This is a genomic window from Zhaonella formicivorans (genome assembly GCF_004353525.1).
GTDB lineage: Bacteria > Bacillota > DUOV01 > DUOV01 > Zhaonellaceae > Zhaonella > Zhaonella formicivorans.
Genome location: NZ_CP085524.1, coordinates 2,730,001 through 2,787,671, shown reverse-complemented (window position 1 = coordinate 2,787,671; position 57,671 = coordinate 2,730,001). Strand labels below are relative to the sequence as shown.

At 45.9% G+C, this 57,671-nt stretch carries 53 protein-coding genes, 5 rRNA genes and 1 riboswitch (2 of these 59 only partly in view); of the genes, 14 read left to right on the top strand and 44 right to left on the bottom strand.

From position 1 onward, the window contains the following. From EYS13_RS13650 to EYS13_RS13630, 5 genes are all read right to left on the bottom strand, one after another. Positions 1 to 43: the beginning of a hypothetical protein gene (locus EYS13_RS13650; protein ID WP_227763827.1), read on the bottom strand. Its footprint begins 692 nt before the window's first position; the window shows 43 of its 735 coding nt (coding positions 1-43); the start codon lies at positions 41 to 43; the stop codon falls past the left edge of the window. A 152-nt stretch (positions 44 to 195) separates the two neighbouring features. Further along, the gene (locus EYS13_RS13645; RefSeq protein WP_227763825.1) at positions 196 to 1,083 is read right to left on the bottom strand and encodes a glycosyltransferase family 2 protein; all 888 of its coding nucleotides are present in this window, start codon (positions 1,081 to 1,083) and stop codon (positions 196 to 198) included. A gap of 100 nt (positions 1,084 to 1,183) precedes the next feature. Next, positions 1,184 to 1,906 carry a hypothetical protein gene (locus EYS13_RS13640; protein WP_227763823.1) on the bottom strand — a complete coding sequence of 241 codons (723 nt, stop codon included), beginning with the start codon at positions 1,904 to 1,906 and terminating at the stop codon, positions 1,184 to 1,186. Between the two features lie 152 nt (positions 1,907 to 2,058). Next, positions 2,059 to 2,880 carry a cell wall hydrolase gene (locus EYS13_RS16430; protein WP_227763821.1) on the bottom strand — a complete coding sequence of 274 codons (822 nt, stop codon included), beginning with the start codon at positions 2,878 to 2,880 and terminating at the stop codon, positions 2,059 to 2,061. 52 nt (positions 2,881 to 2,932) lie between these two features. Beyond that, entirely contained in the window at positions 2,933 to 3,763 is an 831-nt protein-coding gene (locus tag EYS13_RS13630) for a glycosyltransferase (protein ID WP_227763819.1), read from the bottom strand. A gap of 135 nt (positions 3,764 to 3,898) precedes the next feature. On the opposite strand from EYS13_RS13630, the gene yabG reads away from it, so the two are divergent. The 3 genes from yabG (at position 3,899) to EYS13_RS13615 (ending at position 6,086) form a co-directional block, all read left to right on the top strand. Continuing rightward, positions 3,899 to 4,759: a sporulation peptidase YabG gene (gene yabG / locus EYS13_RS13625; protein ID WP_227763817.1), complete on the top strand. Its 861-nt coding sequence runs from the start codon at positions 3,899 to 3,901 to the stop codon at positions 4,757 to 4,759. Between the two features lie 269 nt (positions 4,760 to 5,028). Next, positions 5,029 to 5,304 carry a Veg family protein gene (locus EYS13_RS13620; RefSeq protein WP_277998209.1) on the top strand — a complete coding sequence of 92 codons (276 nt, stop codon included), beginning with the start codon at positions 5,029 to 5,031 and terminating at the stop codon, positions 5,302 to 5,304. Positions 5,305 to 5,477: 173 nt separating this feature from the next. Next, positions 5,478 to 6,086 carry a hypothetical protein gene (locus tag EYS13_RS13615; RefSeq protein ID WP_227763813.1) on the top strand — a complete coding sequence of 203 codons (609 nt, stop codon included), beginning with the start codon at positions 5,478 to 5,480 and terminating at the stop codon, positions 6,084 to 6,086. A gap of 185 nt (positions 6,087 to 6,271) precedes the next feature. Here EYS13_RS13615 and EYS13_RS13610 read toward each other — a convergent pair whose 3' ends face one another. Then, positions 6,272 to 7,666 carry a hypothetical protein gene (locus tag EYS13_RS13610; protein ID WP_227763811.1) on the bottom strand — a complete coding sequence of 465 codons (1,395 nt, stop codon included), beginning with the start codon at positions 7,664 to 7,666 and terminating at the stop codon, positions 6,272 to 6,274. A 286-nt stretch (positions 7,667 to 7,952) separates the two neighbouring features. Between EYS13_RS13610 and EYS13_RS13605 the strand changes: the two genes are divergently transcribed. Next, on the top strand, positions 7,953 to 8,219 hold the full coding sequence (locus EYS13_RS13605) for a hypothetical protein (RefSeq protein ID WP_227763810.1): 267 nt from the start codon (positions 7,953 to 7,955) through the stop codon (positions 8,217 to 8,219). Positions 8,220 to 8,335: 116 nt separating this feature from the next. On the opposite strand, the gene EYS13_RS13600 is transcribed toward EYS13_RS13605, so the two are convergent. The 3 genes from EYS13_RS13600 to EYS13_RS13590 form a co-directional block, all read right to left on the bottom strand. Then, on the bottom strand, positions 8,336 to 9,328 hold the full coding sequence (locus EYS13_RS13600; RefSeq protein ID WP_227763807.1) for a hypothetical protein: 993 nt from the start codon (positions 9,326 to 9,328) through the stop codon (positions 8,336 to 8,338). A 117-nt stretch (positions 9,329 to 9,445) separates the two neighbouring features. Further along, a complete protein-coding gene (locus tag EYS13_RS13595; RefSeq protein WP_227763805.1) occupies positions 9,446 to 10,066 on the bottom strand; it encodes a CAP domain-containing protein in 621 nt (206 codons plus the stop codon). A 504-nt stretch (positions 10,067 to 10,570) separates the two neighbouring features. Then, positions 10,571 to 11,854 (bottom strand): IS110 family RNA-guided transposase, encoded by a 1,284-nt coding sequence (locus EYS13_RS13590; RefSeq protein ID WP_227761964.1) that lies wholly within the window; start codon positions 11,852 to 11,854, stop codon positions 10,571 to 10,573. Positions 11,855 to 12,283: 429 nt separating this feature from the next. Between EYS13_RS13590 and EYS13_RS13585 the strand changes: the two genes are divergently transcribed. From EYS13_RS13585 to EYS13_RS13575, 3 genes are all read left to right on the top strand, one after another. Then, positions 12,284 to 12,553, top strand: a complete 270-nt coding sequence (locus EYS13_RS13585; RefSeq protein ID WP_227763803.1) for a hypothetical protein — start codon at positions 12,284 to 12,286, stop codon at positions 12,551 to 12,553. Between the two features lie 39 nt (positions 12,554 to 12,592). Continuing rightward, a complete protein-coding gene (locus tag EYS13_RS13580; protein WP_227763801.1) occupies positions 12,593 to 12,901 on the top strand; it encodes a hypothetical protein in 309 nt (102 codons plus the stop codon). A gap of 173 nt (positions 12,902 to 13,074) precedes the next feature. Continuing rightward, positions 13,075 to 13,443, top strand: a complete 369-nt coding sequence (locus tag EYS13_RS13575; RefSeq protein WP_227763799.1) for a CAP domain-containing protein — start codon at positions 13,075 to 13,077, stop codon at positions 13,441 to 13,443. 20 nt (positions 13,444 to 13,463) lie between these two features. On the opposite strand, the gene EYS13_RS13570 is transcribed toward EYS13_RS13575, so the two are convergent. From EYS13_RS13570 to EYS13_RS13555, 4 genes are read right to left on the bottom strand one after another with little or no spacing between them, the layout of a single operon-like run. Further along, entirely contained in the window at positions 13,464 to 14,987 is a 1,524-nt protein-coding gene (locus EYS13_RS13570) for a glycosyltransferase (protein ID WP_227763798.1), read from the bottom strand. A gap of 22 nt (positions 14,988 to 15,009) precedes the next feature. After that, positions 15,010 to 16,512: a glycosyltransferase gene (locus EYS13_RS13565; RefSeq protein ID WP_227763796.1), complete on the bottom strand. Its 1,503-nt coding sequence runs from the start codon at positions 16,510 to 16,512 to the stop codon at positions 15,010 to 15,012. Between the two features lie 4 nt (positions 16,513 to 16,516). Further along, positions 16,517 to 18,268, bottom strand: a complete 1,752-nt coding sequence (locus EYS13_RS13560) for a glycosyltransferase (protein WP_227763794.1) — start codon at positions 18,266 to 18,268, stop codon at positions 16,517 to 16,519. Continuing rightward, the gene (locus EYS13_RS13555; RefSeq protein WP_227763792.1) at positions 18,265 to 20,226 is read right to left on the bottom strand and encodes a glycosyltransferase family 2 protein; all 1,962 of its coding nucleotides are present in this window, start codon (positions 20,224 to 20,226) and stop codon (positions 18,265 to 18,267) included. The genes EYS13_RS13560 and EYS13_RS13555 overlap by 4 nt, the downstream gene beginning before the upstream one ends. Positions 20,227 to 20,371: 145 nt before the next feature. On the opposite strand from EYS13_RS13555, the gene EYS13_RS13550 reads away from it, so the two are divergent. The 3 genes from EYS13_RS13550 to EYS13_RS13540 all read left to right on the top strand — a co-directional run bounded on the left by EYS13_RS13550 (position 20,372) and on the right by EYS13_RS13540 (position 23,454). Further along, positions 20,372 to 21,064: a DUF6385 domain-containing protein gene (locus tag EYS13_RS13550; protein ID WP_227763790.1), complete on the top strand. Its 693-nt coding sequence runs from the start codon at positions 20,372 to 20,374 to the stop codon at positions 21,062 to 21,064. A 236-nt stretch (positions 21,065 to 21,300) separates the two neighbouring features. Next, the gene (locus EYS13_RS13545; RefSeq protein ID WP_227763789.1) at positions 21,301 to 23,016 is read left to right on the top strand and encodes an FG-GAP-like repeat-containing protein; all 1,716 of its coding nucleotides are present in this window, start codon (positions 21,301 to 21,303) and stop codon (positions 23,014 to 23,016) included. 165 nt (positions 23,017 to 23,181) lie between these two features. Next, the gene (locus EYS13_RS13540) at positions 23,182 to 23,454 is read left to right on the top strand and encodes a hypothetical protein (protein ID WP_227763787.1); all 273 of its coding nucleotides are present in this window, start codon (positions 23,182 to 23,184) and stop codon (positions 23,452 to 23,454) included. 122 nt (positions 23,455 to 23,576) lie between these two features. Here EYS13_RS13540 and rsmA read toward each other — a convergent pair whose 3' ends face one another. The 3 genes from rsmA to EYS13_RS13520 form a co-directional block, all read right to left on the bottom strand. Beyond that, on the bottom strand, positions 23,577 to 24,458 hold the full coding sequence (gene rsmA, locus EYS13_RS13535) for a 16S rRNA (adenine(1518)-N(6)/adenine(1519)-N(6))-dimethyltransferase RsmA (RefSeq protein WP_227763785.1): 882 nt from the start codon (positions 24,456 to 24,458) through the stop codon (positions 23,577 to 23,579). A gap of 268 nt (positions 24,459 to 24,726) precedes the next feature. Continuing rightward, positions 24,727 to 25,731 (bottom strand): resuscitation-promoting factor, encoded by a 1,005-nt coding sequence (locus tag EYS13_RS16390; RefSeq protein WP_277998208.1) that lies wholly within the window; start codon positions 25,729 to 25,731, stop codon positions 24,727 to 24,729. 170 nt (positions 25,732 to 25,901) lie between these two features. Beyond that, the gene (locus EYS13_RS13520) at positions 25,902 to 26,888 is read right to left on the bottom strand and encodes a resuscitation-promoting factor (RefSeq protein WP_227763783.1); all 987 of its coding nucleotides are present in this window, start codon (positions 26,886 to 26,888) and stop codon (positions 25,902 to 25,904) included. 281 nt (positions 26,889 to 27,169) lie between these two features. Between EYS13_RS13520 and nrdD the strand changes: the two genes are divergently transcribed. Continuing rightward, positions 27,170 to 27,433 carry an anaerobic ribonucleoside-triphosphate reductase gene (gene nrdD / locus EYS13_RS13515; protein ID WP_227763781.1) on the top strand — a complete coding sequence of 88 codons (264 nt, stop codon included), beginning with the start codon at positions 27,170 to 27,172 and terminating at the stop codon, positions 27,431 to 27,433. 236 nt (positions 27,434 to 27,669) lie between these two features. On the opposite strand, the gene EYS13_RS13510 is transcribed toward nrdD, so the two are convergent. The 5 genes from EYS13_RS13510 to EYS13_RS13490 form a co-directional block, all read right to left on the bottom strand. Next, on the bottom strand, positions 27,670 to 28,260 hold the full coding sequence (locus EYS13_RS13510; RefSeq protein WP_227763779.1) for a YdcF family protein: 591 nt from the start codon (positions 28,258 to 28,260) through the stop codon (positions 27,670 to 27,672). A gap of 203 nt (positions 28,261 to 28,463) precedes the next feature. Further along, complete coding sequence (locus EYS13_RS13505; RefSeq protein ID WP_227763777.1) at positions 28,464 to 29,015, bottom strand: cysteine hydrolase family protein; 552 nt, start codon at positions 29,013 to 29,015, stop codon at positions 28,464 to 28,466. Positions 29,016 to 29,112: 97 nt separating this feature from the next. Beyond that, positions 29,113 to 31,236 carry a Tex family protein gene (locus EYS13_RS13500; protein WP_227763775.1) on the bottom strand — a complete coding sequence of 708 codons (2,124 nt, stop codon included), beginning with the start codon at positions 31,234 to 31,236 and terminating at the stop codon, positions 29,113 to 29,115. Positions 31,237 to 31,298: 62 nt separating this feature from the next. Further along, complete coding sequence (locus tag EYS13_RS13495; RefSeq protein ID WP_227763773.1) at positions 31,299 to 31,688, bottom strand: hypothetical protein; 390 nt, start codon at positions 31,686 to 31,688, stop codon at positions 31,299 to 31,301. A 552-nt stretch (positions 31,689 to 32,240) separates the two neighbouring features. Continuing rightward, complete coding sequence (locus EYS13_RS13490; RefSeq protein ID WP_227763772.1) at positions 32,241 to 32,411, bottom strand: hypothetical protein; 171 nt, start codon at positions 32,409 to 32,411, stop codon at positions 32,241 to 32,243. A gap of 520 nt (positions 32,412 to 32,931) precedes the next feature. On the opposite strand from EYS13_RS13490, the gene EYS13_RS13485 reads away from it, so the two are divergent. After that, complete coding sequence (locus EYS13_RS13485) at positions 32,932 to 34,107, top strand: pyridoxal phosphate-dependent aminotransferase (protein WP_423055356.1); 1,176 nt, start codon at positions 32,932 to 32,934, stop codon at positions 34,105 to 34,107. Between the two features lie 527 nt (positions 34,108 to 34,634). Here the strand turns inward: EYS13_RS13485 and EYS13_RS13480 are convergent. From EYS13_RS13480 to metG, 5 genes are all read right to left on the bottom strand, one after another. Then, positions 34,635 to 35,615 carry a 2-hydroxyacid dehydrogenase gene (locus EYS13_RS13480; protein ID WP_227763766.1) on the bottom strand — a complete coding sequence of 327 codons (981 nt, stop codon included), beginning with the start codon at positions 35,613 to 35,615 and terminating at the stop codon, positions 34,635 to 34,637. Between the two features lie 189 nt (positions 35,616 to 35,804). After that, positions 35,805 to 36,941, bottom strand: coding sequence for a glycerate kinase (locus EYS13_RS13475; protein WP_227763764.1), 1,137 nt, complete (start codon positions 36,939 to 36,941; stop codon positions 35,805 to 35,807). Positions 36,942 to 37,278: 337 nt separating this feature from the next. After that, the gene (locus tag EYS13_RS13470; RefSeq protein WP_227763762.1) at positions 37,279 to 38,607 is read right to left on the bottom strand and encodes a PhoH family protein; all 1,329 of its coding nucleotides are present in this window, start codon (positions 38,605 to 38,607) and stop codon (positions 37,279 to 37,281) included. 233 nt (positions 38,608 to 38,840) lie between these two features. Then, positions 38,841 to 39,608: a TatD family hydrolase gene (locus EYS13_RS13465; protein ID WP_227763760.1), complete on the bottom strand. Its 768-nt coding sequence runs from the start codon at positions 39,606 to 39,608 to the stop codon at positions 38,841 to 38,843. Beyond that, positions 39,609 to 41,555: a methionine--tRNA ligase gene (gene metG, locus EYS13_RS13460; RefSeq protein ID WP_227763758.1), complete on the bottom strand. Its 1,947-nt coding sequence runs from the start codon at positions 41,553 to 41,555 to the stop codon at positions 39,609 to 39,611. Positions 41,556 to 41,875: 320 nt separating this feature from the next. On the opposite strand from metG, the gene EYS13_RS13455 reads away from it, so the two are divergent. Further along, a complete protein-coding gene (locus EYS13_RS13455) occupies positions 41,876 to 42,124 on the top strand; it encodes an AbrB/MazE/SpoVT family DNA-binding domain-containing protein (protein WP_227767949.1) in 249 nt (82 codons plus the stop codon). A 40-nt stretch (positions 42,125 to 42,164) separates the two neighbouring features. On the opposite strand, the gene fdhD is transcribed toward EYS13_RS13455, so the two are convergent. The 11 genes from fdhD to EYS13_RS13400 form a co-directional block, all read right to left on the bottom strand. After that, positions 42,165 to 43,064, bottom strand: coding sequence for a formate dehydrogenase accessory sulfurtransferase FdhD (fdhD, locus tag EYS13_RS13450; RefSeq protein ID WP_227763756.1), 900 nt, complete (start codon positions 43,062 to 43,064; stop codon positions 42,165 to 42,167). Between the two features lie 25 nt (positions 43,065 to 43,089). Beyond that, positions 43,090 to 43,653, bottom strand: coding sequence for a hypothetical protein (locus EYS13_RS13445; RefSeq protein ID WP_227763754.1), 564 nt, complete (start codon positions 43,651 to 43,653; stop codon positions 43,090 to 43,092). 25 nt (positions 43,654 to 43,678) lie between these two features. Then, the gene (locus EYS13_RS13440; protein ID WP_227763744.1) at positions 43,679 to 45,769 is read right to left on the bottom strand and encodes an aldehyde ferredoxin oxidoreductase; all 2,091 of its coding nucleotides are present in this window, start codon (positions 45,767 to 45,769) and stop codon (positions 43,679 to 43,681) included. 46 nt (positions 45,770 to 45,815) lie between these two features. Continuing rightward, the gene (locus EYS13_RS13435; protein WP_227763742.1) at positions 45,816 to 46,559 is read right to left on the bottom strand and encodes a 4Fe-4S dicluster domain-containing protein; all 744 of its coding nucleotides are present in this window, start codon (positions 46,557 to 46,559) and stop codon (positions 45,816 to 45,818) included. 196 nt (positions 46,560 to 46,755) lie between these two features. Then, positions 46,756 to 46,870, bottom strand: a riboswitch (molybdenum cofactor riboswitch). 273 nt (positions 46,871 to 47,143) lie between these two features. Further along, positions 47,144 to 48,010 (bottom strand): 16S rRNA (cytidine(1402)-2'-O)-methyltransferase, encoded by an 867-nt coding sequence (rsmI, locus tag EYS13_RS13430; RefSeq protein ID WP_227763740.1) that lies wholly within the window; start codon positions 48,008 to 48,010, stop codon positions 47,144 to 47,146. Beyond that, positions 48,007 to 48,759: a tRNA1(Val) (adenine(37)-N6)-methyltransferase gene (locus tag EYS13_RS13425; protein WP_227763738.1), complete on the bottom strand. Its 753-nt coding sequence runs from the start codon at positions 48,757 to 48,759 to the stop codon at positions 48,007 to 48,009. The genes rsmI and EYS13_RS13425 overlap by 4 nt, the downstream gene beginning before the upstream one ends. A 20-nt stretch (positions 48,760 to 48,779) precedes the next feature. Continuing rightward, positions 48,780 to 49,049 (bottom strand): initiation-control protein YabA, encoded by a 270-nt coding sequence (locus EYS13_RS13420; protein WP_227763736.1) that lies wholly within the window; start codon positions 49,047 to 49,049, stop codon positions 48,780 to 48,782. 21 nt (positions 49,050 to 49,070) lie between these two features. After that, positions 49,071 to 49,904, bottom strand: a complete 834-nt coding sequence (locus EYS13_RS13415) for a PSP1 domain-containing protein (protein ID WP_227763734.1) — start codon at positions 49,902 to 49,904, stop codon at positions 49,071 to 49,073. 199 nt (positions 49,905 to 50,103) lie between these two features. Then, positions 50,104 to 51,120, bottom strand: coding sequence for a DNA polymerase III subunit delta' (gene holB / locus EYS13_RS13410; RefSeq protein WP_227763732.1), 1,017 nt, complete (start codon positions 51,118 to 51,120; stop codon positions 50,104 to 50,106). A 15-nt stretch (positions 51,121 to 51,135) separates the two neighbouring features. Next, entirely contained in the window at positions 51,136 to 51,765 is a 630-nt protein-coding gene (gene tmk, locus EYS13_RS13405) for a dTMP kinase (RefSeq protein WP_227763730.1), read from the bottom strand. Between the two features lie 214 nt (positions 51,766 to 51,979). Continuing rightward, entirely contained in the window at positions 51,980 to 53,434 is a 1,455-nt protein-coding gene (locus EYS13_RS13400) for an aminotransferase class I/II-fold pyridoxal phosphate-dependent enzyme (protein WP_227763728.1), read from the bottom strand. A 165-nt stretch (positions 53,435 to 53,599) separates the two neighbouring features. Between EYS13_RS13400 and EYS13_RS13395 the strand changes: the two genes are divergently transcribed. Continuing rightward, on the top strand, positions 53,600 to 53,854 hold the full coding sequence (locus EYS13_RS13395; RefSeq protein WP_227763720.1) for a hypothetical protein: 255 nt from the start codon (positions 53,600 to 53,602) through the stop codon (positions 53,852 to 53,854). A 90-nt stretch (positions 53,855 to 53,944) separates the two neighbouring features. Here EYS13_RS13395 and EYS13_RS16650 read toward each other — a convergent pair whose 3' ends face one another. The 7 genes from EYS13_RS16650 to EYS13_RS13375 form a co-directional block, all read right to left on the bottom strand. After that, positions 53,945 to 54,136, bottom strand: a complete 192-nt coding sequence (locus EYS13_RS16650) for a sigma factor G inhibitor Gin (RefSeq protein WP_227763717.1) — start codon at positions 54,134 to 54,136, stop codon at positions 53,945 to 53,947. Positions 54,137 to 54,377: 241 nt separating this feature from the next. Continuing rightward, entirely contained in the window at positions 54,378 to 55,154 is a 777-nt protein-coding gene (locus EYS13_RS13385) for a polysaccharide deacetylase family protein (protein WP_227763709.1), read from the bottom strand. Positions 55,155 to 55,288: 134 nt separating this feature from the next. After that, positions 55,289 to 55,403 (bottom strand): 5S ribosomal RNA (rrf, locus tag EYS13_RS13380). Positions 55,404 to 55,570: 167 nt separating this feature from the next. Beyond that, positions 55,571 to 55,686 (bottom strand): 5S ribosomal RNA (gene rrf, locus EYS13_RS16645). A 26-nt stretch (positions 55,687 to 55,712) separates the two neighbouring features. Then, a 5S ribosomal RNA gene (gene rrf / locus EYS13_RS16640) occupies positions 55,713 to 55,828 on the bottom strand. 26 nt (positions 55,829 to 55,854) lie between these two features. Beyond that, positions 55,855 to 55,969: ribosomal RNA gene (rrf, locus tag EYS13_RS16635) — 5S ribosomal RNA — on the bottom strand. 189 nt (positions 55,970 to 56,158) lie between these two features. Further along, positions 56,159 to 57,671, bottom strand: a 23S ribosomal RNA gene (locus EYS13_RS13375); it runs 1,425 nt beyond the window's last position.

The window sequence follows — 57,671 nt, the reverse complement described above, 5'->3', positions numbered from 1 at the left end:
GGCACTCCAGTGTAGTTGGTCTGCCGCGAAGATCAACGTTCAAAACTTTTACCCTCCTTCGATATACTTTTTTAGGTGGATAGCAATACACCTAATACAGTATATGAAAGAGGTAATAATTTGACATAAATTCTTACATTTTGTTTTATTTTTCCCAATAAAACAAAAATTTCGCCCTGGCAAGTTTTGGCAAAACTATAAATTTACTTTAAAATACTCCATATACCAATCGTCATCCCGCTTACGTACTTCACTGTAGTATTTCCTCTGTTTCCATGCATCGCTAAAAATAGCCGAAACTAAAACCTGACTAAAAGTAGGATAATTTTTAAGTAAATCTAAAATTCTAGCTATCCTTTCCGCTTTAAAATGTACAAAAGCCATATACAAAAGATTGTAGTTAACATCCTCCATGGTAACCCGGTAAGGGTGTGCCTGACGAAATACATGAAGAACTTTAACGTGGGGATTCACTACGCAGGAATAGCCCATAATCCAAGTACGGTAAGAGATTTCTAAATCTTCGAGGCCCCAGACCCGAAATCCTTTATTAAATCCACCAATCTCCTCAAAAACTTTTTTTCTGAAAACAATACATCCCCCGGGAGCAACCGCCACGGGACTAATCTCCTTTGGGTTGTTTAAATGCCATTGCGCTTGGACTTTTTCTGTCATCAGCTGTCCATAGCCCGTTGCCGCCGGATTATCGTGGGAAGCAATGGCGGGACAGACAGCCCCAATTTCCGGTGATTTAAATGTGGCTACAAGCCTATCCAGCCAAAAGGCTTCCACAAACACGTGAGCATCACAAAACACCAAATACTCGCCTTTAGCCATTTCTGCACCAAAATTCCTGGCTTTTGCTGAACCAACACCATTTGAATTTAAAAAATTAACCTTTTGGTATTTGGGATCGTTTTTAACAGTTTCTACACCATCATCTTGAGAACCGTCATCAACTACTATAATCTCATATTTCATGCCGGTAGCAGTACTTAGGATAGAATCCAAAGTCTTTTTAACATTTTCTCCTTCATTCTTACACGGCAAGATAATGGAAACAAGAGGGGTTTTACTTTGCACAGCCTTCACCTTCTTTCATTATTAGGATTTCAGCCCATCACTTAAAAAGCAGGCCTAACCTGCTTTTTAGAACCTGCTTTTTAATAAAATAGGAGGGTAATTATCCTTGTCTATGGTCGCATACTTGTGGCGGCGGGCATTGATCGCAGTTATCCGGGTTAAATACCTCATCTTGGCGGCAGAAATCAGGGCATTTGGTCGGCCTCGTAAGCGGTGGACATTCGCCGCCAATTGGCCCTTCAGTTGGCGTAGGACAAGCTTCCGGTGGGCATACTGGAATGCAGAGAACCTGTGGACCATGCTCAAAAGCCTGGAATATTTTTTCTACCACGATCTTAAGCCGGAATTCACAGTCTGGGCAAACCTCAATGGGCGAATGATGATGGTGGTGGTCTACATCCCGCTCTACTACAGCCTCAATAATGTCCAGGCGGGTATTTAACGCACAAACCTGAGTACCTAATATTTCCCCGTCCTCACAAACCAGCGTCTTACAGCCGTCATTAACAGCAAAAATTGGCACCTGAACATTAAATGGCACGCATAAACGTTCCGCTTGCCCAATCATCCTTTGCCCGTTAAACCTGAACCACACAAAGATGTCATATGTACCGGTGATGCGTACACAGCCATTAGTCCTTGAAACTGTGTGGATCTGCAAGTTGTTTACTATTGCGTTAAAAGGGCAGGCGTCACTGGGGATACACTCTCCATTTATGGTTTCACAAATGTAATGGATATTGTGAAAACATTTTTCCCCAAATGCACAAATGACATCTTTAAGCACTGGACGGCATTCAAGTTCAATTGGCTTCTTGAACATTTTCCTTCCTCCTTGAAGTTAACTTAGTTTATTTGCTAATCTATACTATGTTGCTGGAAGGCGTGTGGTTACTGTGTGTATATATCTTCAGCCCCAAAGTATAAAAAAAGCGGAACTTATAAAGTCCCGCTTTTAGTGAGATAGCGATATAACTAGTCAGCAAATACATGGCTGCCTATTTGCATTTTAATCGGTTTAGACCAAATCCATTTATTGGTTGTTTTGGCTGGGTTCCAGTAATACAAGGCTCCATTGGTGGGGTCCCATCCGTCTAAAGCTGCCTGTACAGCTTTATAAGCGGTTTCATCGGGGTTCAGATAAGCCTGTCCATCCACTACGGCCGTAAAAGCCCCTGGTTGAAAAATTACCCCTTTGATGGTGTTAGGGAACTTAGGACTTTTTACCCTGTTTAATACCACGGCTGCTACTGCAACTTGACCTTTAAATGGCTCTCCCCTGGATTCTCCATACACTATTTTGGCCAGTAATTCAAACTCCTCTGCAGAAACCTTGTTCTTCTGCGTTTCCTGGCGCAATTCGGCGGAACTTCCCGCCCTGGAGGCCAGCTTGGTCGTTTGCTGTCCTGTGGAGTAAGTCACCGGCTTGGCGGCGCTTGTTTTAGGAATAAGCAGGGCTTGTCCCGGAACGAGATAATCAGATTTTAGCCCTGTGGTAGCCTTGATAGCCTGAGGCGTTGTACCGTACTTTTTAGCGATATTGTATAAAGTATCTCCTTTTTTTACTGTATAGTTGTAGGCATTGACTTTTTGATCAGGCACCCAGAGTTTTTGTCCCGGGTAGATCATAACCGATTTCAAGCCGTTAGTTTGGCGCACATATTCAGCGGAAACGCCGTACCGCTGGCCGATTGTAAAAAGCGAATCCCCTTTTTGCACATAATATGTTCCTGCATAAGCCAATGTGGGAGTAAGTAACAAGGCGCACAACAATAAGATAGGCAGTTTTTTGCGCACGGGTAAAACCTCCTTCTAATTTAGATTTGAGAGCCACTTGGTCTATGCAAGATTATACGTGAAAAGGCGGCAGGCTGCATGCCACAAAATCTTCCAGCGAGTCCCGGGCAATAATTTCTTTTAAAAGTCGGAAATTTCTATCTTTATGGTAACCTGTAAAATTCGTCCCATCATATTTTCTCGAGCGGTGGCGCCCTTCGAAAAAGGATATGGCTTCGAAGCAATCGCCGCAAATGGTGTGCACTATTTTTTCTGCATGAAGCACCCCCCTGATGCTGGAGCCAAGCTCCTGGTGAGGGATTTGGGTAGCTATACCCACTTTCAGATTATATAGCCTGGCATAGGCAAGAATCATAGGCGGAACCGCCAGCTCGTAAAGTGGAATGGTGTATAAAGCTTTCCGGGAGAGCACATGGGGTCCGTGGGAGGGATTAGCCAGGCCCAGTTGGCCAAGCCAATCCAATTTTTCGTTGAGCATTTTCCTGCAAGCTAAAAGTTCATTGACCAAGGCATTGTTTTGGGGCGGGACAGGGTAGCAGTCTGTCAGGGCCACATCCAAACCCTGTTTTACACCTTCAATCAGTTCCAGCAGGTTATTATTAAAGTGCCCTACCATATCCCCGTCATGAAATAAAACCAGATCCGCATCCAACTCCAGAGCCCGCTTGGCTCCTATAGCCCGGGGGACATCCAGGCCAAGCTTTTCTTGAAAGTAGAGTGCTTCGATTTTAGGATTGCCAATAGCTAATACCCTTTCCAGCGTCTGATCTTCCGAGCCGTTAATAACAGCCACTATTTTGTCCAGGGGTAAAGACAGGAGGTTGATTAGCACTGTTTGGATGCGTTTCTCCTCGTTTTGAGCTGGGACAACAGCGATCTGCAATGTTATGCCTCCTTTCCCTGCGCTAATTTATAATATGAGTTATTTCGACTTTTTGTTAAATTCTACATGGCACCACCTAGCTTTCCCAGCCATATCATATGGTAGAGTAAATTTTTGTTTTTGGAGGGTGCTCTCATGGCGATAATAAAACCTGGCGATATTGTGGTGCGTAAATCCTACGGCGGAGATATATATTTTAAAGTGTTGGAAGTAAAAAATGGAACCTGCACGTTAAAAGGTATGGATGTAAGGCTCCTGGCCGATTCTCCGCTAGATGATCTGGAAGTCAAGGGAGCCGAGGAAATTTTTATGCACAGACATGAAACCATTAAGCTAAACTTGTCCTGCCTTCGCCGGATACGATCTTTCCGCAGTCTTAACCGGGTAAAGTATGAAGATTTGCGGTACCGGGCAGGAAAGGATACAGTTGATTTTTTTGATGTGCCGGGGCGGGTGCTGCATCTGGATGGGGATGAAGAGTATTTAAATAAGTGCTTGGAAAACTACATGCAGCTCAATGTACCGGTCGAAGGCTTCCATATTCCCGAAAGTGAGCAGCCTAAAGTAGTCCAGAAACTCATCAGGGAGTACAGGCCCGATATTCTGGTTTTGACCGGACACGATGCTGTTGTCAAAGGCATAAAAGATTTTACGGATTTAAACAGTTACCGCCATTCCAAATATTTTGTGGAGGCGGTTAAAAAGGCTCGGGAGCTGAACAACGACTTGGATGACCTGATTATTTTCGCCGGCGCCTGCCAGTCTCATTATGAAGAGATTCTTCGGGCAGGAGCTAATTTCGCCAGTGCGCCGCAGCGAGTCCTGATCCATGCTTTTGACCCGGTATTTATTGTTGAAAAAATTGCTTATACGCCAATTAACGAGACTATTAGCATCAAGGATATCATCCAGCAGACGATTACAGGAGATGATGGTGTGGGCGGGGTACAAACCAGGGGCAAGTACCGCCTGGGCTATCCTAAATCACCCTATTAGTCATTTGCCATTAGCCTTAGTTATAAGCTCCAAGCTGTGAGTTTTGTTCATTTGCTTTGCGTAAATGTGTTAAAAATCATTTATATTTTTTAAACTTGAGATTACTAGATATATCATGTTAAAATCAGGAACAACATGTCATATTTTGATGGTATTAGCAGGATAGTTTTGGTTGACTTTAATAGCTTTGTTGAAGTATACTATTTATTTTGACAAGACTGCCAACCTATGTTATACTTTTAAGGTATATAGAAAGAGAGGTGGTCTTGTTGGCAACCAAAAAGGCACTGACCGAAATAAAACAATATCTTGATGCCAGCGTAGGAAAAAGAATTAAGCTTAAAGCAAACCGTGGGCGCAAAAAGGTTGTGGAACGGTTAGGAGTATTGGAACAAACCTACCCTCACATCTTTGTAGTTAAACTGGACGAAAAGCGTAATGCAGCCAGAAGGGTGTCTTTTAGTTATACCGACATTCTTACAGAAACAGTGGAGCTTACTATATACAAAGATAAAGACCATGAGGAAAAAGAGCAGATTGTTTAAAGGCAAGGGGACACACCTCTGTCCTCCGCTAAGAGCTGTTGGGGATCCAACAGCTCTTTTAATTTTAAAAAAAAACACCAAAATTAAGAAAATGATGTAGCAGCTTGCTTGCCTCCTAAATATTATAGACTAGGATCAAATCCTAGAAATAAAAATATAAGGAGGTTATTAAGATGGCAGATGAAATTCGTCCGGGTGTATGCCCTGTGGAAGGCTGCCCCCCGCCGACCCGGATAGAATGTATTGTGGTCGACAAAGTATACGACAGCTGCTTCCAAGTTGAAGACAGAACCAGAACCACTACAATTACCACCGGACTCACTGGCCAATTCCCAACAGGTACTTTTACTGTAGGTCAGGTAGTACCATGTAGTTTAACTTCGGGTCAACAAATCTCTTGTACGGAAGTGAGCAGAGTCCCGGCAGGTGATGGCTTTGTCACAGTCACAGTACTGGTTTCAGTACCTTTGACACTGACAAACCCCAACGCTGCTACAGAAACAGTAGACAGGGTATTTACATTTACTAAAACAGCAACACTTTGTTGCCCAGAAGGAGTAACCCCGGATTGCTCAGAAAGCACTCTGCTGTTCTGTAACTGTGTAGTTTCTTCAGTAGGCATAGACTCGATTGAAGTAACCTGTGATTTTGAGGTTTGCATGATCTTAAAGTGCATCCTTACAGTACAACTATTAGTACCTAGCTATGGTTTCTGTGTGCCGGCGCCGTGCATTACCCTTCCCGGCGTTTGCCCGCCGACACCGCCACCACAATGTTTCTAGGATAGATCCTAAAAATGCAGACCAACGGTCTGCATTTTTTTCGTGTGTCGTAACTTTTTTAAAAGAAGCACCACAGGGTGTCTCCCTTGAGGGGGAATCTGGAGGTTTTCAAGGGAGAGGCCTCCTTCTTTACAAAAAACACAATTCCCGGACTGCTGCAGGAAAGGAATTGTATTTTTGTTTTTTTAACCTTCCAAGACTTGAGCTAATTCTTTAACACGGTCAATGTGGGCAGCAGGTGAATTAATCGGGTTTCCGTTGGATTCTCCAGCATGGTGGCTGTTGTTTGAATTGTTTGGTGAAGCCATATCAGAAAACAGATTTGAGTGAAAAGTGCTTTTACTGCCAAGTGTCTGTTTTTTGGGGAGAGGTGTATCATTCAATAGTTTATCGGCCTCCCTGTTAAATCTTGACACCGCTGCGTGCCGGTTCTTTTCGTTGTTAGCTCTAAAAAAGCCCTGAGTTACATTTGACGATTGCATTGCATTATTTTTTAAATACTCTAGAATGTATGTAGGCTGGATTGAAGGCTGGGAATTCCTAATAAAAGTATAAACCGGACCTTCGCCAAGTGAAATCAAAGGGTTAAAAAAGGCGCTTTTACGTTTCTTTTTTCTCTGGACAGTTTCCGTTAGTTGACTCGCCTTAACGTTTTTATCTCCAGTTGCGGACATTTCGGCTGCGGGTTCCGGGGAAGGTGCAGGGAAATCATTTGCAGCGCTGGGAGACGTTTCCATTGTTAAAGCAGAGGTTATTTCAGCTGACTGAGTCTCAGTAACCGTGCAATTTTTAGCGATATCCCAATTATCAACAGAACTTATAGGTAGTTCTGGCTCAGGGGAAGGAATTGCCACTGCTTCGGAGGTAACATTGGCAATTTCGGGTGTATCTTCACAGGTTTTCTTTTTAGTTTTTTTTACTACGGTTAGACATTCCCCTAAACGTTTTAATTCCTCAGAGCTAACTTCTTGGCCATAAGTACAAATAATATTTTGCACAAAGCATTTTGTAAGTCCCTCTAAAAAGTTTTCCATCACCTCTACACTGCTGAATTCTGCCAAAACGGTAGGCACATCAGAAAAAATTATTTTTCGGTATTTAGAACAAGTTAAATGTTCAAAGTATGAGGCTAGTTCCGTAGTAAAAGACAGATTGTTTTTGCAAAACTGCTTAATTAAACCTGCGATAAATCTTAGGCTTTCTTCTCTTCGCTTGAGGGAGTAATAAAATCGAATTTCTGCATTGTTTTTGCTTTTTCTTTGTTCCGCAAGGCCAATGGCAATTTGCGCTTTTAGCACTTTTAACAAACCGGGATTTAGCCTGGGACCTGGTTCAATAATGACTAAAGCGGCATGTTCCGCAAGCGTTAAACGTAGTTTTTCCACAAACTTATTGAGAATTACACCGTTATCCAGAGGTTTAATCACAATCGTATTATCTCTAAGAGGAGGAAATATTTCTATTCTGTCGTTTTTATGCTGATAACTGATTGAAACGGCGGAACAGGCGGTCAAAAAAGGTTGTATCTCCTCATCCTCCAAAGAGATAAAAGCCTCGTCTCCTAAATAAACAGTTTTCATGCTGATCCCTCGCTTTATTTAAATCTACTATTTATGCTATGCGCAAGGAGGCGGGAGTGCGATGCTTTTTTTATTCAATTTGTGGCGACTTGCAGTCAAATGGAATATTATAAACTATAGCCTACCCTGCAGGCTGACCAGTCACCAGCAGCAGTTTTTCAAGTAATGTGGTTAGTAATTAGTCCTCAGCACGCAAAAATAAATTGCATTAAAGAATAGCATGCAACTAACCACTAAAGTCCGGGGACTGGCTGTAAAGTCATTACATAGCAGGGAGGTGAATTTGATGAGCTGGTATAGAAACTACTTGCTTACTACCAGACGTCAGATATTTATTTTGCCTGATCTTAAAAATGGCAAAGATGAACAGGAGATAATTTCTAGGCTGGCGGTTGAGCCAGGGCATATTAAAACTGCTTTGGATTTAACAAGAAAAACATTGGAAGTTACTGCAGATTTACACAAATTCACAGCCAACATCCCGCAAATATTAGAGCAATTAGGTTACAGGGTCATGAGTTTTGAGCCTCCAAAACCCAGAAAAGGCGGCTGAGGCTGTAAGAGATAAGCAGTTTGCTTATGTTATAATTTTCAGTGGTTTAGAAAAAAGATTTAAATAGCCTGAATTTCGAGCACATATCGCTTTTTAATCACCAAAACAGGAGTATCTTACATTGAAATTGCTGAAAAAGCTCGCAATTTAGGCTTAATTGACTTCTTGCTGCTGAGCAGAGTTGATAACTCTGAGTAGCTTACAAACAGGGGTTGTTGTAATGAACAGCCGTAGATAGAGCTCAGACAAATTTTAGAGGTTGGTTGATCGTTAATAGTATAAACTTCGTTAAAAAATGCGGGAGAGAACAGAGAGCTTTGCTTCGGCAAGGTCCAGTTTTGACCCAAATCAAAGGAATAGCTGTAGTAAAAGCAATCTAAGCTATTGTAGATTAAAAGTAAGTTATTTGTTTCCATTGCTAAACATAGGTTTGGTTTAACAGCAGGCGCAATGGGTCCAATCTTTCGCAAGCAGTGTTCCATGGTCTGCAAACTGATTTTTAAACAGTAAAGCAAAGGGCTGTGAGCAGCTTTTTCCTGCACTAGGATGAGCAGCGAATCTTCTACAACCCACTGCTTGATTATGGCAAAGTTTTTATCCTGCCATAGCAAACGGTTTCTCTCGATAACTCCGGTTTCTGCAGAAAACACCGAGGTCGAAACAGAGCAATTTAGGTTGTTTTTTAAATGCACATAAATGCTGGAGTTGTTGCAGGTAAAAAAGATGGGAACAGCTCCAAGATCCTGCGCTTGGAGGGAGGTGACCGGTAATTCTCTTGTAGCAGTCATGGTGACGAAGCTAAACCCGGCTTGGGTTTTTGCCAGCACAGACAGGTCGTTAGTTGAGTGCACAAACGTCTTCAGGTGTTCCCATTGGCTGAAGGGCAGTTCTCTCTTTTGCCAGACAGACCCATCCCAAGAGGCGCAATAGGCTTTGCCATCGACGCATTGTACAAATAGATGAAGCTTGTTTTTATAGTCTATTGTTGGTACACATTTTGTTATTGAGAACACTTGATGGCTATTTAGTGTCAGGCTGTAACTCATTTCGTTTGCTTCCGTGCAAAATTGCCAAAGGTCCTTTGCAGGTGATACCAAGTTTTGCAACATTAGCAACACCTCGTTTTAAAGCCTATCTTTAAATCATATTTGCCAAACTGCAAAAGTATACCGCAAATCATAAAAAGACTGAGCTTATTGCCCAGTCTTTTAAGAAGTGCACGCTTCCTACTGCATGATAAACAGCTGTGTAACAATTACCCCGTATTTGGTATGAGCTACACCTATTCCTACATGAGTATAGTATGACCTCAGAATATTGTCTTTATGGGGTTGGCTGGCCATTAACAGTTTATGGGCTGTTTGTACATCTCTGGCTTGAGCCAGGTTTTCGCCTATGGCGCGATAGCTAATACCAGCATTAGAAACCATCTTGGTAAAGGAACCATGAGTCGGGGAAGTGTGGGAAAAATAATTATTATCCTTCATATCCTGGCTTTTCTTTTGAGCAATTTCCATCAGTCCCTCATGAATCTTTAAAGGCTTCAGACCGGCTTTTGCCCGTTCCTTGTTTATGAGGTCGACCATCAGCTGCTGCTCGCCACTAATTGCAGCGCTCGGTTGTGGGGCGGGCGCTGAGCCTGAATTGGTTGGGGGAGCCGGAGCATTACCCGGTTGCTTGGAAGGGTTTATCCCTTTTGTAGGCGTGTCGCTGCTAGCTTGTTGGTTGCGCAATTGGAGAATCCGTTGAGCGTACCACGAGGCATTGGCAGGTACAAGATGAATCTGCATAAATACTATGGCACCAAGGCTGAGGACCGCTAAAGGTTTAAACAGGCATTTCTTCATATTGAGCCTCCCTCTATAATCTTTAATTTTCTTTGAAAATCTCGCTTAATCTTAGATTTTCATTTGTACAAAGTCAATCCTCTTGGACAATATGCCTATTTTTGTATATATCTGGATTAACAAGTGTATACCGACAGAATATGCGTCTTTTAAACGTATTTCGGCCATGTAATCCACTTGTTCTCCGGTGGCAAACCTCCCATGTCTCACAGGGTCTGTGCCCCTAAATTCCTTCGTACTGCCTGCCCATGAGGTGGATGTCAGCCTTGCTCCTTTGCTGGGTCAAATGCCCTTATGGATAAATTTCAACCTGACTATTCCGGCTCGCTTTGTCAATGAACGTAATCTTTAATTAAGCAAGGTTTTTTTACATTTCCAGCACCGCTTGATTGCTTGTTACATTGCAGGAGTTTGACTGTCAAGGGGCCGCGATAGCGGCGACGCAGTCTTTACCCTTGACTGGCAAACGGATGAAATGTAACATTGTCAGTTGCGGTGCGCTTTTTAGGCGGCTTCCTGTAATTCTTGCCTTCTTATATCACTCATCATTTTTTGTGGGTCATAAGCTACGCCTTTTCTCAGTAAGGTGTAAAATATCCTTATGAGCTTACAGCATAAGAGTACTAGCGACTGTTTCTTTTTGAGCGGGTTCTGTGGCCTTGTTGTGTAGTACTGGTGTAGTTCTTTAAATTCGTTGTTCTTAGCCACTATGGGCATAATCCCTTGAAATAACAACGATCTTAGCCTTTTTCGCCCTCGTTTGCTAATAGTTGTTTGGCCCTTATGCTTTCCTGAGCTATTTTCTTTCAGGCTTAGTCCCGCCAGCTTCTGTACCTGCTTTGGATGTTCAAACCTTGTAATATCCCCTACTTCAGCTATAAACCCTGCTGCTGCTATGAGGCCTACTCCCTTGATTTTTAGCATTTCTTCAATACCGGGAATCTGCATGGCTAATTCTTCTATTAGAGCCATTGTCCTTTCATATTGCCTCTGCAGCATTTCATATTCTTCTAGTAGTGTGGCAAGTTCATTTTGAGCTGCTCTTAATCCTTCTCGTACTCCTACTGATATCTTTGCTGCCTCAACTAGTTGGCTGGCTCGTCTAACTCCAACAGCTCTGCTGATTTCTTTTCTCCAGCTGGCAACTATGCCTTCGACGCCTTTTTCAAGTACTTTATCCGGTGTTGGAAACTCTTTTAGCGTTACTATTGCTGCTTTGCCTTCCCAATCCCCAAAGACTCTGTTGAACTCCGGGAAATATATGCTTATCCAGCGTTTAACTCTGTTTCGGATGCTGTTAAGCTGCTTCACTAATCTTAAGCGGGTTTCCATTGCATTTCGTAAATCGCTGTAAATTCCTTCGGGAATGTACGGTTCCATGTATCGACCGTCTTTTACCAGCATGGCAATGGTTTTTGGGTCCTTTCGGTCATTTTTGGTCGGATTATTATCATCCAATTCTTTGCTTCGCTTTACGTGAAACGGATTCACTAGTACTATTTTCAGCTGGTGATCCTTAAGATGCTGGGCAAAGGTAAACCAATAGTGTCCCGTAGGCTCCATCCCAACCATTACCTGCTGCTTCTGCTGTTGTTTTGCCACACTTTTTACCCACTCAGAAAATGTCTTGAAGCCGTTGTTGTCATTATTGAATTTTAGTAGCTTAGCTAGTTCTACGCCTCTGTAATCGAAAGCTCTGGCGTAATTTGTCTCGCTAGCTACATCTACACCAATGATTAAAGTCTTTTCTGTTATTTGCAAAATTCTTGAGTTCTGGTTATACTTCATATTGAGTACCTCCTCTGTTATTTAAGGGTCGCTAGTTAATCGACACCTCGACACCTCGTATGTTAACAGGAGGTACTTCTTTTTTCAAAGCTCATTTTAATTCATTACAGGAATGCTCCTTTAATGCAGGGGACAAACTGCTTATGTCCCGACTAATGTGATAGCTGTATTATAAAAGCTTTTCTTTTATACGACAAATTTGCTAAATCTTGTTAAGGAGGATTTGTTCAAGTCAGGTTAACCAGACTGCTGGTTATTCAAAATTTAGTACTTTTCCTATAAGATGTAAATTATTGGATTAGTTGTTTGCTGTAACTTTTCCGCCCGACATTTAATAAATATAGAATAGATTAACGGTTAGGGGGCTAATGCATGGCTATGATACTAATATTTAGTTTCATTGCATAATTTGTGTAAGGGGTGAATGCAGTGGAACCGAAAACAAGGATTTGGATTGATGCCCGAAAGGAAAATTTGCAGAACAAAGACATAAAAGAAATAATATATTGCATCGAAGATATACACAATGAAGAACGCATCAAACAAGTTTTTCAAGCAATAGGGTATTATGTTTTAAATTTGGCAATTGTTCAAGGAAATAGCTTACAGGTTACCTATGATCCAAGCAGAATAACTCCTTCATTTATCGATTACCTGCTTCATAAAAATGCAATACCCTTTAAACGTCAGGGTGGCTGAAGCTAGTACCGTAAGCAGTTGCTTACCGGGGGTGGAATCTTGACTTTGGATAAATTTAAATCACGACGAACGGATAGTTTACTGACGGGCATTAAGCCCCACAGCACCTGTTCTGTTGCTGAAGCTCCAATAGATGTATCGATTACCATGATCATTCCCAATATGGACACAGAAGAGGACTTTAATCTCATTTCAAGCGCACTGCTGGAGCTTAAGGGAGTAAACAGCGTGAGTCCGCTACTGCGGTGCAAAAGGATAGAAATCAATTTTAACCCAATAAAAATAGGTTTAGAGACAATCGCTCACTGCATAGGCATGCTGGGGTATCGCTACATTAAGCGTGTCTGAAAAAAGTGCTAAGCGCCAGTTTGGCGCTCCTAAAAGGTGCACCCGCACCTTTTTTACGTTCGTTACGCTTAAATAAAAATTATACTTACGCCACCGCTCAACAGTCTAACCAAACCGCAGCACCAACCAAAACGGCCCCATAAACCGCGGGGATGACAGCTAATGAGGCATTAATGGTTAAGCTTATAAACGAGGAACGTACAAAAGCCGGGCTAAAACCTTTAGAGGTGGATATGCGCTTAGTGCAAACTGCTAGGGCAAAGAGCCAGGACATGATCAGCAACAATTATTTCGGGCATAACTCGCCGGTTTACGGCAGCCCTTACCAGCAGATGAAAGCTGCGGGTATCGATGACTATTCGGTGTTAGGCGGGGAAAATATCGCCGGTAACTCTTCAGTTGAGGCTGCACATAAAGCATTCATGAACAGCCCGGGACACTGGGCTAATATTTTAGACCCCAGGTATACTCATCTAGGTATTGGGATTGTTAGCGGAGGACCTTACGGGATGATGATTACTCAGCATTTTGCCGGAAAGTAGATTTGTTTAAACCCACAACACTAGTCTCGCCAGGGAAGCAGGTTTGGCCTGGGGTCGAGGATTGACTGATACTGTTCCGCCACTCCGTACCGGCTGTCAGGGTCCAGTGCTTTATAACGGAAATATTTTTTCAACCTGTCTTCCGGTTTTAACCAACCCAGGTGTTTAATTCGCAGCTCACTGTTTTCTCCTTTAAAGGAGTCAATATTTACAGGAAACCGCCCGCAGTGCAGCGGCGTCTCTTTCCAGGTGTAATTAAAATCCGGGATATACCTTACCATAAAAGGGCGATACCATTTGTGGGCACTCCAGTAAGCATCTTCGCGATAATGACTTTCGTCCCACATGTCATACAGGCGGAAGGAATAGTAGTACACATCAGGGCGCCGGGCCAGTTCCTTTAAAACAGCTGGCGCCCGTTCCTCAAAAATTTCATCGGCATCCAAAATCAAAATCCAGTCAGGTCCTGTGCCTGCCGCCATTTCCCAAAGCTGTTTTCTCAAGACAATTTCGTTGTGAAAATGAGGTCCGTTGTTGGAATGGATGATTAGCGGGATGCCTTGCAGCGCCTGCCTGCAGACTTCAACCGTATTATCTTCGCTGGCATCGTCCAGGATAACTGCTGCATCAATATACCGGGCCGCATGTTGGAGCACTCTTGTCAAGTACCTGTCAGCTTCATTCCTGACCAGCATGGCTAAAGTTATCCTGCTTCCTTTTTGGGGGGTTAAATGGACAGGAGCCGGCTTTACGCCTATTTGCTGCTTGTATTCATCCAGTCCTGCCAGCTCCGACTCCCGGTAAATATGGTAAGGAGGGTAATGGGTGTCGGCATAAAGCTCTAACCCTAAGGCAGCTGCCCGGACGCAAAAATGGCGGTCTTCGCCAATTAGACCCAAATTGTAGATCTCCTTAAACGATACTCCCCTGGCCAGTGCACTTCTGCTGATCAGGGTACAAGCCCCCAATCCCCCTACCTTATAAGTGCCGGGAATTTTTAGCTGCTGCAAAAATTCCCCGCTCCTTTGCCTTATCTCTTCTTCGGTTAACTCCTCTCCCCTCTTGGCGTGATAGAGCCGATAGTTGTCACTAAGCCACACTTGGGGAAGCGGTTGAATCCCCGGTACCCATTTCGTCCAAAAAACCTCAGCCACTATATCCTTGCCCAAGACAGTTAAATGGCTTAAGGTCTTAGGATGAATGTAAAGGTCCGAATCGACCAGAAAAAGAAAGTCGTATTCTTCCTTTAAGGCTAAGTCTATAAATTTATTTTTAAAAGTGGCCACTTTCCAGATCAGGTCTTCCCGCCAGTGGTGGGTGGTTTCATCGCACAGGTAAGCATCCTCCCCATGGGAAGCAAGTATCCGGACATTGTCTTTTCCCTCTGCAAATTTGTTTAACAAGTCATGGTCGTTATGATCATCTATAAAGGCAAAATCCACGGTTAGGCCTGAGGTGTCCAACCGTTCCAAGGACTCCAAAAATTCGGCCAGAATACTTTCTTTCTGCCGAACAGGGCTCGCTATTAACACCCGCTTCTTCACAAACACACCTCCCCTTGCTCCACTAGCTGCCAACCATATTATACGGAGACGGCGCATAAGCCGCGCAGATTTCGTGAACACAGAGCAGCAGCAGTTGTTCCAAAAGCAGCCTCATTTGTTTTTTGGCGGGAAAGAGAGAGCAGTCCAGCCCGGCATACAGGGCCGCAGCTACGCAGCGCATTTCTTTCCCTGCAGCCATAACATAATTGATAACGTTTTCTTTCTGGGCTGAATTGGCTAATTTGAACAGTGTTGACAGAAAAGTTTCACTTAAGGAAACCAGCTCCTGATTGCAGATGTCATCCAGAAGCAAATGGTACAAGGAGAGCAGCAAAATCACTAAGGCCAGGGGTATCTCTCCAGCTTCAATCAGCCCCAGCCCAATTGCTTTTTTTACTGCAACTGTAGTGAACCGGCACAGTTCATTAAAATAGCACCGTCCGCTGCCGCTTTGCATAATCCCCAGCACCTGTGTCAATGGATAAAGCAGCCCGGGAGACCGGCTGAGGGCCGCCAAATACGCCTTCACTGCTTGTTGATAATGTCCAGCCAAGTTATAGGCGTCTCCTAATAAACTCAATATTTTACAGTCGGGGATAACTTTGCTCTCTGGAGCTTCAAGTGCTTTATTCAGATCTGCAGCGGCTTCCAGGCAGCGCCCCGTGCTGAGAAATGCAATTCCCCGAAGCAGCAGCAGGTCAGGGTGCTCAGGAAACACCTCCAGTGCTTTACTGGTATAGTTACACAGCTCATATATCCTCCCCAGTTTAAAGTAACCCAGGGCGGCAATGAGAATTGCATCCTGAAAATACCCTTCTGTTCCCCTCATGAGCTTAATGGCTTTTTCCAAACAGACCAGCCCCGCATCGACCTCATCCCGCTGGTAGTGTTCCAGGGCTAAACAATATAAAAGAAACGGGTCATCCGGCTGCCTGATTAATTCCCTCTTGATAATCAGTGTATTGCGTTTGAATTTGTCCTTTTTGCGCAGCTGTGTATCTAAATAGCCGTAATGGTTAATTATCAGGGGCGCCTGAACCAGACCGCGCCCCCGGTTGCCTTCCAGGATTGACGAAGTCACCTGTTCGTGGATAGCACCTCGAAAACGGTACTCCGGCTTATTCCTAAACAGCCTGACTGCTTGGTCCCAGGCTACTTCCTGGCCATCTCCCAAAAAGCTTTTGATCTGGAGGAAAAAGCCCTCCACCTCTTGGCAAGAGAGCAGCCGGGCAAATTCCTGCGTAGAAACATCTTGCAAAACCTCATCACAGTCCAGCACCAATATCCACTCGGAAGATGCCTGCTCCAAAGCGTAATTCTTGGCATGGGCAAAATTTTGATTCCAGGGATAATGAAAAAGCAGGGCCCCTGCCTGGGCGGCCAGCTCAGGTGTCCGGTCCTGCGAACCGGTGTCCACAACTATGATTTCCTCCACTAGATGCTGCACGCTTTTAATGCTTTTTAAAATCATTTCTTCTTCATCTTTGGCGATCATACACAAGCTGACGGTGGGTTTTTTATTCATCCTGTCACTTTCCTTTTAAACCAAACTTATTTGCACAAAAGCTTCGCCAGTTTCCCGCCCGCTGTCCGTAGCACTCAGCCAGACTCAAGCAGCCCTCGGCAGAAATATTCGTGCATAATGCTTCCAAGCCGCTCTTCAGCTTAAAGTAGAAGGAGTCCGCTTCGCTGCTCCGTTCCGGCAGATAATAGCTGCAGAGATCAAAGATTTTGATCAACTGTTCCAGGACATCCTCTTCCCGTATTTTCAACGGGCAAATTGGCATGGTACCTTTATCCAGTACCTGGATTAAACATAAAAAGGCATGGCCCAGGCACCTGGAGTCGGATTGCTTCCACAGAGCTAACGCAAGAGTCCTTGCCTGCGTAAATTCGCCCAAAAGCAGATGCGCCAGGAGGCAGTAAATAGAAGCCTCAGCCCTTAAAACTTTATCCTCTGAGACAGTATTTAACAACTCAAGACCCTGCCGTGCCCTGCCGGACAGGACAGCATATTTAGCCAAATCCAGCTTCAGTTCTCGAGCTACTTCTGCCGACGCTTTGAAATCTGCCAGGCAGCTGTAGGCGAGGTTTGCATAACCTGATATAAAAAACAAGTTGGCTGCCTCCTTGGCCATTTGAGCATCGGCCAATAACCCCTTCTCCCGCAAATAAGCCAGGGTAGCCTTGGGTCCGTGTGCAGTACAGAAGAGCATAAAGAGGTTGTAAAGGGGATAAACATAGTGCGGATTAGCCTGCAGCGCTTTTTCATAATTTTCTTTTGCCTCTTCCTTCTGGCCCAGCATTTCAGTACAATAGCCCAGATGATAATAGGCTAAAAAGCTTTCCGTCCCGTGTAAATGACTGTAAAGCGCCGGAGGTGAACCGCAAAGTACTGCCTGTTTGAGCCATTTTACTGCCAGCTGGTACTCCTTTTTTTCTTCAAAAAGCACCCCGCCCAAATAGTAAATGTCGGTATAATCAGGGTACTTTATATCAGCTTCCAGGCAGAGACAGATTGCCTCCTCCAGCCTGCCTAAAGCCTGTAAACACATAATTAGATAGCGTAAGGCAGGTGCGCGAAAAAGCAAATGCTCATCAGTAAGCTGTTCATAGCTCTGCTTTAAATAAGGCAAGGCCTTTTGGGGTTTTCCCAGCATCAGCCACTCCACTCCCAGGTAATACTGCAAAAAAAGGTTGTCAGGTTCCCGGGAACATGCCTTTTTCAAGAGTGCCAGGTTTCTTTCCCTTTTGCGGTTTCTCTCTTTGGTCGAAAGCAGCTTGTGCCTGATGCTTGGCCGGTCTGCCACCCCTACAACCCCTCGTTCTTGCACCACAACCTGTTCATGGATTTTGCCCTGAAAAAAGTAGCGCCCGTTGTTACGAAACAGCCGCAGCACGTGAAATATATTGTATGCCCCGGAAGAATCGGCGGTCGGATAATGGAGGGATAAGAGATAAGCTTCTACATTTTGCCCTGTGTTGATCAACCGCTGCAAGTCCCCCTCCCCGGAAACCAGTTCTTCATCGGCGTCTAAAGAAAGAATCCATTCGCCGCTGGCCTGCGCCAAAGCAAAATTGCGGGCGGCGCTAAAGTCGCCTTCCCAGGGATAGCGATAAATTTTATCTGTGAACCGGCTGGCAATTTCTACTGTGTTGTCCGTTGAGCCTGTGTCTACGATTATGATCTCGTCTACATGCCCTTGCACACTCTGCAGACATTTTGGCAGTTTTTTTTCTTCATCTTTAACAATTAAGATTAACGTGATGCGCTCTTTCACGAGGTTGCAGACACCTCCCCGGTCAGCTTCTTAAACACCGGGGCCTCGGGATATTTCCGCAGCGCCTCGTCTAATATTTGCCTGCGCTGTTCATCGTACAACCGGATCAAACTGATATAATGCCGAGGCTCATCTGGGCTGAATTCGATAGCACGCTGGTAGTGCTGTTCGGCTTCAAGATAGCTGCCTTTTTCCCGGCAGATCTCTGCCAGAAGGTAATAGGCCTTCCCGTCCTGTCTTTGCTCCACATATTGGCGAAGAAGGTTTTCGGCTGGCTCAATCTGTCCATAATCATAAAATGCTTGGGCAATGGTCAGAAGGTGCGGTTCCAAAGATTCCGCGTGAACTCCGTTTAAAATATCCAGCGCTTTCTCAAGTTCTTTCATATAAAGCAACCTGAACAGGATATCCAGAAACAGCGCCATTCCGTCCTGCCCCAAAAATACCTGGCTAACCTCTTTTTTCCCCTGCAAACTGTCAATTAAACTTAAGACATTAGCCGTATCCTGGGCCAAACCCAGGGAGTGCAACTCAGCCAGTAAAGTCCGCACCTTGCGCTTCTTTCCCTGGAGCCAAAAGATAATCAATTCATTTAACTTGACCAGCGGGTAGAACTCACTTTCCCTGGTATAGGCCTCTAGAATTCGCAGTGCTTCCAGGTAGCGCCGTTCCTGGATGAGGCAAATGGCTCTCCACAGCCTGACCCCAGAGGAGTCCAAGCTTTTTTCCAAATAGTGCAAAGCTAACCCGTAGGCCCCTTGGCGCAAATATATTTCGGCCATTGCCTGGTTAGCGTGAGGCGTGCAAAATTCACACACTTTTTCCAGGCATTCTTTGGTATACTGGGGATTTTGCCGGGGGTTGAGAATCCGGACCATACTTTCTAAAGCAGGAATAAAATTTGGATTATCACTTATGCTGGCAATGTAAAACCTCAGCGCCTCTTCATAATCTAAAAAGGTTTGGGCGATTTGCCCCAGGTGGTAATAGGCCCGAAAGCCCCTGATCCCGGCAAAGGATGCATATTGGGCGGGCTGTTCAGGCATGGATATGGCTTTTAACAAATATTCATAAGCTGAGCTGTACTGCTTTAATTCCAGGTAGAGCAGCCCGGCATAATAGTATAAGTCGGCGTAGTTGGGAAAAAACTTAAGGCCCAGTAAAGCCACATTCAAGGCTTGGGCCGGCTGGGCGGCTGACTGGTAAGCCAAGACAATATACCTAAGCAGCTTAGGTAGATAAATCGTGTTAGGATCTATGCCGTTGGCCGCCCTTATTAATTCCAATGCCGCTTCCTCATATCTTTGAGCACGGTACAGTTCCACCCCGTAATGATACCTTAACAGCCGGTTTCCCTGCTCTTGTTCCAGTTCTTTTTCGATTATCTTTAAATTCCTGTTCTTCTTGTCTTTTTCACTGATCTGGCTGTCCAAGTAGCCGTAATGAATGATGACAAAATCCTCCGCAATCCGGTAGGCTGCTTTTGGGTTTTTCTCCAGAATCACATCGGCAATCTGTTCATGAATTGCCCCCCGAAACCTGTATTCCGGCCTGTTCCTGAAAAGGCGGAAAATTAAATCTGGACATGTTTCAGTCCATCCCTCGCTCCCGATCAAGCTGACTATTTTAACGAAATAACCCTCAACATCCTCGTTGCTTGTTAACCTGCGCAGCACTTCACAGCTCTCCCTGGGCAGTTCCTCGTCGGCATCCAGAAATAAAATCCACTCGCCGGTAGCCCCCTCAAGAGAGGCGTTCCGGGCGTCGCTGAAATTGTCATTCCAAATAAATGAACGAACAACTGCCCCTGCTTCCCGGGCTACCTGGCATGTATTATCGGTAGAGCCGGTATCCACCACAATAATTTCATCTACAACTCCCTGCACACTCTTTAAACACCTGCGCAGGTTCTGTTCTTCATTTCTCGCAATCATACATAAACTTATTTTACTCTCCATGGCCGTACACTCACCTTTGCATTTCCCTTTTCAATAATTAATATATGAAGGATAGAAAAAAACGTACAAATTCACAAACATTTCCATCATATTTTTCATACTATAGAGCAGGAGCAAAAAAAAAAAAAAGAAAGGAGGGAACATTATGCCTAACTTTAAAGTCTTTCAAGATGTACCTGACCAGGCAAGGGTAAAAATATTTGGTTCCAATGATGTGGCATTTAATACCGACTCTTCGGGAAACCTTACTATCACTTCCACCGGCTTGGCTATTACTGCTCCTGCCAACGGTCTCACTGTCACTGCGCCGGCTTCCGGTCTATCCATCACGCCGCCCACCGGGGGGCTGTCCATTACACCGCCGACCAACGGCCTCTCCATCACCAGCACCGGCTTGGCTATTACTGCCCCTGCCAACGGTCTCACTGTCACTGCGCCGGCTTCCGGTCTATCCATCACGCCGCCTACAGGGGGGCTGTTAATCACCACTACAGGCCTGGCAGTTGCTACCGCAACAACGGACGTATCGGCTACCAGGGCAAACATCACGGATACCGCTGGCACACCTGACACGACTTATACTGTGCTGGATTTGAAAACATGGACTTTTGGCGTAGTCAATAATTCTCTCGTAGCAAATGCCCAGGCACTGGTCACACTCCAGATCAGCCCGGACGGAACAACCTGGAATGACCATGTTGGCCCGGTTACTATTAACCAGAACGCACTGCAAACTTTTGTATCATCCATCTTCTTGAAATACGCTAGACTTTATTACAGCGCTGTCAGCGCCGCCAGTGCCGTAACTTTAAACATCTTTTTCCAAGGACAGTCCTAAAGTGGGACATTCCTTAACAGTTTCTCTCGTCGATTGGGAACATTCTGCGGCAACCATGTTATATTCATCGGAATTGTGTCCCCTGACCTTATAAGATTAGGGAAGATATCTATCTTCCCTAATACATAAACAAGAATAAAAGCATTTTATGCGCCTTAAAGCATATAATAATGTGATGGTATATCAGTTAAGTTATTGAGAAACAGCCATAACCTGTATTTTAAGGGGGCAGCGGCATGATCGGCTCTCAGTGGACAACGAAAGATGCAAAGAAAATCCCCCGCAAACAAGACCCCGCGTATGACATAACATGCATAGCTGCTAACACAGTAATTGGCAACTGCTACAAAGAACTTCAAAAGGAGTTCACTTTTGAAGTTCCTTTTTACAATTTACAATACTGCACAGACTGCCAATGCCTCCCCAAACCGGGAACCGAACGGATAATTTATTGGGAAAGCAAACCGACAGCACAAGCCTGCGTCCACAATGTTTTTCTGTGGTTAGCAAAGTCTTTCACCTTCATCTTCCGTTGTCCTACAGGCGACATCACTTTTAGCAAAGAACTCGTCTTCCCGGTTTATTGCGCCTTGCCGGTAAGCAGAAGCGGTGATTTTCAGCTTACAGCAAGTGCGACTCCGTTTAACATTCTCTGTTCTTTCAGCGCAGGAGAGAGCGCTTTTGCCAGGTTTCAAGGAGAGCAGTTCGGGGAACAATTCGGCTTTGCTGTAGCATATAACCCTGAGCCCTCCTCAATCGTAATCGGCTCTCCCTCGGCAGCAAACGGAAATAGAAAAGATGCAGGCAAGGTAACGGCCCTCTCACCGCAAACAGGAATTAAGCTTTTTGCCAAGTATGGGGACAACCAAGATGACAACCTGGGTTTTGCCCTTGACGCAGGTTTAAAAATGAGCGGGATTATCTCTAATAATATCCTGACAGGTGCACCCTGGAGCGGAACAGGTATTTTAAAATGGGCGGGATTAATACAAATTCTTGCTGGTAACGATGGAACTACCCTGCTGGAAATCGCGCACACCACTCCTGGGGATGAATTCGGCTGGTCCGTGTCCTGGGCCGGTGATCTGGATGGGGATGGAACCACGGACTTTCTTGTAGGGGCCGCCTCAGCCTCACCCGGCGGGAAAGTCAACGCCGGCAGTGTTTTTGCCATTTCAGGGGCTTCCGGCGCTGTACTTTATCGTCTGGATGGCCAAAATCCCGGAGATGTCTTTGGGTATGCTCTGGCCGCCATTGGAGATATTGACGGCGATGGCGTTCCCGATTTCGCCGTAGGCGCGCCGTTTGCTTCACCTTCAGGTCTGGATCAGGCCGGGATTATTTATGTCTATTCGGGGCAAAACGGTGCCTTGCTTTACAGTATAGAAGGCGCGGAATATAACGCCGGCCTCGGGTTTTCCCTCAGCCCTTTGGGAGACATCAACGGAGACGGCATCCCTGATTTTGCTGCAGGTGCCCCGGATAGCTCCTCCGGCGGAAAGACGGGATCCGGATCAGCCTACATATTTTCCGGGATGGACGGATCTGTACTGCTGAGCTTCCACGGTCCTGTCAGCGGGGAAGAATGCGGGATAGCAGTGTCGGCTATCGGCGATTTGGACGGTGACGGCCTTCCCGATCTGGCAGTTGGAGCCCCTAGCGCTTCTCCCAATAATCAACAATTTGCCGGCCGGGTTTATTTGGTTTCCAGCAGCAGCGGTCAAGTCCTACGAGTCCTTGAGGGAAAAGACCCTTGGAGCCAATTTGGCTGGTCCGTGGCCAGTGTGGGAAAACCGGACTCAAACCAGATTTTTATTGGTTCTCCGGGAAATGACTCCGTATATGTTTATCAATATCAGGCATACAAGGTCCAATGCAATATGAATCTGCGCGTAACGGTAACCGCACTGCAAAAAACGGATATCTTAATTCCTGCCGTAGTTTGCTTGTGAAAAAGTTCTGTATAGGGGACGAAAAAGGACTGGTTGCGAGAAACAACCAGTCAAGCAGGTTAGAAGATGGCACTTTTGGAAAATACTGCTTCCAATCTTAATATATGTATTTAGTGCCAAAATGTTGCCTTGTTAATTATTTTTGTCGAAAGGAGAATGGTAATTTTGAGTAGTGAAATCATTGTTGGCGCAATTGCTTTAGCCCTGGGGGTAATTATCGGCAGTTCATATTGGGACCTAAAACTTAAAAGTTTGGCAAACTGGATTAAAAAGACCATTCCAGGCTCGCAGCTTGAACCTATCTTGGGAGATATGCTGATAGAGCTAGGCCGGGAGCTAAAAAATGGTGAAATCAGCGCGAAACAAGCTTTTGGAAAAATAAAAGGAATGTTAAAGGCAAACACTTATATCCAGCGCTTCCACACTCCTGAAAAATAAAGAAATAAGCCTCCTGCTCTTACTATCCCTAGTTTTGCCAGAACAACGTTTTTTTAAAACCGGGTTTAACTAACTCGGATTACGGAAAATTCCGGAAAGCAAGTCACTAGTGAAGTATACCGTTAATTTGCCCGCCGAAAGGCCCATAAACCGTCAGCCAACCTGGCAAATTCCTCTAAACTGAGGGTTTCGCCCCGTCGGCTGCCTTCTATCCCGCAGGAATCAAGAATGTCAAGCAGTTCACCTTTTGTAATAAAGCCAAACTTGTTATTTAGTGCATTTAACAGGGTTTTTCTACGTTGGGCAAAGGCCCCTTTAACCACTTGAAAAAAGATGACTTCATCTTGGACCGTAACAGCCGGTTTTTCCCGCATCTTTAATTTGATAACTGCAGAAGCCACATCGGGAGCAGGCAGGAAGGACGAGGCAGGCACGTGGGTTATAAGGCTTGCTTCAGTATAATACTGTATAGCCACTGACAAAGCCCCGTAGTCTTTTCCGCCCGGGTTAGCGACCATGCGCTCCGCTACTTCCCTCTGCACCATAATTACCATGGATTCGATTCGATATTGATGCTCCAGGAGATGCATAATGATGGGAGTGGTAATATAGTAGGGCAAATTAGCCACCACTTTGTATTTCCCCTGCCTTCTATCGGGGAAATTGGCAGCCACTGCTTGGTCCAAATCCAGTTTTAAAATGTCGGCATTTATAACCCTAACATTCTTATAGCCTGCCAGTGTCTCAGTGAGAATTGGCAGCAAAGTGCGGTCCAGTTCCACAGCCAGCACCCCTCCGGCCCGGGCTGCCAGCCCCTGGGTAAGAGTGCCTAAACCAGGGCCCACTTCCACCACCACATCGCTCTTTTGCAGGTGAGCGCTGTCCAGAATCTTTTCAACAACAGATTCGTTAATTAAAAAATTTTGACCATAACTCTTTTTAATTTTAAAATTATGCTTGCGCATAATTTCTTTGATCTTGGAAATTGCGGTCAGTTCCTTCATTTTTCCTCACATTGTTCTGCATACAGCATGACTGTTGCTAATAGCTACCATGTAAAACGTCAACCTTTGTATCCGCTGCTCGTCCGCCTTCAGTTAAACTCTTCACAAAGCTCTATGGCTCGTCAAAAAGAGCAGCTACGACACAATGGACTATAATTTTTAATTCTTCAGGTGGTGGTGCGAAAAAGCATAGGGGTCTGTAAGCATTTAACTAACCTTTAGTTTAACAAATTGTTCTTGAAAATAGTCAAAAGTGAGGCGCCAGGCCTCACTCCAAGATATAAACCTTGACTTTCTTACGACCCCATTTAGCAGCCCTATCCTCGCTTTCCAAAAACACGTCAATCCGTTCACCCTGAATAGCACTGCCCACATCCAATGCCCTGCCAAAACCGTAACCCTCTATATAAAGCTTGCTGCCCAGAGGGATTACGTCGGGGTCTACAGCAACTGTTCCCACTTTGGGTATTGTTCCGGAATAGGTTCTGTTTCCGGTATGGGTGTAAGCCGTCGCCGTCACCACCAGGGACTGGCTAAACCGCAAGTTGTGGCCCCCCCTGGAAACCATGCTTAGGGTGCCGTAAGCAATCCGCCGGTTAACCGGTTTTTGCACAATTTCGCTTTTTACCACTTGACGGCTGATTTCCTTGCCGTCTTGGTATGTTATTTTAATAATCTTTCTTTCCAAGCCTTCCTTGCCTTCCTGGATGACTTTAGTTTGTCCTTTTTCCAAGCTTGCGTTGGGCTCCCTTTCAACCTGGAAAGGAATAACATTTTCCTGTACTACCTCTTTAAACCCTATTCTCTGCACAGTTATTTTGCCGGAGCTTTTTAAAAATGTCGCTCCGCTGGGACTCACCTTGTCATGGGGTCCTAAAACGATCTTGGCCTGCTTGAGAATTTGTTCTACAGTAGTAGGGGTAGTGGTAACCTGCAGCACTTTGCCATCTACCTGCACTTGCACAGGAAAAGCTCTAATTACTTGGATTGTCATGCCATCCTGTAAAGGTGTTGTAAGCTCATAGGAGACTTTATCCTCAGGAGCTAGCGTAATGCCCTGCTCAAGAAGCACCTCCCCTACCTCACTTTTAAATGTCTTAACTTGAATGGATTTGCCGTCGACCATGAGGTTTAGGTCCTTGAGAGCCCAGGCATAAGTAGTTAGCCCTAGCGAAAAAATTACAATTCCGGTGATTATGCTGATAATAATGTACTGTCGTTTCCGCTGGGCCTGAACAAGTTGCTTGCGCCAACCGCTTATCCAGGCGTTCATTTTCAACCTCCCGTAATTTACATCGGAAAATCTTCATCTCACAGCCCTCTAAAGGCTCTTTTATCTCTCTACGATTTTCCATATTTTGTTAAAAACAAGACTTAAAACGTGTAATCATATTATTTCTCTGTCAATAAAAAAATTCCTGCTTTTGCAGGAATTTTTACTGATTACTCCAAAATATAGACTTGAACAGACCTTCGCCCCCACTGCAGTGCTTCCGTCTCCGTCTCATAAAACAAGTCGATCTTGTTGCCTTTAATGGCGCTGCCTGTATCTTGGGCCGAACCGTATCCATATCCCTCTACGTATAATTTGGTACCTAAAGGAATTACTTTCGGGTCTACCGCAATTACGCCCTCGTGAGGCACGATGCCTGTGGCCGTTCTATTTCCCGTATGGGTATAGGCAGATGCTTCCATGAGGAGCATCCTCCTCCCTGCCAGTTCCCTTGAAGCATGTTTTAGCTGCTGGTCTTTAGTACCGTAAGCTATAATCTCAGGTACCGGTTCCTTGAGAATTTGCCTTTCCACAACTTTGCGCCCGGTCTCGACGCCGTCAGTGTAAATGATAGCAAATACTTCCTTTACCACTCCCTGGCTTCCCTGTTGAATAACTTTCGATTTGCCTTTGGCCAAAAATTGATCGGGCTGCCTTTTTACGGGATAAGACAAGCTGGAATTTTGCTCAATTCTTTTTTCTTCCACACGAATCACTCTGATTTTTTTGTTCGGGGTAGCTGCGTTGTTGAGGTTATGCACAACCTTATCCAACCTGCCCAACTCTATTCCAGCCAGCTCAAGGGCCCGCTCCACTGTAGGGTCGGCCAAGCGGACGGTTTTGACTACCCCGTCGAAGGAAATTTCAACGTTAACTGCCCGGGCAATGCGTATGAGCATCCCTTCGCTAATTTTGCTTGAAACAGCGGGAAACACCACATCTTCCCGGCCCAAATCGATCCCTTGCTCCTGAAGCACATCCTCTACATACCTAGCGTATGTTTTAACCTGCTGTAATTTGCCTGAATCTGCAATGGTTACAGTTTTTACTGCCCAGGCGTAGCCAATAACTGCCATAAAAATGGCAGAAGCCAGGCCGGCGACAGCCAGCCAGGTCCGTTTTGACCACCTTGGCCTGAGCCGCACTACTGCAAACATATCTCCACCTCTTATAGATTATTGTGCTAATTGTACATGCAATTAGTTCATGTTTATGCGTTCCTCCTTTTTGGTAGAACCCATTATTATAATATGCTAAATTTTACCATTTTAAACATGTCCACCGGAACTTCGCCCAACTCCGGAACACTTTTGTGCACAATGCTCGGGTAAACGCAGGTAAATTGTTAATCAAAGTCAGTGAATTAAATTAGTTGTAAAATATTTACTTGTGTTATTGATAATTGTTACTATAATTAAAAGGTAAAGGAGGGAATTGCATGGTTATTGAAACAGCAGGCATTAAGTTAACTGCAGACGAGAAAGCGGAAGTGGTAAAACAAGCGCAGGCAATGGCCGCAAGTAAAGGGGAACAGGTTGCCAAGATAAAAGCCTGGATGGATTCGGAAGGGTTTCTCTGTTTTCAGCCCTTTTTCAAAAGAGAGATCAGGAGAGTCCGCAGAATTACCGGGTACTTTTCGGAAATCAAAAATTTTAACGATGCCAAGAAAGCGGAATTGCGGGACCGGGTGGCCCATGTTTAATCGTCTATAAGTATAAGCATCTTCATCCTTCAGCCCGAAGACAAAAAATGCTTTACAGACAGTATAAATATTTAAGGGGCTGTCCCAATTATGGGACAGCCCCTTAAATATTAGGTAAACCGTCTCTCTTATGAATTTGCTTAAACTAACGAGTTTTTTGCAGAAAAAAGCCTATATTTTATAGTAAATTGAGATATGATAGGAAAAAAACGAAAAAGTAAAACGGAAATACCTTCTTACCTTTTAAGTAAATAAAACTTTACTAGTGCCGCTATTTCCCTTATAAAACCTGCCATCTCATAAGCTCTGTATTGCGTTAAATAGACTCCGGAATAAGTAGCGTTCAGACCCACTGATTGTGCCATCAAAGAAGTCCTCTTCAAATGATATTTGTTCGATACAATCACAGCATCCTTTAAGCCATACGCTTCCATCTTATCTTTGGAAAATAAAATATTTTCCATGGTGGAAGTGGATTGATCTTCCGTTATTATCTTTTTCGGTTCTACCCCCCGGGCAATAAGGTATTGTCTCATTGCTTCCGCCTCGGGGATATCCTCCCCGGGTCCTTGCCCTCCAGAAACAATTATATACTGCCCGTATCCCGCTTGATAAAGCCGCAGGCCTTCATCTAGTCTTGCCTGCAGAAAAGGGCTGGGAACAGTCCCGTACAATCTGCAGCCAAGCACAATAACGGCATCGGCAGAAGACGGTCTGGCGTTTTGTCCGAATCGGGTTATGTTCATTCCTACGAGGGATAAAAAAACAACCCCGGTAACAGCCATTGTTAAAATTGTTTTAAACAGTTTTTCATTTTTCACTCCCATTACATATTCCGCCCTTCACCGTGATGTTTTGCTACAAAGCCATTTATATCTATAACACCGAAAAACTGCGGAATATGACATCAGTACTATATTTTAATCCCCGCCTATATTTGCTTGGCTATAAATTAAGGTGACAGCAGTACTCAATAAAAAATCTTTCCTCACCGCTTCTCAGATTCTTGCCTCCGGAACAATTATCAGTCTTATCTTACCTTTGCCCCGAGCACACTTTGCATCTGTCCCAATACAAATTCATGGGCGGCCTGGTCAAAGCTCGCTACCCCGCCCCGGCAGACAATCGTCTTAATATCCCTGTTACAAAGCTCCTCCACGGTATAGAGCACGCAGATATTGGTGCAGTTGCCCACTACCTCTACTGCCAGACCCTCTAAGGTGCAGCCTTTGTGATGGCAGATATTTTGCAGAATTTTATCCAGGTCGGTGTTATGAAAACCGCTGTAGCGCTGTTTTTCCACAATATGCACCAGCCCAGACTCACTGTCTGGTTTCAGCTCCGGGATGATCTCCGCCCCCCAGGTTCCCCTGACAGCATGGGGTGGAAACTTGGCAAACTCCTTATCATTTTCATCGTGGCTGTCACAAATATAAATTACGGCATCACCACTCTGCAGATATTCTTCAATTTTAGTTTTGATAAACGGTATAATTTTTCTTGCCTCATCGCCACAGTATAACGCGCCTCGGGGGTCCATAAAATCATTGAGCATATCCACAACAAAGAGTACCCTGGCCACAAACCCAACCCCTTTCTAAACTCACCTATCCACTGAGCATAATTTGACAATACTTGAAGTTTTCCTCTCTCTCCGTTTTCTTTAAAAAATAAAGCTTCTATATATCCTTCATAGTTAGAGCAATGCGTTTGCGTTCCAGGTCGACGCTTAAGATTTTCACCTGAACTATATCCCCCACGTTGACTGCTTCCATCGGGTTTTTAATAAATTGCTCGCTTAACTGGGAGATATGCACCAGTCCGTCCTGATGCACCCCGATATCCACAAAAGCACCGAAATCCACCACATTGCGTACCACCCCGGTGAGCACCATGCCCGGCTGGAGATGTTCCATCTCCATTACTCCCGCTTTAAAGACAGGCGGCGGCAAGTCTTCCCTGGGGTCGCGGCCCGGCTTCTCCAATTCTTTGACAATATCCCGGAGGGTAGGCAGCCCTATCCCCAGCTTAACAGCTAGAGCCGGCAAGTCAGCCTCTATCTTGATTTGTTTCTGCTCTTCCAGGCTGATACCCAACTCCTCCAGAAGCCGGTAGGTCACTTGGTATGATTCGGGATGCACCGCGGTGTTATCCAGGGGGTTGGTGCCGCCGGGTATTCTCAGGAAACCCGCGCACTGCTCAAAGGTTTTAGGCCCAAGGCCTGCTACTTTTAAAAGCTCCTGCCGGTCCTTAAAGCTGCCGTTTTCTTCTCTGTACTTCACTATCTTTTTAGCGGCAGCAGCGGAAACACCGGCCACGTAACTTAACAGCGACGGGGAAGCGGTGTTTAAATCCACACCAACGCTGTTCACGCAGTCCTCTACCACTCCCTGCAGAGTTTCCCCCAGTCTTTTCTGGTTGACGTCGTGCTGGTATTGACCCACCCCGATGGCTTTAGGGTCGATTTTTACCAGCTCCGCCAGCGGGTCCAGTAGCCTCCTGGCAATCGAGACGGCACTCCTTAAAGTCACATCTAGCTGCGGAAACTCTTCCTGGGCTAGCTTAGAAGCCGAATACACCGAAGCCCCTGCCTCGTTTACAATGGTATAAAGCACCTTGCCTTCCAACTCAGGCAGGAGGCCTGCGATGAATTTCTCGCTTTCCCTGGAAGCGGTGCCATTGCCGATGGCAATAGCAGTTACCTTGTGTTTCTTTACCAGTTCCTTTACTTTTACTGCCGACTCCTCCAGCTTGTTTTGGGGAGGCGTGGGGTAAATCACTGCTGTTTCCAGCACTTTGCCCGTTGAGTCTACTACAGCCAACTTGCACCCGGTCCGGTAGGCCGGGTCAAAGCCCAGCACCGTCTGCCCTTTGCAAGGGGGCTGCAAGAGCAGCTTTTTCAAATTCACGGCAAAGACCTTAATGGCCTGCTCCTCTCCCTTTTCCGTCAGCTCTCGGCGCAATTCCCTCTCCAGGCTGGGCTGGAGCAGCCGCTGGTAGCCGTCCAAAATGGCCTGGCGCACATATTCTTCAGCTACAATGCCTGCTTTGATAAAAACCCTGTCTAAATGCTGCAGAATTTCAGCATCGGGGAATTGAATTTTAACCTCCAGGAATTCTTCTTTTTCTCCCCGGTTGACGGCCAAAATGCGGTGGGGCGGGATGGTGCCCACTTTTTCTTGGTAATCATAATACATTTCATAAGGGGATCTTTCATCAGTTTGGGCCTTTTTAAACGAAACCAGCAGTCCCTTCTTACCGGTCAGTTCCCGGATATATTTGCGCACTTCGGCATCGTCGGAAACTCTTTCAGCAATAATGTCCTGGGCCCCTTGGACAGCTTCTTCCACCGAATTGACGCCCAGTTCGGGATTGAGAAAAGCCTTAGCTTCCTGCAAAATATCCCCGGAGGTTAAATTAAGCATGAGCTCAGCCAAGGGTTCCAGTCCCTTTTCCTTGGCCGCTGAAGCCCTGGTCTTTCTTTTGGGACGGAAAGGCCGGTAAATATCTTCCAGTTCCACCAGCGCCTTAGCCGAATCAATTTTACGCTGCAGTTCCCCTGTTAAAACACCCTGCTCTGCCAATAAACGGCTGATCTCTGCCCGGCGTTCTTCCAGGTTGCGCAGGTAATTTAAGCGCTCTGTCAGCCCCCGCAACACCTCGTCATTTAAACCGCCGGTCACCTCTTTCCGGTAACGGGCGATAAAAGGTACAGTGTTACCCTCGTCTAAAAGTTTAATGGTGTTTTCTACCTGTTCTTTTTTTAGGCCAAATTCATTAGCAAGCAGTGCAGTGATTTCCAAAGACTTCTCTCCTTTATCTAAAGTAGTGCGTTATGTTGAATTGTATTTTTTATACAAGTTCGTTAGTTGAATATATCTAAATGCCTTCTATATCTTTTGGGTATATTAATCTCCACTTCGTACCCGATCAGCTTTAAAGCCTTCGTTATTGTCTCAATCCCATTGTTATAAAACCTTTTAATCCTGGTTTCTCTGTCCGTTATCCCTAAATAATCAGTGGGGCAGACAAAAGTCCAGTCAGCCCCATCATTATTTACAACAATTCGATAATATTTATCAATTTCTCTTTCACTATACCCTACTTTTTTGAGAAGAATTAAATGCTCAAAGCTATCATCAATGCAGGAGATAATTATTTCGCTTTCGTCATGTTTAACTAGCATTAAAAGTGGTTCATCCAGCTGCATGCATTCTGTTACTCTTTCTTGATCAGGGTAGTAAATTATTTGCACTTTTTCACTTCCTTAAATGTTTTCCTGCCGCTATACTCTGCTCACCTAATTTTTCCATTACATTTCATAACATAAAATGTCAAATATTATCTGCTTTAACGCTTTTAATTTCAGCTAAGAGTGCTTGATAATTCGTCCACTCCACCCGCTCGTTGCTAATATTTTACTTTAAATTTGAAAATTTTGCACTAAGTTCCTCTTTAGGCAAATTCCCTGCCCCGGTATTAACTTCCAAGATATAGTCCATGCTTATACCTCCTCGTACAATAGCTCCAGCATCTTGCGCAGTTCCGTAAGGCTTAAACCAAGGGTTTTGCTCTCGTTTACAACCTCGGCAAACTTATCTTCCAAGATTTTTATCCTCTTCTCCCGCAAAAAGTCTTTGTTCTTCCGTTCGTCCTTGCAAGTCTGGGAATAATGAAAGAAAATAGAACAGAATAAAACAGGAGTTATCCGTTATGCTAAGAACGGTAACCCCAGCACCGATGAACTGTTGAGCGCTTTGGAATGAATTATACCCAGTGGCGACGGAATAATATGAAAGGCATGTCTTTAACAAAGACATGCCTTCTCAGTTTCAGAGTCGAGCTCAGGCGCTGCCAGAACTTCTTTCAGCACTTTGCTTAATTCCACGACATCATAAGGCTTGGCAATAACTGCTTTAAAGCCGTATTGTTGGAAATTAGCCATTACCGGGTCGTTGGAATAACCGCTGGAGTACATTTGTTAGTATTTATGCAATATGGGACTAAATTAAGTCCTACTTTATTTTAACGCAATAATTACCATAAAAGTATACATGATTCATACCAGGAGCGGCAGGATTTTACCTTATACTCCCGAAAATAATATGTTATAATTATTTTTGACTACCTATAGCAAGGTTGCGCTGGGCTTAAGCTCTTCAATTGCTTCAAAGAGACAAATGCATGAGACGTATGAGGGAGTCAAGGTTTAAATATTAGTGAGCAAACTGAGCCGGCCTCAAGCTAACACACCGTAATTTTACTGCGCATCCGGGTTACATATTTGGGGATCTTCACTCCTCAGGCAGGCAGGCAGGCGGGCGCGCGGTTGCACTATAAAGTCTTGCTGGGAAAATCCGCAGGGATTACCGTCATTGCTAAACACATAGTTTGTGATAGTATAAACAAATACTTGCGGAAGCAAATTAGGTTTGCATCAGTAAAAAGGAAACTGCTATAGGTTATTAACTTAATTAAGGGAGGAGATATGTATCATGATGGAACACATTTTCGCCAAGAGTATGGCCAACCTTGGCACTGAAACTGCCTTTGAGGTTTTGGCCAAAGCGAAAAAATTAGAGGCTGAAGGGAGGGACATTGTCCACCTGGAAATCGGGGAACCGGATTTTGATACTCCGCGCAATATTATTGATGCCGGGGTCAAGGCTTTAAACAGCGGATATACCCATTACACGCCGGCTCCCGGTATCCCTGAAGTCCGTGAAACTATCGCCAACTATGTGCGCGCGCATAAAAACGTGCCTGCCGATCCTGAAGATGTGGTGATTGTTCCCGGCGGTAAGCCGATCATGTTTTTCTCCATCCTGGCTACCGTTGACCCGGGCGATGAAGTCATCTACCCTAACCCAGGTTTTCCTATTTACGAGTCTGTAATCAAGTTTGTCGGCGCCAAGCCTGTACCCATCCCCTTGAGGGAGGAAAATCAATTCAGGCTGGATGTCAACGAGTTAAAGAACCTGATTACTCCGAAAACCAAAATGCTTATCATCAACTCCCCGCAAAACCCTACAGGTGGCTTCTTAACCAAGGAAGACGTGGAAGCCATTGCTGACCTGGTGCGGGGCAAAGAAATCTTAGTTTTAGCTGACGAGATCTACGACCGCATCGTCTATACTGACGATAGGCCGGTTTCCATCGCTTCTCTGCCTGGTATGAAAGACTGGACAATTATTCTTGACGGTTTCTCCAAGACTTACGCCATGACCGGTTGGAGGCTTGGTTTTGGTGTCATGCATAAAGAAATCGCCGCCAGAATTGCTCAGCTGATGGTTAACTCCAATTCCTGTACTGCCGCTTTCACCCAGATGGCAGGTAAAGAAGCTTTGACCGGTCCCCAGGACGAAGTGGAGAAAATGGTGGCTGAATTCAAGAAGCGCCGAGATATTATCGTTGACGGGTTAAATGCTATTCCGGGCGTCAGCTGCTTACGGCCTAACGGTGCATTCTATGTCTTCCCCAATATCAGCTCTTTCGGTAAGCCCAGCAAAGAAATCGCCGACTATCTGTTAAATGAAGCCGGTGTAGCCTGTTTGGGCGGAACTGCTTTCGGCTCCTACGGGGAAGGGTATCTCCGTCTGTCCTATGCTAACTCCGTGGAAAATATCGAAAAGGCTCTGGAGCGGATCAAAGACGCGCTTGCCAAGCTGAGATAGACACGTTACATTTAAGACCTCCCGGCTGTGGGAGGTCTTTCTATACTGCTTATAAAAAACATTTTTCAAAAACACCTTATAATCGTCCTGCACTTCCTTTATAGTGTATTTCTTGGGTAAAAATGGCAGCTGGCACTATCAAAAAATTATGCCGAGCTTTTAAAAAAATACTCTATGTCCCTTATTCCTTCTTTTTCGGCTTCCACTCGCATGCACCATGCGAGGAGTATCCGCCTCAGCCGCCGCCCCGGCTAAGTAAGAAAATAATGCCGATAATAAAAAGAAAAGAAAGTAGGGAAGAAACCCAATTTTCCATGAATGCACCTCCTAAGCTCTAATACTCTACCTCATAAGGCCAATCCAGCATTCCACCTTGCATGTTTTTTACACTTTTAAATCCTTGTTCAACTAGAATATTACTGGCTATATTATATTTTTATTGTACTATTTATCTTTTATTCGGTAAATATAAATCAGTGAAAAAGAAAAGCCAGGTCATAAACCTGGCCGATGTGACAGCGTTATAATTACTTTTTCAAAACTTCCGGATTTAAGCAGTTGGGAGGCACTTCTCCCCTGAGCCCGGCTAAAAGATTTTCAACTGCCATCATACCCATTTTTGTGCGGGTTTCGTATGTAGCGCTGGCTATATGGGGGCAGACCACTACGTTGTCCAGTTCAGCTAGCCCCGGTGCCATTTCCGGCTCCCACTCGTACACGTCCAGGCCCGCTCCCCAGATTTCTCCCTCTTTAAGAGCTTTAACCAAAGCTAATTCATCAACTACCGGACCACGGGAGGTATTGATCAGAATGGCTGACTTCTTCATCATTTTCAGCTCTTTTTCACCAATAAGGTGTTTCGTTTCGGGCATAAGAGGCACATGCAGGGAAACAAAATCAGCTTCCTTAAGGAGAGTTTCCATGTCTACAAACTTGCCTCCGGTTTGAGCCTCAAATTCAGGGTTGGGAGCCACATCGGTATACAGGATAGTCATATCAAAACCTTTGGCCTTTCTGGCAAAAGAGGTACCAATCCTGCCGCCGCCAACAACCCCCAAGGTTTTACCTGTAACTTCCTGCCCAAGGAAATGCAGCGGTCCCCATCCTTTGAATTTACCCGCTCTGTTGTATTTATCGGATTCCACTACTCTTCTGGCAACTGCAAATAACAGCGCCCAGGCCATGTCGGCAGTTGTCTCGGTAAGTACTCCCGGAGTGTTGGTAATGAGGATCCCCCGTTCGGTAGCAGCCTGAACATCTATATTATTAAAGCCAACCGCATAGTTGGCAAAGATTACGGCACCCTTGGCAGCATCCAAAACCTCCGCATCAATGGTATCAGTCAAAAGGCAGAGCACTCCGTCCCGGCCTTTTACTTTTTCCAAGAGTTCCTCTCTGGTCAGCACCCGGTCTTCCGGGTTTACTTCCATATCGCAGTGCTGGGCCAGCAAATCAAGAGCCGGCTTCGGAATCTCCCTGGTAACATAAACATTCCATCTTTTACTCATGCTTTTCCTCCCTCTTTGCGGTTTAAATTAACTCATCCGGGCCGCCTGCGGCCCTTTTTCAATGCGTCAACAGCTGTTATAAGATTTTAAAGCATTAAAGTATTTAAAGATAATTTTACAACATAACTCCTGGGGATGCAAGACTTTCCAGCACGGCCCACCGAGCCACCCTGCCGCTGACTTCACAAGCTAGCGCCTAAAAAGAGAAACCAGCCTAGCTATATTGACAACTTGACCCAACAGGTAGTCTTTGCCTTTTTGCATGGCCATATCCAAGGTAATGGGCCCTGGCACGATGCTGAAAACAGCATCCAGGCCGGCCTCATATACCTCCTGGTATCCATCGCCTAAACTGCCGGAAATGGCTATAACGGGAACCTGATATTTTTTTGCCAGCCGGGCAATGCCCACAGGCGCTTTGCCCCTGGCAGTCTGAAAATCAGTCCTCCCTTCTCCGGTAATGACCAAGTCGGCCCCGGAGATCTTTTCAGCCAAACCTGTGTTCTCAATGACGATCTCAATTCCGGGTCTCAATTCTGCGCCCAAAAGTCCTACCAGCCCGGCACCCAAACCTCCTGCCGCGCCAGCACCAGGCATATTAAAGATATCGGCACCTGCCTGCTCTTTGATTACCCGGGCAAAACAGGCAAGACCCCGGTCCAGGACTTCTACCATCTCCGGAGTGGCACCTTTCTGTGGCCCAAACACTGCAGAAGCACCATGAGGACCACATAGGGGATTATCAACATCACAGGCAACTAAGATTTTAGCTGTTTTTACCTTTGGGTTAAGGCCTGCCATCTCGATTTTAGCCAGCTTGCCAAGATTCTCCCCGCCAAAGCCCAATTCCTCGCCCCTAGAATCATAAAAACCTATTCCCAGCGCCTGTGCCATCCCCATGCCGCCGTCATTGGTGGCACTGCCTCCGATACCTACAATTATCGTGCTGCACCCTGCTTCCAGCGCGGCCTTAATTAGCTCCCCCGTCCCGTAAGTGGTGGTAACAAGCGGGTTGCGCTTTTCGGGCGGTACCAGCGGCAAACCGGAAGCTGCAGCCATTTCCACAACCGCGGTCTCTCCGCCGGGGAGTATGCCAAAAAAAGCCTTAACTTTATCCCCCAAGGGGCCCGTTACTTCCAGCTCCCGTCGTTCGCCCCCCAGAGCTGCCAGGAATGCATCTACCGTGCCTTCACCGCCGTCGGCTATAGGCACTTTGCTAATTTCAGCATCAGGAAAAACTGTTTTTAGCCCCTTTTCAATTATGTCAGCAACTTCCACGGCAGACATGCTGCCTTTATAAGAATCCGGCGCAACAACAACCCGCATCCAAACTACTCCCTTCTCTTTCTCTTCCAGACTGTTTTTCTTAGTAACCAGATAGTACCATTATACCTAGAGTCCCATACCTTTTTCAACTTACCATAAAGATGCAAGCCGACAAACAACAAAAGCTGTCGAAACTAAAGTCCCGACAGCCCAGCTTGTAGACAAAGTTGTTGCCACACCATCAACGTGTGAAAAATTGTAATCCATTGTGTGTAGCTGCGACATATGACAAGCCATAGAGCGCTCTGCGCAGAGTATTAATTGGGGACATTCCCCGAACAAATATAAATCTTGCATAGGGGTGTGTCCCCTGACCTCTGTCCGGACGAGCAGCAGTCTATAACAAATCTGCCGCCAGCTGGGCCAGCTGAGACCTCTCCCCTTTCAGCAGCGTGACATGCCCGGCCAAACTGTTCTCCTTGAACTTTTCCACGACACAAGTCAAGCCGTTGTTAGCTGCATCCAGGTAGGGATGGTCGATTTGCTCCGGATCTCCCACCAGCACGATCTTGCTGTGCTCGCCAACCCTGGAGATAATAGTCTTGATTTCATGCCTGGTTAAGTTCTGGGCCTCATCAATTATGATAAACTGATTGGGAATACTGCGGCCCCGGATGTAAGTCAATGCTTCCACTTGGATATTCTTAATTCCCAACAAAATATCATCAATATCACCATTCTTTTTGGCACCAAACAAAAATTCCAGGTTATCGTAAATGGGCTGCATCCAGGGGCGCATTTTCTCCTCCTTGTCCCCGGGCAAAAAGCCAAGGTCGCGGCCCATAGGAATAATAGGCCGAGCCACCAGCAGCTTTTTGTATTTCCCTTCATCCTGGGTCTTTAAAAGCCCTGCTGCTAAGGCCAATAGAGTTTTTCCCGTACCGGCCTTGCCGGTTAAAGTAACCAGAGGGATTTGGTCGTTCAATAACAGGTCCATGGCCATTTTCTGCTGGACGTTTCTGGGCATGATTCCCCATACCGGCTCACTGAAGTGCTTCAGCGGCTGGACCTGCCGCTGTTCACTGTTGTAAAACCCCAGGGCTGATCTGGAGGAACCGTAAATGTCTTTCATGATCAGATATTGATTGGGGCAGAGCTGTGGCATTAATGTTTCCAGCAAATCAACAGGGAGTCCGTGTTCAGTGTAAAATAAGTTGATTAGTGCCGGTTCAACCATAACCTCTTCATAGCCTGCAAAAAGTTCCGCATACACGATCTTATCCGACAGGTAGTCCTGGGCGGTTAAACCCAGAGCATCGGCCTTGATGCGCATAATAGCATCCTTGCTGACCAGGACTACCGGCCTCCCCCTTTGACCCTGCTCTTCTTCCAGCAGGTTAAACGCCACCGCAATTATCCTGTTGTCGTTGCTTGCTTCGTAAAAATACCGGCGCAAAGTCTCGGCTGAGCGGTGGTTCAATTCCACACGCACAGTGCCGCCGTTATCCAGCTTTACTCCTGTATGCAGCGGGCCTCTTTCCCTCAGCCCGTCAAGAATCCGTGCCGCTAAGCGGGCATTTCTGCCTATTTCATCCTGGTAGCGTTTTTTGGAATCTATCTCTTCCACAACTACAGCAGGAATTACCACCTCGTTTTCTTCAAAAGCAAATACTGCCTTTGGATCATGCAAAAGCACATTCGTATCCAGCACGAAAACTTTGCTCAACTTAGCCCCTCCTTAGAGATGCAAAGATAAAAACCAACCTCTCGACTCCTTTTCCATGGTACTTAGTACATAATATTCAATTGCCCACACGTTAACCCCTGATTGGACCCTGCAACGGGAAATTTATTTATATGAAATTCACCTATAACATCGTAGCATAGCTTTGTTAACAAAAGGTTAATAAGCAATTAAACCGGCATTATACTGCCGGTTGCATGATAATGCCGGTTTTTCTATTGAATCTTAAAAAGTTTTTTGGCATTTTGTGAAGTCTTTTCCGCCAGCTCTTCCAGAGTAGTTCTCCTCAGCTCAGCTATTCTCTTGGCTACTTCCCGCACATAGGCAGGTTCGTTCTGCCTTCCCCGGTAGGGTTCGGGAGTTAAATAGGGGCAGTCAGTTTCAATCAGCAAGCTGTCCAAGGGAATAAGTTTTGCTAAATCCTGCACCCTGTGCGCATTTTTAAAGGTAACAGGCCCAGCCAAAGAAATATAAAACCCCAATTTCATGCACTGGCGGGCCATCTCCCAGCTGCCCGAAAAACAATGTAAAATACCGCCGTTTTCCCCAGCCTTTTCTTCCTTGATTATCTGCAGCACATCTCCATGAGCATCTCGGTCATGGATGATAATCGGCAGCTTTAATTCTTTGGCCAGGGAAATCTGTTCCCTGAAGACCTCCTGCTGTATCTCCCGGGGCGATAAATCCCTGTAGTAATCCAGGCCAATTTCTCCAATGGCAACTACCTTCGTTGCCTGAGCCAATTTTTTTATCTCTGTATAAGTTTCCTGGATAACTTTAGCAGCGTCGTGTGGGTGGATGCCCACCGCCGCATAACATCCGGGGTAATTTTCAGCAATCTTTACAGCTATCCTGCTGGAAAGCAAATCGTAGCCTACATTTACTATGAAGCGGACCCCTGCTTCCTCTGCCCTAGCTACTGCCGCTGGGAGATCTGCAGCAAAATCCGGATCGTTTAAATGGGCATGAGTATCAAAGAGCATCTACTTCACCTTGGCCCCGCTCGGAATATCCCTGTCCAAGGTCAAGACTCCTAGCTTGCCATCCTGGGAAGCAGCCAAAATCATCCCCTGGGAAGTTATGCCCCGGAGCTTGGCGGGTCTTAAGTTGGCCACCAGAATGATCTTTTTGCCAACCAACTCTTCAGGGGCATAATGTAACGCAATGCCGGCCACCACCGTCCGCTCTTCCTCTCCCAATCGGACCCTCAGCTCGAGCAGCTTGTCGGCTTTTTCCACTTTTTTTGCTGCTATAACTTCGGCTACCCGCAAATCCACTTTGGCAAAATCTTCGATCTCTATTAGATTTACTGCTTCTTTATCCTCGGCTTGCGCCTGATTCTTGTTCTCTGCTGTCACTTTTTTCTCCTCCGCCGGTGCAGCTATATTTTCTTTTTCTTCCTCAATCCGCGGAAAAATAGGCTCACCCCGGTTGATTTTCACCCCAACCGGCGTCTTGCCCCAGCTTAAAATGCTGTCCCAGTTCTGGACATCCAGGTGCTCCGTTAAGCCCAGCTGGGCCCAGACTTTAGCCGGAGTGTTGGGCATAAAAGGAGAAAGCAAAACGGTGCTAATGCGGATTGCCTCCACCAGGTTGTACATGACCGTACCCAGCCGCCCCGTTTGAGAGGGGTCTTTAGCTAAAGCCCAGGGAGCCGTTTCTTCGATGTACTTGTTAGCTTTACTGACAAGCTTCCAAATAGCCCCCAGGGCAGCGCTGAACTCAAATCTGCCTAAAGCCTGATCTACTTCTTCCGGCAGTCCTTTGGCGATGTTTTTTAACTCCTGATCCAGCGGTTCTTCCTCTCCGGGAGCAGGAATCTGCCCCTGGCAGAACTTGTTCAGCATGGAAGTGGTACGGCTGAGCAGGTTGCCATAGTCATTTGCCAGATCGGTATTGGTGCGTAAAATCAATGCATCCTCGGAATAGTAACCGTCAGCGCCGTAGGGCATTTCTCTCAGCAGGAAATAGCGGATAGCGTCGGTGCCGTATTTGTCAATCAGTACCAAGGGGTCTACTACGTTGCCTTTGGATTTGGACATCTTACCCCCGTCCACCAAAAGCCAGCCGTGGCCAAAAACAGTGACAGGCGGTTCAATCCCTGCAGCTATCAAAATGATTGGCCAAATAATGGTGTGAAAACGCATAATGTCCTTGCCCACCAGGTGCACTGCACTGGGCCAGTATTTTTCAAATTTAGGGTCACCGCTGCCGTAACCCAAAGCGGAAATATAGTTCGTCAAAGCATCAAACCAGACATAAATCACATGTTTTTCATCAATAGGCACGGGAATGCCCCAGTCAAAAGTAGTCCGGGAAATACAGAGGTCCTCCAGCCCCTGCTTGATAAAACTCACCATCTCATTTCTTCTGGTGACCGGTTGAATAAACTCAGGGTGGTCCTCAATGTATTGTAAAAGCCGGTCCGCATATTTGCTCATGCGAAAGAAATAACTCTCTTCTTTTACTAGCTCAACTGGCCTGCCGCAGTCGGGGCAATTTCCTTCCACCAGCTGCCGGTCGGTCCAAAAGGTCTCACAAGGAGTGCAGTACCATCCCTCATACTCCGATTTATAGATATCGCCCTGGTCATAAATCTTTTTGAAGAGGGCCTGCACCACTTTTTTATGCCGTTCCTCAGAGGTGCGGATAAAATCATCATTGGAAATATCCAGCTTCTTCCAAAGATGCTGAAAGGTAGCCACAATTTTATCCACATAAGCCAGTGGGGTGACGCCTGCCTCCTTGGCTTTACGTTCAATTTTCTGACCGTGTTCATCGGAACCCGTCAGGAAAAATACGTCGTAGCCACGCATCCTTTTATACCGGGCCAGTGTATCCGCCATGGTTGTGGTCAGAGCATGTCCAATATGTAATTTATCACTGGGATAATAAATAGGGGTGGTAACATAAAAAGTCCTGTTATCCATCTTAAACCTCCGTACAGCTGTCAGCTATCAGCCATCAGCCGACAGCTAAATTACTATAAATTATTCACTAAACTTATGTCCATATTTTAACTCTTTATTACACATTAATCCAGTAACCCATATAATTTAAGCCGATAATTTTTAAGCTGATAGCTGAAGGCTAAAGGCTAAGGTATGCTCCGGCTGCTGTCAAGTTTTTCCTGGAAGCACAAATTTTATGTATGTTTTTGTTTATTAGGTTGTTGACTTTTACTGGAATCGCTGGTATGATTTAGATAGCTTGTCGAAACTTGTTGAAGAAAGGGGAGGGGAGCAAGGTGATTAAATCTACAGGTATCGTGCGTAAAGTTGACGAACTTGGCAGGGTTGTTATTCCTATCGAGTTACGCCGCACTCTGGGAATAGATGAAAAAGACGCTTTGGAAATCTACGTAGACCACGAAAAGATTATTTTGAAAAAATATGAACCTGCTTGCGTCTTTTGCGGCAATGCGGAAGATGTACATAATTTCAAAGGCAAAAATGTCTGCCGTCAATGCGCTGAAGCCATGGCTTCAGAAGCTGTTTAGTTTAAAATGAAAAGACACCCTGGTAGTAGGGTGTCTTTTGTTAATTGGCCAAACTATGCCGTTCCTCGTAATCCTTGTGGTCAATTGTGGCAAAATCTATGCGTTCCGGACAAGAATAGACTATCATTTTGCTTTGTCTTACATACCCCACCAGTGTTATTCCGCAGTTTTGGGCATATTCTACAGAAAGAGACGTGGGGGAAGAGAGGGATACCAATACCGGTATCCCAACCCTGGCTGCTTTGGTTACCATTTCGTAACTGGTCCTTCCTGTTGTGAACAAGATCTTATCATCCAGACGAATGTTATGCAGCATGGCATGCCCAATGGCTTTATCCATGGCGTTATGCCGGCCAACATCTTCATAACCTGCTACTACTTGGGCCAGCCTATCAAATAGAACCGCTGAATGCAGTCCCCCGCTCAGACGCTTCACTTTTTGCTGATTGCACAGCAAAATACTCATCTTTGCCAAGGTCTGAGCTGTGATTCTGAGCTTGCTGCTACAGAAAGGCAGTTCCACACCCGTCTCGGCTATGTTGTTCCTACCGCAGCCAGAACGCACTAACAGCATTGTAAGATCATCGCTACGGGAAATAGAGGTTTTGGCGGTTATAACCCGTACTACATTCCTTGATTCCAAGGCATCAGAAACCGCTGCCGGGTGAAGAGTTTTGAAGCTGCCGCAATGATGGACCAACAGAATGTCATCAAAGCTTTCAACCAACCCTTCCGACACACAAAAGCCCACAGCTAACTCTTTCTCCGAACCCGGCAGGCGCATCAGAACAGCCACTTTTTTGCCATTCAAATCTATGGCCAAGGGCTCTTCGACGGAAAGGTAAATTTCATCTTTTGAAACAGAGCCGCACTTATCCCAGCGGACAATTTCAGTCCTTTTCAGGTTAAAAGATACTGCTTCGCTAGTTTTTTCTGTCACAGCCCAAGCCTCCTTAAAAATCCGCCTACTGGTTCTCGTATTGCCCCACTTCATACCATTCCGCTAAATAACTGGCATAATCTTTGCTCATATATTTGTCTGAGTACAGGTAGATTACATCAGTAGATGTTTTAAACCAATGGATGTCGCCGAATTCTTCTCTGCTTTTCAACTCGTCCAGATACCGCGTCAGCTCGCTTAAATCCAAATTATAAGGAGGAAGGGCCAGTGTATCACTGCAAGTGGGACGTGGATAAACCCTGGACTCTTCACGCACTGTTTCTGCAATCAGAAAACAGGGATCTTGCTGTTCTTTTCTTAATAAGGCTCGTGCATAGGAATCACTGATGTACAAAGAAGAATAGAGGTACATTTTTGCACCTGGTTTAAAAGTCAAGAATTGGATATCCTCATATTCCTCAGCTTGAGCCAATTCATAAACGATATTCGCTAAAGCATCATCCTCCAAGTAAAAAGGCTCCTCTTTAAAAGCTTCTAAAGGGGTGAGTGCAATGTTTTCCGCGGAGCGTCTACGAATTTCAGCCACTACCCGCGCAAGTACCTCTTTTTCACTGCCTGTCATGTCCATGAGATAAACCCCCTTTATGCTTTAGCTATGGTAACAAGCCTTTTGCTCCCAATTCAGCGGCAACTTCTTTTAAGCCCAATTTTTCCAAAGTCTCTTTGGTCGGAGCGCCAGTATCCTTATCCCAGCCGAGTTCGGCATAGAATAAGTCTAATGCCTTTTCCATGTCATCCCTGTCCATGACATTGGTACCCGGTTCAAAGGGTTTCTTCCCATTTTCATCGTGGAATGCCCATTCCGGGAAATAGTCATGTTCTTTTCTCATTTCCTTGGTGCCCATGCCGCGAATGGTCAGAGCCCGGTGGAGGTTAAAAATCCTTTCCCCTATTAGATCCAATTCCGCTTCGGTTTTCTTATCACCGGTAACTGCAGAATATAATTGAGCCTCTATGGATGTATCACCCTTATACCCTCTTTCTTTCAGCGGCGAGGCTATCCACGGGAACATCCAGTTGCAAAGCGGCAAACTATCATGGAGTTCTTTTCTAATCAGCGCCCATTTGGCGAATTTGGCCTTATACGGGTTCATGGGAGTATAATTGCCATTAGCGTCGATGGCATCAGGAGAACCAAAAATTTCAGCCCCGAGCTTTTTGTTAATTTCCAGCGGCAGCCCGCTTGAGAGGAAGTTGGAGTGAGAATGGCACTGGGAATCGCGGTTGTATTGCGTATTGATTAACATTCCCACTTGTCCACCGTTTTCACTGGCATGGTGCTTTGGGAAACCGTTGGAGAAGTAAACAAGGTAATGGTCCTTAGAAATCTCCTCTGGGTCCAACTTCCATCTTTCGATCAGCCTGTCAATTCCTTCGCCCATTGCGATACCAAATTCACCTTTTTTAAAAGCCACCCGGCGGCAGAAATCAATAATAAATTCAGGATCATTTTTTAAATATTTATCCCAAGGAATGCTATTGTATTCTGTTTCACTTAAAACCGACTTAAAAACGCCTTTTTCATATAAGTAATGAAGTGTTCTTCCTATCAAACCATAATTACACCACAAGCCCAAATCGTCGGTCATGTGTTTGCCGACTACCGCAGCTTCCAAGTCTTCAATGGTATTCCTCTTGGTTTTTAAAATGCCTCTGCCCCACCAGCCGATGCAGGTATTGGTAGCATAACCCGAAACCCCATAGCGCTCTGCAGAGGGAACATTTAGAACAATGTGGCAGCGAATGGGGCAAGAATGGCAGCCATCCATTCGAACCGTATATTTTTCCCCAATGTCGCCGAAGTCAAAAATGCCTTTATGAGTCCTGTAAGCGATGCTATGTTTATCGTGGGGATCGCATGTTCCTGTTTCCACCGGGGGATCTGCGGCACCCCAGTATACCCCTTTGCTGGCAGTCCAGCGGCTGCCTTTGTCAGAATACTCTGCCCAGGGTTGCGGCGTTTTGGGAACTACCCACTGGTTATTGGCCCCTGCCAGTGAAAGAATATAATCATTTAATTTTTTCCATTCGTTTTTGTCAGCAGCAATTTTTACAGATTTTGAGCCTTTAACCCCGATAGCCTTGAGATTCTTTGAGCCCATCACGCTGCCCAGTCCTCCCGCAGAGTGGGAATTTCCTGTCATAATGTTGGACATGCGCACCAGGTTTTCTCCCGCTTGCCCGATTGCCGCTACCTGGGCAGAAGAACCGAGTTCGGCGCAGATTTCAGCAGTAGTCCTGTAAATGCCGTTACCCCACAAATGGCTTGCATCTTTAATTTCTACTTTTTCATCCTCAATACTAATCCAAACCGGCCTGGCCGCTTTACCTTGCACAATTATGGCATCCCAACCGGCAAATTTTAATTCCGCTGCAAAATGCCCGCCCATATGGCCAGTGCCGACCAGCTCTTTTTTATGTAAGGGCCACAATGATGTAATGGCAGTGCGGCCATTTGCAGGTGCTCCTGTTCCGGCTAACGGTCCACAGCTGAAAATAATTCTGTTTTCCGGGTCCCAAGCTTTAGTTCCCGCCGGTACTTCATCCCACATTACTTTATATCCTATACCCGTTCCCCCACCTAAAAAATCCTTGTATTTTTCAATGGTATTTTCCGCGGTAATTTTACCGGTACCTAAATCTACACGTAAAACCTTGCCGGCCCATCCTCCGTAAGTAGCCATTACTTATCTCCTCCTTCAACAATACTAAAAACTAGAAGCCATGTCGCTATTTAGTTGCATGGCACTGGTTGCAGCTATCATTAACAGCCGCGATACTTGCCTGGCGCACAGCCACTTCTTTTGTCAGATCACGCCAGGAAATATATTTTAATGCTCCCGACGGGCAAGCATCGACACACATGGGATTCCCATCACAAAGATTGCACTTTGTCGCCTTCTTGGTTTCTGGATCCACTGCGGTCATTTCCCAAGGACAGGCCCGGGTACAAATGCCACAACCTACGCATTTGCTGCTATTGATTTCCCTGGCCCCTGTTACAGGATCAGCTTCGATGGCACCATTTGGGCAGGACATGGCACAGGGAACCGGATGGGCGCATTGTTTACATGTTTCTTGGATTATACGGGAATTACCGTATTTGCCTTCTTTGCGCCAGTATCCATATTGGACTCCTTTAGGACCAAAGTTTAAGTTGCGGTATATTTTTATTCTGGCGATGAAGGGATGGGATTTTCCTTCCTTAAATTCCGTACAAGCCAGCTCGCACCGACGGCAGCCAACGCATCTGGATGGTTCGGCTAAAATTACACCTTTGGATTTAACCAAAAGCGGCACTTTACCCTCTGTAGCTGCATAAGCGCCCAGGGCGCCAAACAGGGTCATTCCCGCTACTCCGGCTGCGGAAAAAATTCCGCCTTTTAAAAATTTACGCCTGCTGATGGCTTTGCCAAGTAAATTGGAGACGTTCCCCTCGCTGTCAGCAATTACTCTTTTCTCTTGTTCAGACATCCTTAAACCTCCTTCAATTCTCTCTTAGGCCAGTAATTTTCATATCCACCACTACCCCCTCACCCTTAAAGCACCCCTATCTCCCCCCTAACTGTTTGGCAGAAATTTACGGTATAAAAAAAGCCCTCAAAGTGAGTTATAATCTGCACTTTTGGGCTTTGTCTCGAGAACTGGAAGCCTCCAAGTTTAGAAGGAAAAATATTTTTCTTCTTCTCCTTTCCCTTGGGAGGCATACCCGTTTCCCAGTATACCCTAGCGGCTGCATACCATAGTTTCCCTTTAGGTAACACAGCTCGGAGAGATACGCTTATTTAATTTTCTAATTTCGCTGTACGCAGTCAAATTGTAGATCAAGTGTATTTTTTATTAGACATTTTACTTGTATTTCCTTCCACAAATTCCAAATTGCAGGTTTTTTCAATACTCTTTATAGCATTTCGCAACACTTTACATGTTTTTGTAAGGATTCTGCCATACTTTTTAAATCTATTGTTGTTTTCACAAATAATAAAAAAAGATAAGCCAGCGTACAAACCGTACCTGACTTATCTTTAAAGATGCTTTTGTGGCAAGTTGCGGGGACCTCAATGCTTATCCTTCTCCAGAGCTTCTACCACGGCTTTATACAGCTCTCGCTTTGGCAACTTGTACTTTTGAGCAACCTCCTTAATTGCTGCCTTACGGTCTTTTCCAGTTCCTTCTAACTTAAAAACCTCTTGTAAAAGTGCATCCAAACTGACTTCAATGCCTTTTTCCCCGTTTTCTTTCCCCTTAATTATCAACGTAAACTCGCCTTTGGGTGCATGAGTCCCATAGTACTCTACCAGACTTCCCAGTTTCCCCCGCTGTATTTCTTCATGTATCTTGCTGATTTCCCTGACCAGTGCCACATCCCTGTCTCCCAGAAAATCATATAAGTCCCGCAAAGTGCTTAAAAGCCGGTGGGGAGCCTCGTAAAGAATTATGGTACGGCTTTCGTTTTGCAGCCCTTCCAAAACGGCCTTTTTGGCCTTGGCACCCCGGGGTAAAAAACCTTCAAAAACAAAGCGGTCCGTAGGGAGCCCAGAAACCACCAGAGCAGCTAAAGACGCTGAGGGGCCGGGAACCGGGATTACTCTCAGCCCCGCCTGCACCGCTTTCAGCACCAGCTCATGGCCGGGGTCCGAAATGCCAGGCATGCCGGCATCGGAAATCAGGGCCAGCTTTGTCCCGGCCAACATCTTTTCGAGCAGATCCTCTCCCTTTGCTTTTTCATTATGCTGATGGTAACTGGTCAAAGGGGTGTGTATATCGTAATGGGCTAAAAGCTTACGGCTGTGCCTGGTGTCTTCAGCGGCGATGAGGTCAACCTCCCGCAGTACCCGGAGCGCCCGTAAAGTAATGTCTTCCAGGTTTCCGATGGGAGTTGCCACTAAATATAAACATCCAGCTTCATTTGCTATGTGGTTCATTTGACACCATCCTGCATATTGCAGCCGGCAAATATCTGCTGCATTTCCAAGGAATAACAACCTGTTTCCCGGTAAACGAACAAAGGCGGAAGCAAACTTAAATTCCTGGCAGAGCCTTTGGTCGCTTCCAGCAAAAACATTGTTGCCGCACGCTGTCTATTGGGGTGAACCGGCTTTAACCTGGTCGGGGTTAATTTATATTTGGCCAGTAACCCGAAAAGCTCCGGCAGCCGCTCCGGGCGATGAACAATTGCCAAATGCCCTTTGGGCTTTAATAACCGTGCCCCCACTTTAACTATATCTTCTAATTCGCATTTAAGTTCATGCCTGGCAATCGCTTGGCTTTCCCCCGCGCTTATTTTGCCTGATGTCTTTTTATAATAAGGGGGATTGGAAAGCACCAAATCCCATAGCCCGTTAAACTCCCTGCCAAGCTCCCTAAAATCAGCCTGACAAACCGATATTTTATCAGTCTTGTTGTTTAAGGCAACGCTCCTCCTGGCCAAGTCGGCCAGGTGCGCTTGGATTTCAACACCGGTGATTTCTAAATCCTCAAGCCTTGTGGAGAGGAGCAAAGGAATCACTCCGCTGCCCGTACCCAGATCCATTATTTTAAATCCGGGCTTAACAGTAGCAAAGCGGGCTAAAAGAACTGCATCCAGGGAAAAACGGTACCCCTTTCTGGGTTGGTAAATCATCAGTCCGCTATCCGTCAGCTTTTCCAGTTGCACATCTTCATCCGGTTCCATCTTCTTGACTCCTACAATTTCTAACGGTGTAAAAATCCAAGGCAAAACAGGCAGTCTTCTCCTTCGTTTCTGGCAGTAGCAAAGTGTGCAGGGCAGATATGAAAACCTTCTTCATATAGCCTGGCCAGGTTGTCAAAACCTTCACCTTGGGATTTTTTGGCATAAAGTTTGGCCCGCAGTTGCTGGTTCTGGTCTTCCAGCGCATACACCCGCATTTTTAGTTCCCTGACCTCGTCCAGTATCTCTGTCAATCTATTCTCCAGATCGATCAACGCTTCAGTTAGTCTCATATCTCTCCCCCCTCCAAGGAGCTATACCCCTGCTTCTGAATTTTCTTCCAGTTCACTTACTTCGCCTGCCTCAAATTCTACAACCCGTTTGTCGGCAAGCTCTACTGTCACTTTTTCCTTTAAAACATTGGCGCTTATCACGTTACCCGACCCCAAAGGGGTAAGAACAGCCATCCCAGCATCTGGTACCTTTTCCCGGGATTTCTCGTAAACATCGTTTTCAAATTTCAAGCAGCACATCAAGCGGCCACAGATCCCTGAAATTTTGGTCGGATTTAAAGACAGGTTTTGGTCCTTTGCCATCCTGATGGAAACTGGCTCAAAATCCCCCAAAAAGGAGGAGCAGCATAATATTCTGCCACATGAGCCCAACCCGCCCAGCATTTTCGCCTCATCCCTGACCCCTATCTGCCTAAGCTCAATCCGTGTTTTAAAAATAGCCGCCAGGTCCTTCACCAGCTCCCGGAAATCAACACGTCCTTCTGCCGTAAAGTAGAAAATAATTTTGCTGACATCAAAAGTATATTCTACATCGATCAGCTTCATGGGCAGCTCGTGTTCAGCTATTTTCTTCAGGCAAATTTGAAATGCTTCCTTTTCTTTTTCCTTGTTTAATGCAACCTGGGCGTCATCTTCTGCCGTAGCCAACCTGATTACTTTTTTCAAAGGAGGAACTACCTCCGACTCATGTACTAACTTGGGGGCCACAACCACTTCCCCGTATTCAATACCACGAGCTGTCTCGACAATAACATGCTGGCCAAGGGAAATGTTTAATTCCCCGGGATCAAAATAATAAATTTTTCCTGCTTTTTTAAATCTTATTCCTACAACCTTAACTTTATTTTCTTCCATACTTGCTGCTCCTTTTTGGGGTGATCTTCTAACCTCAGCTGATAAAGTAAACTTGGCTTGCGCCAAGCCTTAGCGCACCAGAATTTCTAGCATTATATCTCATAATGCGTAGAAATTCCAATCCTTTAGGATGCCAGAATTTCTAGCGTTGTGTTTGCACAATGCGTAGAAATTCCAATCCTTTAGGACCGGCGGAAGCCTAGTTGTCCTTATGCGCCGTGAAATTTATACTTTCTGAATAGCCAAGCAAATCATGGAGTTTTAAAAAGAGCACATCAAGCGTCAGCCTGGGGTTAGCGTTTTGTTTTAACCTTTTAAGAGCCTCACTAATTAAAGCAACCGCTTTTTCGGAACGCTGGGGAGCAGGCCAATGCTCACCCACCATCTTTTGGTTACTCACTAGTTTGACACAGCTGGTTTTTTCCCATACCAGCACATCCCTAAACCACCGCATTAGAAATTCCAGTGTAGGCTGCAAATATTGGTCTTTTTCCATCTGAGCGCTTAAAGCAAGCAGTGCCAACCGGTCCTGCCTCTTTAGAACTTCCAGGATCCGTTCCGGAGAACGCCACTGGTTATCCTCACTCCAGCTTTCCCAAATTTTAAGGGCCTGGCTGACGCTTCCCCCGGCGAGTTCGCTTAAAAGCGAAGCCTTTTCTTCTGGAATTCCTGCTTCCTCCAGCAAAATATCCCTTATGATTCTCGGAGCAAGGGAATTAAACCTGATTAACTGGCACCTGGAAATAATGGTTGGCAGTACCGCATACATGCTGCCCGCCAGCAGTATAAATACATTATCCTTTGGCGGTTCCTCTAAGATCTTTAGCAAACAGTTGGCCGCCTCTTCCGTCATCTTCTGAGCATCATCGATAATTATCACTTTATACCTGCTGTCCAGCTGTTTAAAAGCGCTCTGAGCCTGAATCTCCCTGATCTGCTCAATCTTAACCGTACTGCCCTGCGGTTCTACCAAGTATAAATCAGGATGATTGCCATGTTCCATTTTCAAACAAGAGTTACACACCCGGCAATGCTTGCCGTCTTCTCCTCTTTTGCTGCAGTGTAAAGCTGCAGCAAAAGCAAAAGCAGCAGTCTTTTTACCCACACCTTCGCACCCCAAAAAGAGGTAGGCATGGCTAATCCGGTCGTTTAATAACGCCGTTTGCAGCTGCATTACAGCTTGTGCTTGTCCCTTGATTTCCGTTAAACTTTTCATAACATCAATTCCCGCTTATAGACCAGTTTGTTTTAAAATCTCTATGATTCTCTCTTGAACTTTTTCCACCGTGCCTTTGGCGGAAATGACTTTTATCCTTTCCTCCTGCCGTGCCAAGGCTAGATACCCTTCACGGACCTTGCGGTAAAATTCCACGGATTCTTGTTCCATGCGGTCGAACCCCTCTTGTCCATTGCATCGGGATGCAAGACGGGCCAAACCTTCCTCCGGCTCCAAATCCAGCACTATTGTTAAATCAGGCTTTATCCCTCCGGTGGCAAAACTGTTAATAGCGGCTATATCTCCCGCTGCCAATCCCCGCCCTATACCCTGATATACTATTGTGGAGTCAATAAAACGATCGGAAAGCACAATTTTCCCGGAAGCCAGAGCAGGGGCAATCACTTCTGCCACATGCTGGGCCCTGGCGGCAGCATACAGCAGGGCTTCTGTTTCAGGAGCTATGCCGGCAGAACCCGGGTCAAGCAAAATACTTCTAATCTTTTCAGCCAGTGACGTGCCCCCCGGCTCCCTGGTCAACAGCACTTCATGTCCCCGTTCTTTTAAATACTGCCCTAAGAGCTTTACCTGAGTCGATTTACCGGTGCCGTCAGGCCCTTCCACAGTTATAAAAAATCCTGCCAAAATAAATCCTCCTAGTTCGAGTCAGCAGCAGCGCCTTTGGGTCGAGTCCTCAGCCCCATTCCCTAGTCCCCAGGATCGTCTAAAACCCACATCCCTAGTCCTTGCTCGTTAGTCCTTAGTTGCATGTATGGCTTTTGCGGAAAAAGCCCACGGCTAATTGCTGATAGCTGAAGGCTGACAGCTGACGATGGCGCAGCTAGCTGGTGACTGCAAATTATATATCCAAGATTTTAACTGTCCTAAGCGTTGGGTCACTGGGTCCTTGCCAGTGAACGTCCTGCTTTTTTAAATCTTGAATAGTTTCTAAAATAAATGGCTCAAACCTCTCCCCGAGGCAAATCAAAGGTATGCCCGGCGGATAAGAAGCAATGGTTTCTCCACTGATTTTACCCGCTGCCTCGGAAATGGGGATTTCCCTCTGGGGGCTGAAAAATGCCTCCCTGGGAGACAATATGAGCTCCGGCAACGGGGGAAGCTCTTTTCGTTTTCCCTCCAATTCAGAATAATCACCGGCTAATGCAAAACGAACGCTTATATCCCTCAAGGCAGCCACCAAGCTCTCTAGGACTGGTTCATCGTCCCCTAGAGTCAACATGGCCAGCACATAACTCTCTTGGGCCATTTCCACATCTACCTTGTAATCTTGATGCAGTATTGCGGCCAATTGGTGACCGTTTAAAGTGCCACAGCATCCAATTAAAAGCTTTGTCGCATCAAAGGCAAGCTCCTGTTCATCTTTAAGTATTTCTGCATCAGGGCAATAAAAACCTCTGATTTGGTTAATTTCCCTTCTAGCCCGACCGCAGAGTTCCAAAAGCTGCTCGAGCTCCTGTCTCCCCTGGAGAGCCGCTTGCTGGCGTGCCGCATCCAATGATGCCAGCAGCACGTAGGAGGGGCTGGTACTTTGCAGCAAACTCAAAGCATTTCTGATTCTGGATACATCAGACAGGTTGCTCACATGAAGCATGCCTGTTTGGGTAAGGGAACCAAGCGTTTTATGGGTTCCGTGAACGACAGCGTCCGCTCCGTATTTAAGGGCTGGAACAGGAAGGGACGAATGAAAATAAAAGTGTGCTCCGTGAGCTTCGTCCACAATCAGCTGCAGCTTATGCCCTTGGACAACCCTAGTTATTTGCGATAAATCAACCGCAATTCCCTCGTAGGTGGGACTGACCATACAGACTACCCTACAGTCCGGGTATTTGGCTACAGCGTTCTGCAGGTCCTTAGACTGAAGAGGCAACGGTAGCTGAGCAAAACCGTACCGGGCCGGGACATAGATCGGCCTGGCACCGCTTAAAATCAGCCCATGCAGCACAGAGCGATGCACACCCCGCGGAACAATAACCCTGCTGTGAGGTGAACCAAAAGCCAAAATGGATGCTGCAATGCCTGCGCTGGCGCCGTTGACCAAAAAAAAGCTTGCTGCTGCACCAAATAAGTCCGCAGCTAGTTTCTCTGCCTGTGCAATTACACCTTGGGGGTTATGCAGGTCATCCAAACCGGGCAGTTCCGTCAAATCAGCAGCAAAAGTCTTTTGGCCCAGCAGCTCTTCAATTAACTGGCCGCGCCAGCGCCCTCCCTTGTGTCCGGGCATATGCAGGCGTAACCTTTGCTCCGAAACATATCTTAATATAGTTTGCACCAGTGGCAAATCACTTTGTGTCAAATCCAAAAACCCCTTATTTTACGGGCGTAGCTTTCTGATGCTAACTCGCACCAATTTTTTATAATTGTAACATAACATGCTTCTCCTTGCTATCAAGTTCTATATTCCATGTATGTTTAGTAATTTCTGGGGGAAAATAACAAAAAAAGCGTAGGTGATTATGCAATGCTGCTTGATCTTGATCTAAACGCTCTCTCGAAAAAACTGAAAGTCAATACGGCAAAGATCATTAAAGCCTGGAAGGCGGGAAAACGCGATTGGGACATAACCCAATCATCAGGCATTGAACAATGGAAACTTAATTGGCTGCGCCGCGAACTACAGCACGAACGTTGGAAAATAACCATTAAACGCAAAAGTTTACTCCGAAATAAAGGAACCTCAGCCAACAGGGAACTTTGGCTACAGCAAAAGTCCTAGTTAAATAAGCAAGCTGGGGACAAATTTAGTAATTTTTATGCAATGATTTTATACTCAAAGTGAAACAAACCGGCCACTTAGATGGCCGGTTTATAACCAAAGCTTCTTCAACTTGCCTACAAAATATGTGTACCTTGTATCACTTTGAGGTAGACATGTAAGTTCTTTTTCACAGTACTGACAAAGGAAATTGCCCGTAACCACTACTCCATCATTAATGCCCTTTGGCGGCACTTTCCCGCAAACTATACAAACGGGCAGAAGCTTTCTCTTGCTGGCCATTTTTTCACCCGCCTTAGCTAACACTGCTTTTATTTTATGCCTTATAGCTTGTGTAGGTGCGTACCCTCTCTGGGTAAAAACAAAGCAGGTTTATAACACCTGCTTTGTTTTCGGGGTCATTGCTACAGCTAGTGCCACAACTAAATATGGATATCTTGCTGCGACTGGTGCAATTGTCAAGGAATAATTAACAAACCCCATTACTATTTTTCCCCACGCTGCTATAAATATACAGCTCCCGTTAATTTTTTCTTTGCACACCATTCACATCAACATAATAATCTTCCTTGTAAATTAATTCAGATATAGGTACTATCTTAAACCCCCTGCTATGCAAATTTTCTAGGATAGGCCCTAATGCTTCCGGTGTATGCGTTGCATTATTGTGAAATAACACTATGCTCCCGTTTTTCACCCGGCTGGTGACTCGCTGGTATATTTGCTGGGCTGATAAGTCCCTCCAATCGAGGGAGTCCACGTCCCATTGGATAGCGTGTAAACCAAGACGCTGCGTGACAGTAATCAATGTGTTGTTATAGCTGCCGTAAGGGGGCCTGAAAAGAATAGGCTTAAAACCGGTAATTTCATAAATTTTGTTATAATTATCCTGCAGTTCTTTAACCATAGCTTCTTCCGACAGTTTTTTAAAATCTGGATGCGTGCTTGAATGCAAACCCAACTCATGACCTCGCTTTACAATTTCCTTAGCTTCCTCCGGATACTTATCTAACCAGATGTTTACCAGGAAGAATGTAGTTTTAACATTATACTTATCAAGCGTATCCAGCAATTGCTTGGTATAAGCAGCTCCCCAAGTGGCGTCAAAAGAAATTGCTACCTTTGGTTCATCAATTCCGACACAGTAAATCGGGTGCAGCTTTTTTACCCCGGTTACAAAGCTGACCAATGCTTGAGAAGGTCCGGCCAATGGTCCCTTCGTCAAAAAAATACCTACTGCCAAAAACAGCAAAAATAACAAACCTGATTTAAACCAACGAGGCACTGCCAAAACACGCATCTTTTTCCCTCCCCAATAATAACCCTAGTGCATTTTATTGGCATATCTCATATGCTATGACAGCTGGGAAATATTGCATGGGAGTAGATGACTAAAAAGCCTAGCTATATAAGTAGCTAGGCTTAAAAATTAAATTCTGGCAGTGACCTACTCTCCCAGGGCTCGTGCCCTAGTACCATCGGCGCTGGAGGGCTTAACTTCCGTGTTCGGAATGGGAACGGGTGTATCCCCTCCGCCATTACCACCAGAAATGCTTTATTCATTTTTAGCGCCATCTCCAGCGCCGAACTCGGCGTCCCACAGGGACTCCCTCGCTTCGCTCGGTCGCTGGTGACTTAACTTCCGTGGGCGGATTGTGTTCGGGTGTATCACTCCGCCATTACCACCAGAAATGCTTTATTCATTTTTAGCGCCATCTCCAGCGCCGAACTCGGCGTCCCACAGGGACTCCCTCGCTTCGCTCGGTCGCTGGTGACTTAACTTCCGTGGGCGGATTGTGTTCGGGTGTATCCCCTCCGCTATTACCACCAGAAATGCTTTATTCATTTTTAGCGCCATCTCCAGCGCCGAACTCGGCGTCCCACAGGGACTCCCTCGCTTCGCTCGGTCGCTGGTGGCTTAACTTCCGTGGGCGGATTGTGTTCGGGTGTATCCCCTCCGCTATTACCACCAGAAATGCTTTATTCATTTTTAGCGCCACCTCCAGCGCCGAACTCGGCGTCCCACAGGGACTCCCTCGCTTCGCTCGGTCGCTGGTGGCTTAACTTCCGTGGGCGGATTGTGTTCGGGTGTATCACTCCGCTATTACCACCAGAAATACCTTATTCTGCTTGCTTTGTGGTCAGCTGTCAGCCTTCAGCTTCCCAATCATTTCTTTTTAGTCTTTTTGTTTTTAGCTGACAGCTGATGGCTGACAGCTGCCGGCTATTTTGTTCTCTCAAAACTGCACAGCGATTATTGGCTTTAAAGGATTCTTGCCTCTCAGCTGCCAGCTGATGGCTTTTATGGTCAAGCCCTCGACCAATTAGTACTAGTCAGCTCCACGCCTTACGGCGCTTCCACTCCTAGCCTATCTACCTGGTATTCTTCCAGGGGTCTTACTGGTTTTATCCATGGGAAACCTCATCTTGAGGGGGGCTTCGCGCTTAGATGCTTTCAGCGCTTATCCCTTCCAGACTTAGCTACCCAGCTGTGCCGTTGGCACGACAACTGGTACACCAGCGGTCTGTCCACCCCGGTCCTCTCGTACTAGGGGCAGCTCCTCTCAAGTTTCCTACGCCTGCGACGGATAGGGACCGAACTGTCTCACGACGTTCTGAACCCAGCTCACGTACCGCTTTAATGGGCGAACAGCCCAACCCTTGGGACCTACTTCAGCCCCAGGATGCGATGAGCCGACATCGAGGTGCCAAACCTCCCCGTCGATGTGGACTCTTGGGGGAGATAAGCCTGTTATCCCCGGGGTAGCTTTTATCCGTTGAGCGACGGCCCTTCCACTCGGTACCGCCGGATCACTAAGCCCGACTTTCGTCCCTGCTCGACTCGTCAGTCTCGCAGTCAAGTCCGTTTCTGCCTTTACACTCTCCGGATGATTTCCAACCATCCTGAACGAACCTTTGGGCGCCTCCGTTACTCTTTGGGAGGCGACCGCCCCAGTCAAACTGCCCACCTGACACTGTCCCAACACCCGTTTAGGGTGCCTGGTTAGAATTCCGGTACCTCAAGAGTGGTATCCCAACGCCGACTCCACTGAAACTTGCGTCCCAGCTTCTAAGTCTCCCACCTATTCTGTACATGACGTACCAAAACCCAATGTCAGGCTACAGTAAAGCTCCACGGGGTCTTTCTGTCCTGTCGCAGGTAACCCGCATCTTCACGGGTACTACAATTTCGCCGAGCCCCTCGTTGAGACAGTGCCCAGATCGTTACGCCTTTCGTGCGGGTCGGAACTTACCCGACAAGGAATTTCGCTACCTTAGGACCGTTATAGTTACCGTACGCCGTTTACTGGGGCTTCGGTTCAAAGCTTCTCCTCTCGGATAACCTTTCCCTTAACCTTCCGGCACCGGGCAGGCGTCAGCACCTATACTTCATCTCCTCGATTTAGCAGGCACCTGTGTTTTTGTAAACAGTCGCCTGGGCCATTTCTCTGCGACCTCCTCTCGCTCGTATTTGCTCTATACTCACGATACCGAGGTACCCCTTCTCCCGAAGTTACGGGGTCATTTTGCCGAGTTCCTTAACGAAGGTTCTCTCGCGCGCCTTAGGATTCTCTCCCTACCTACCTGTGTCGGTTTACGGTACGGGCACCCATTCCCCTCGTTAGAGACTTTTCTTGACAGTTTGGGATCAGTTAGTTCGCTACTTCTCTTTCGCTCCCCGTCACCTCTCAGGCCTCTCGTGAGACGGTTTTGCCTGTCTCACACCCTACTGGCTTGGACGCACTCTTCCAACCGTGCGCTTAACCTACCCTCCTGTGTCATCCCTTCCTCAAGCGGTTAATGGGTGGCATCGGAT

Bases quoted from the DNA above. Each gene is read 5' to 3' on its own strand.
- EYS13_RS13640 (WP_227763823.1), bottom strand. From the start codon at position 1,906: ATGTTCAAGAAGCCAATTGAACTTGAATGCCGTCCAGTGCTTAAAGAT.
- yabG (WP_227763817.1), top strand. From the start codon at position 3,899: ATGGCGATAATAAAACCTGGCGATATTGTGGTGCGTAAATCCTACGGC.
- EYS13_RS13615 (WP_227763813.1), top strand. From the start codon at position 5,478: ATGGCAGATGAAATTCGTCCGGGTGTATGCCCTGTGGAAGGCTGCCCC.
- EYS13_RS13610 (WP_227763811.1), bottom strand. From the start codon at position 7,666: ATGAAAACTGTTTATTTAGGAGACGAGGCTTTTATCTCTTTGGAGGAT.
- EYS13_RS13605 (WP_227763810.1), top strand. From the start codon at position 7,953: ATGAGCTGGTATAGAAACTACTTGCTTACTACCAGACGTCAGATATTT.
- EYS13_RS13600 (WP_227763807.1), bottom strand. From the start codon at position 9,328: ATGTTGCAAAACTTGGTATCACCTGCAAAGGACCTTTGGCAATTTTGC.
- EYS13_RS13595 (WP_227763805.1), bottom strand. From the start codon at position 10,066: ATGAAGAAATGCCTGTTTAAACCTTTAGCGGTCCTCAGCCTTGGTGCC.
- EYS13_RS13590 (WP_227761964.1), bottom strand. From the start codon at position 11,854: ATGAAGTATAACCAGAACTCAAGAATTTTGCAAATAACAGAAAAGACT.
- EYS13_RS13575 (WP_227763799.1), top strand. From the start codon at position 13,075: ATGGTTAAGCTTATAAACGAGGAACGTACAAAAGCCGGGCTAAAACCT.
- EYS13_RS13565 (WP_227763796.1), bottom strand. From the start codon at position 16,512: ATGAATAAAAAACCCACCGTCAGCTTGTGTATGATCGCCAAAGATGAA.
- EYS13_RS13555 (WP_227763792.1), bottom strand. From the start codon at position 20,226: ATGGAGAGTAAAATAAGTTTATGTATGATTGCGAGAAATGAAGAACAG.
- EYS13_RS13550 (WP_227763790.1), top strand. From the start codon at position 20,372: ATGCCTAACTTTAAAGTCTTTCAAGATGTACCTGACCAGGCAAGGGTA.
- EYS13_RS13545 (WP_227763789.1), top strand. From the start codon at position 21,301: ATGATCGGCTCTCAGTGGACAACGAAAGATGCAAAGAAAATCCCCCGC.
- rsmA (WP_227763785.1), bottom strand. From the start codon at position 24,458: ATGAAGGAACTGACCGCAATTTCCAAGATCAAAGAAATTATGCGCAAG.
- EYS13_RS16390 (WP_277998208.1), bottom strand. From the start codon at position 25,731: ATGAACGCCTGGATAAGCGGTTGGCGCAAGCAACTTGTTCAGGCCCAG.
- EYS13_RS13520 (WP_227763783.1), bottom strand. From the start codon at position 26,888: ATGTTTGCAGTAGTGCGGCTCAGGCCAAGGTGGTCAAAACGGACCTGG.
- nrdD (WP_227763781.1), top strand. From the start codon at position 27,170: ATGGTTATTGAAACAGCAGGCATTAAGTTAACTGCAGACGAGAAAGCG.
- EYS13_RS13510 (WP_227763779.1), bottom strand. From the start codon at position 28,260: ATGGGAGTGAAAAATGAAAAACTGTTTAAAACAATTTTAACAATGGCT.
- EYS13_RS13490 (WP_227763772.1), bottom strand. From the start codon at position 32,411: ATGTACTCCAGCGGTTATTCCAACGACCCGGTAATGGCTAATTTCCAA.
- EYS13_RS13485 (WP_423055356.1), top strand. From the start codon at position 32,932: ATGGAACACATTTTCGCCAAGAGTATGGCCAACCTTGGCACTGAAACT.
- EYS13_RS13480 (WP_227763766.1), bottom strand. From the start codon at position 35,615: ATGAGTAAAAGATGGAATGTTTATGTTACCAGGGAGATTCCGAAGCCG.
- EYS13_RS13475 (WP_227763764.1), bottom strand. From the start codon at position 36,941: ATGCGGGTTGTTGTTGCGCCGGATTCTTATAAAGGCAGCATGTCTGCC.
- EYS13_RS13465 (WP_227763760.1), bottom strand. From the start codon at position 39,608: ATGCTCTTTGATACTCATGCCCATTTAAACGATCCGGATTTTGCTGCA.
- metG (WP_227763758.1), bottom strand. From the start codon at position 41,555: ATGGATAACAGGACTTTTTATGTTACCACCCCTATTTATTATCCCAGT.
- EYS13_RS13445 (WP_227763754.1), bottom strand. From the start codon at position 43,653: ATGGACATGACAGGCAGTGAAAAAGAGGTACTTGCGCGGGTAGTGGCT.
- EYS13_RS13440 (WP_227763744.1), bottom strand. From the start codon at position 45,769: ATGGCTACTTACGGAGGATGGGCCGGCAAGGTTTTACGTGTAGATTTA.
- EYS13_RS13435 (WP_227763742.1), bottom strand. From the start codon at position 46,559: ATGTCTGAACAAGAGAAAAGAGTAATTGCTGACAGCGAGGGGAACGTC.
- rsmI (WP_227763740.1), bottom strand. From the start codon at position 48,010: ATGAACCACATAGCAAATGAAGCTGGATGTTTATATTTAGTGGCAACT.
- EYS13_RS13425 (WP_227763738.1), bottom strand. From the start codon at position 48,759: ATGGAACCGGATGAAGATGTGCAACTGGAAAAGCTGACGGATAGCGGA.
- EYS13_RS13420 (WP_227763736.1), bottom strand. From the start codon at position 49,049: ATGAGACTAACTGAAGCGTTGATCGATCTGGAGAATAGATTGACAGAG.
- EYS13_RS13415 (WP_227763734.1), bottom strand. From the start codon at position 49,904: ATGGAAGAAAATAAAGTTAAGGTTGTAGGAATAAGATTTAAAAAAGCA.
- holB (WP_227763732.1), bottom strand. From the start codon at position 51,120: ATGAAAAGTTTAACGGAAATCAAGGGACAAGCACAAGCTGTAATGCAG.
- EYS13_RS13395 (WP_227763720.1), top strand. From the start codon at position 53,600: ATGCTGCTTGATCTTGATCTAAACGCTCTCTCGAAAAAACTGAAAGTC.
- EYS13_RS16650 (WP_227763717.1), bottom strand. From the start codon at position 54,136: ATGGCCAGCAAGAGAAAGCTTCTGCCCGTTTGTATAGTTTGCGGGAAA.
- EYS13_RS13385 (WP_227763709.1), bottom strand. From the start codon at position 55,154: ATGCGTGTTTTGGCAGTGCCTCGTTGGTTTAAATCAGGTTTGTTATTT.